Below are 57,671 nucleotides of genomic sequence, written 5' to 3'. Positions count from 1 at the left end.
CATCATCGAAGCTGAGCATCACGGCTTTCGGCGGCAACGCCGGGCCGCCACGGCGGGCCGCGAGGATCTGGTCGACACTGACCGCCTGGTAACCGTTCTCCCGCAGCCAAGCCAACTGCTCGATCAAACGTTCGGTACGCACCGCCACCACCGCCTGGTCGGGGTCGCGATCCTCGACGTCGTGGTAGGCAATGCCCAGGAAATGGTTTTTCGGCCACGGCACTTCGTTGGCCGGGGTCGGCCGCTCGGCGGGTGGAGTGAAAGGGGCGGGCTGCTGGGCACAGGCACTGGCCAGCAATACACCCAAGACCAGCAAGCAACGGCTGAGGACAGTCATGGTCAGGCTCTTCTAGAAACGGTAAGTGAGGTCGACGAGCAGGCGCAGATCGCGTTCGCGATCACCGTCATAGGGTCGGCTGATCAGGCTCAGGTTGGCGCCGGCTTCGAGAACGTCGTTCCAGCGAACGCGTTGGCCGTAACCGATCAAGCCGACACCGCCGGTGGAATAATCCCTCTGGCTATACGTACCCGCTCCGACTTGGAACTGCTGACTCCACTGGGTCTCGTAGCGGTGATAGAGCACATGGTTGACGGTGACAGTGGGCAACACGCTGAAGTCCGACTTCGGGTTGAAGTACACCGTGTCGGCCTTGCTGTTGTGGCTGGCGCTGACTTCCAGGCCCAGGTCCACTTGCACGCCCGGCGAGCTGTAGATGCCCTCGCGGCCGGTGAGCAAGGTTTCGATGCGGTCGTTGCCGTCGCTGAAGTGCGACGGGCTGAGGGACAGCTTCCACTCACGGCTTTCATTGGCGCGCCAGCGGATGAAGCCGCTGCCGCCGTTGGCCGTGATGTCGGCGTTCAGCGCACGTATCGGTGTGGTGGCCGAGAGGTAATCGAGGCTGGCGCCGTATTGCCAGTTATCGTTGATGTCGCGGGCGATCGACACGCGCGCGCCCTGTTTGGAGCCAAAGCCGTAGGAGTGGTTGGACACCTCGGCTTCCAGGGTCATGTCGCGGGTCCGCCGCTCCACCCCCACACGCTGCCAACGGTGCTGGCCGGTGCCTTCGGAGAAGTCGGCGGTGGCGTAGCCGGCGCCGGCGAACAAGCGCCAGTCTTCATCAATGGGCGGCGTGTAGATCACGCTTTCAATGCCCCAGTCACGGCTACCGGTGACAGCCCCCACGTCACCGTTATTACCGCCGCCATAGCTTTTGCCGGTGTAGGCCTCGACGCGCACTTCGGCCATGTCGTGGACGCTGCGCAGGCGCTGGAGGCGCTGCACTTGGCGGCTGTCGGGATTGCGGGCGATGACATCGTCGGCGAGCACGTCGAGTTGGCGCCACTCCTGCAGATCCATGGCGGTGTAGGCCTGGGACACTTCCAGGCTGATGTCGCGCGGCACCTGGGCTTCGGTTTCCTTGAGGATCGCTTCGGCGCGCCGTGGCAGGTCGCGGGCGCGGTACATGTCAGCCTGGGCCAGGCGCAGGCCGACGTTGCCCGGAGCCCGTGCTACCAGGGCATCCAGGCCGGCTTCGCTGCCCGGCAGATCGCCCCCGTACACGCCGGACTGCGCCGACAGTTGCTGGGCATCCATCCATGCATCGTTGGGGTTGCCGATGGGCAAGCCTTTGAGTTCGACCCGCGGTTTCTGGTTGTCGGCGAGGGTAGTGGCAACCTTGCGGGCTTCGAGACCTTTGTCGCTTTCCTGCAGGGCGTAGAACAAGGCCGTGCTGTCTTCGACCCGATCATCGGGCTCGGCGTCGGTGGCGCTCAGCGCCTGACGATACAGCGGCTCGGCCTTTTCCGGCTGGCGCTGGTCGAGGTAGGACGCCGCCACCCAGCGCACCGCATAGGTTGGCAGTTGCACGCCTTCGGCCGTGAGGGTTTCGTACTCGCGAATCACCTCGGCGGTACGCGCCCGGGCCTTGAGCGCGCCCAGGCGGTCGATGCGCCAGCGCACCACGTCGTCATGGGCACTGGCGTCGGGGGTCCAGCGGGCGAGCAGTTTGTCATAGTCCTGCAGGGCACGGTCGGCGATGACGTAGCGTTCTTTTTCAGTGCGCGTAGCGAACTCGGCCATGCGTACCCGCTCGGCGGCCAGGTCGCCTTCGAGGCGGCGCTGGGTGACGGCGTCCACCAAGCCCGGACGCTGGGCCGCCAGACGCAAGGCCGGCTCCGGCAGGCGGGCCTTTTGCAGGGCGACGATGTATTCGCGGGCGACTTCGGGCTTGTCGCCGGCGCGGATAAACGCTTGGTCGAACTCGAACAAAGCGTCGTAGTTCAAACCGGCGCGGGTCAGCGCGTAGCCCAGGGCCATGCGCCGGTTGGGGTCGTCGGGCTTGGCCGCGACCATTGCGCGGGTGCGCTGCACCGCCTCGCTGGCTTGGCCGCCGTCGGCCTGGGTCAATGCCAGGCCGAGTTGCAGGTCGGTATTGTTCGGTTCACGCAGCAATGCCTGGCGATACACCGCCTCGGCCTTGGCCCACTGCTGTTGGTTGCGATAAGTGCGTGCCACCGTGGCGAGCGCCTGGGTGTTCAGGTTGCGATTCTTGCCCTGGGCTTCATACACCTTCAGCACTTCGGCGTCCTGGCCGGCCCACCCGGCGATCACCAGATGGTCGCTGACCTGCCCCGGCGTCTGGCGTTCGGCAGACAGCTGGCGCAGTTGGGTCAGCGCGGGGGTGAAGTTGCCGTTGCGCGCCTGGATGATCAGCGCGTCATAGGCCGGGTCGGCCACGGCAAAGGTGGGCATCAGCAACTGACTGCACAAGGCGACCCCGACGAGCAGTCGCAACCGGCCTGATGCACTGAGTGGTGGGTTTGGCAACATATCGTGAGCTTCCTTACACACGGAAAGCTGTAACGATAGGTGGTCCTGAGCAATTTGCTGCAGGGTGCCGGCGTCTCGGGACCCGGCCTAGCTTTCCTGTGGGAACTATCCCTCAAGAAAATAGGAAAAAGTCCAATTCAGAACAATTGTTCAGAATTGCCCGACACACTAAAAAAATGAATACGGGGGCGGACTTGCCGGAGATAACGAGGTATCAGCCAATCGCCATGGCGACTATTTGACCCGTATCACCCGCAACTCCGCCCCCGCAGATTTTTTTTAACGGTGCCGCAATTATTACTGCGCGCCGCTCATCGCACCGACTTTGGACATGAGGAAGGTGAGGAATTGTTCAACGGTCATCTTCTGGCCGTTGAACGTCACTTCGTTGTTGGCATAGTGCAGCTTGGACACCACGTCGCTGCCGACCAGGGTCGCCAGTTGCGCGCCGACGGCCACGCCGCTGACCATCTCGCTGGCCAACTGGGATTGCTGCTCGATTGCTTCAGGTTCGGTCACACCGGCGAGCTGCGCCTGCAGGGCGGCAACGTCAGCGATCATCGGCTTGGACAGGCTCAGGTTGGCATCGAGCAACGCGATGATCTGCTTGCCCAGCTCCATCGGCGGCAGTTCCATGCTGCTCGGCTTGGCCAGGTCCACGATCAGGTTGAATTTGCTTTCGCCACGGGTGGTTTTCAGCGACAGGTTTTCCACCGCCACTTGCGGCTTGGCGGCCAGCAGTTGGTTGACGTTGGTATCGGCCAGGGCTTGCTCGGCGTCGCTCAGTTGCAGCTCGGGTACCGGTTCACCGGCGGCAGCGGCGGCCTGCACGGGCGCCATTTTGTCCTGATAGAGCTTGGTCAGCACCAGCATCGACGGCACGTCGACGTTTTTCATGCTCAGGGCCATGGCGGCCGAACCCACGGGTTTGCCCTGGTAACCGATCTCGTCGATCTTGTAGTCGACGCGGCCGGCCAGGTTGTTGTCCTTGGTTTCGCTGGTGTCTTTCTGCTCGAAGCCCTTGAGGGTCAGCACGGCCTTCTGCGGGCCCATGGTGAGCTTGGTGTCGCTCAGTTCCACGGTGTTCTGCCCGGTGTAGAAGCCGAACGTGGATTTATCCAGGTTGCTGGCCACGGTCAGCCCGGCCAGTTCGGCTTCGAACGGCGAGCCATTGGCGTCGACGACGGCGACCTTGAGGCTGTTCATGTAGCCGTCGGCCTTGACCTTCTTGCCTTCGGCGCTGCTGTCGAAGTTCAGGTTGGCGCCGGAGAAACTCACGGAAGACTTATCGTCCTTGAACTCCAGCGGCAGCAATTCGACGTTGCCGTTGACCGAAAGGCTGTAGCCGATGTTGGCCACGCCCTTGAGCGGCGATACGTCTTTGGCGGCGGCAAACCACTTCTCGGTGGTGGGGTTCTTTTCCAGCTCATAGTGACTGGTGGCCATGACCGGTAGCCATTTCAGCGTGACCAGGCGCGAGACTGGCAGCGGGCCGTGTTCGATATGGTCGACGAACAGCAATTCAGGGTTCGGGTTGTCTTCGCCGAAGACCGCGCCTTGTGCTTTCAGGCGGTAATGGGCGGTGCTGCTGAATACGCCACGTTCCAGGGACACCAGCTCAAGGGCCATCGTGCCGTCGACACCGGCCATGGAGGTCTTGAGTTCCTTGTTGGCGTTCTGGATCGCGGTTTGCAGCACCGGTTCCAGTTGTTTACCGGTGAACCAGGCGCCGCCTGCACTGACGACGCCAACGGCGACAACGAGACCCAAAAGAACGACTGCTGGCTTATTCATGAAGTGACCTGATCAAATCCTGTGAGAAGTGGGCTGTCTTCCTTGAACCCCAAGTGAGGTTGGCTCAAGCCCGCCGAAAAACGGGGGGAAGATTAGCACTGGGGGCCGCGAACGGCCCAGACTTTCAGAGGGATCAGTTCTACACAAGTTCAGGAGTATTCCATTTCGATCTCGTCCAACTGGTGGTCGAAACTCTTCAGACGGGCGGTCCAGGTGTACACCAACACCTCGAATTCACGGTGTATCACGGCATTGCCGGGGGTATCGACCTTCGGATCACAGAAGTCCAATTGATAGCGCTCTCGGGCCATCTGCGTGGCGACATCGGACAATTCCCGCGCGTTATTCAGCCAATGCCTACCCTCGGCGACTTGTCGATCGAGCAGCACGCATTGTTTTTTCAGGGTTTCGAGACTTTTTTCCAGCGGCGTGCCGGTCAGGTCGCCCATGACTTCCTGGAAGGTGCGCCCGGGCTGCCAATAGCTGCCCCAGAAATAGCGGTCGAACACGGTTTCGACCCGGCGCAGGGCGACCTTGGTGTCCCAGATCGCAACACGGGTCTTGCCTTGTTCGAGGAGCTTTTTCTTCACCCGTAGATTTTGATAGGACGCCCAGGCGACGACGCCGATGGACAAGGTGCCGATCACCAGGCAGGCGCTGTCGAGAAACACCATGGCCGTGTCGATTCGGTGAGCGAGCATGACGCCGTAGAAGTAGGCCGCCGATAACAACACCAGTGCGAAGCACACGCACCAGAAAGCGGGAGCATAAGGGTTTTTCATTATTGGAATCCCCATGAGCAAACGCGAGCTGTGTCAGGCGAGCCCCCTGCCGGTCAAAAAGCATGGCGGCCCGCCTGTCAAAGCATAGCTACCTGCTCAGGGTTTGCCGGGCTGTGAGGCTTGCGTTCGTCCGCTTTCCCAACCGCCGCCCAGGGCCAGGAACAGATCGATCTGGCTCATGGCAACCTGGGTGTTGGCCGCCGCCAGTTGCGCGCGCACATCGGTGTAGGTGCGCGTGGCTTGCAGGTCGGCCAGGAACGACGCACGGCCGGCCTGGAAGAAGCGGTGGGTCTGGTCGGCGGCTTCCTTGGCCGATGCGTCGGCTTCAGCCAGCGCATCGCGGCGCTGTAACTGCGCGGTGTACTGCGCCAGGCCGGTCTGGGTTTCGCGGATGGCGTTGAGCACCACCCCGTCGAAGTGCGCCAGGGCGCCCTGGGTTGCCGCTTCGGACTCGTGGATGCGCGCACGGGCGCCATTGGTCGGTACGGTCCAACTGATCATCGGGCCAAACCCCCAGCGGTTGGCGGCCGGCGTGCCGAGGTTGTCGAGCAGCCCGACCGTGCCAATGCTGGCTCCGATGCTGATGTCCGGATACAGCGCGCCCGTGGCCACGCCGATACGTGCGGTGGCAGCGGCCAGTTGGCGTTCCGCCTGGCGCACGTCGGGGCGACGTTTAAGCAGCGTCGCGCCATCGCCCACCGGCAGCAGTTGGGCGATGTGCGGCAGTTCGGCGCACGTGCCGGTGCCCGCCGGCAGTTGGTCCACCGGCTTGGCCAGCAGCATCGACAGGCGGAACAGCCCGGCCTGGCGCGCAGCTTCGTAGCGCGGCATGTCGGCGCGCAAGGATTTGTACTGGGTTTGCGAGCGGGTGACCTGGGTTTCATCGCCGCGCCCGGCGTCGCGCAGGCGCTGGGTCAACGTCGTGCTCTGGGCTTGCAGGTCGAGGGATTGGTTGGCGATCGCCAGTTCTTCGTTGGCCGCGCAGACCTGCGTATAGGAACGCACCACATCGGCGACCAGGGTGATCCGCGCAATATCGGCTGCGGCCTGGGTTGCATCGGCGCTGGCCTGGGCGCTTTCGATGCCGCGTTGCAGGGTGCCGAACAGATCGAATTGATACGAGGTGGTGATGCCCACGCTACCGATATTGCCCACCGGGACTTTTTCCGAGAGCAAAAACGCTTCACCGGACTCTTGCAGGCGCTGGGCCTCGGCCTTGGCGCCGGCACTCCAACCGCCGACAGATTGAGCCTCCTGCACCTGATAGCGCGCCCGCTGCAAGTTCGCGGCGGCGACGCGCAGGTCGGTGTTGGAGGCCATGGCCTGGCGCACCAGTTCATCCAGGCGCGGGTCTTTGTACAGCTTCCACCAGTCGGCCGGCACCGGCGCCGAGACCACGTTGGCGCCCTCGCCCGCCAGTTGCCCTTGCAGGTCGCCACGGTTCATCGCGGCCGTGTCCGGCAGTCGGTAATCCGGGCCGACCACCTGGCAGGCTGACAACAGCACACCCAGCGCAGCGGTTGCCACAATCTGCTTCATGGCTGGGCTCCGTCCTTGGGCTTGTCGCCGATGATCGACACCGTCGCCGTGCGCCCGGCGATCATGCGAAAGTCCGCCGGCACCTCGTCAAACGCAATGCGCACCGGAATCCGCTGGGCCAGGCGCACCCAACTGAACGCCGGGTTGACGTTGGGCAGCAGGTTGGCGCCGCTGCTGCGGTCACGGTCTTCGATACCGGCGACGATGCTCTGCACATGCCCGTGCAGGCGGGCGCCGTCGCCAATCACACGGATATCGACGCCCATGCCGACGTGGATGCCGTCGAGCTTGGTCTCTTCGAAGTAGCCGTCGATGTGGAAGGAGTTGCTGTCCACCACCGACAGCACCGGGTGCCCGGCGGTGACGAACTCCTGCGTGCGCGGCGCACGGTCGTTGACGTAGCCGTCCACCGGGCTGCGGATCACCGAGCGGTCGAGGTTGAGTTGGGCCGAGTCCACCGTCACTTGCGCTTCGGCCAGGGCCGATTGGGCACGGGCGACGCGGGACTGGCTTTCTTCCAGTTGCTCGCTCGGCACCAGATTGCCCAGGCCACGGTTACGCTTGTACTCGCGCTGGGCCTGGGCCAGGGTTTCCTGGCGGTCGGCCACGGCGGCCTGGGCCTGGCGCAGGGCCAACTTGAAGCGGTCCTGATCGACGGCGAACAGCACTTGGCCTTTGCTCACCAGTTGGTTGTCGCGCACGTCGACCCGCTGGATCAACCCGGACACGTCCGGGGCGATCTGCACGATGTCGGCACGGATGTGGCCGTCACGGGTCCAGGGCGCATACATGTAGTACATGACCATGCGCCATACGACGACGACCGCGAAGCTCACGATCAACAACGTCAGGACGACACGGCCGATGGTCAAAAAAGGTTTTTTCATGTCATCAGGTATCGACTGAGTGAGTCCACCGCGCCCAGTAACAGCGCGTAGAGCCCCACGTTGAACAATGCCCGGTGCCAGACCAGGCGATAGAAGTGCAGACGGGTCAACAACCCATGCACCAGCAAAAACAACACGTAAGCAATGCCCATTAGCACCAGCAACGTGGGCAGGAACACCCCGCTGATATCCAGATCACCGATCATAAAGGCGCTCCATCAGGCAGCGGCGCTTCGGTCTCGGTGCCGCCAATCAATTCCACGCCGGGCAACAGCGCCAGGCGCAGGCCCGCCAGGGCATGCAACAGATGCAGGCGGGTGTCGTCTTCGTCTTGCAGGCCTTGGCCGTTGAGGGCGCGGCGCGTGCGGTCGAGGATCATCAGCAGGCCGCTGGGCGAAGGCAAGCGTCGACCCGCCTTGAGGCAGGCCTTGTAGTAAGCGCCGACGCCCTCCACCACTTGGTCGAGCAACACCCGCGGTACGCCGTAGATCCGTGGCGAGTAGGCCAGCAGGTCGAGCAGGTTCAGCGCCACGCGCAAATCGCGCAGGGCGACCCCGGTGTCATGGCCGATGATCGCCAGGCGCGGCAGGTGCTGCATCAGGCGGTCGAGCATTTGCGCGGCCAGGTGCCGGTGTTCGGCCAGGGTCGCCGGTTCGGTCAGACCGACGATGTCGTGCCAGGTGAAACGGGTCAGGCGCTTGGCGGCCAACTCGGCACCGAAGGGCCGCGCGATCAGCGTCCACACAAAGGCAAACAGCAGGCCCACGGGCCCGGCCAGGTTGACGTTGGCGAAGTTGAGGAAGTCGGCGTCATAAGCGCCCTGGATGCTGATGAACGACGAGGTGTTCACCAGCGTCAGCAGCATGCCCAGGTAGAAACGCGGCTGTACCGTGAGTGTGCCGATGCAGATAAACGGCACCGCGAACGCCAGCACCAGCATGGGGAAATCGTGCAGGTTGGGCAGCACCAGGAACAGATACAGGCTGGCGAACAGCACCGACATGGCGGTCCAGAAGAAAAAGCGGTAGATCTGCGGCGCCGGGTCGTCCATCGACGCAAAGAAGCTGCAGGCGACGGCCGCCAGGATCACGGCGCTGCCGCCGTCGGTCCAGCCCAACAGAATCCACAGCACCGAGGCGACGATGATCGCGGTGACGGTGGAAAACGCCGAGTAGAGCATCAGGCCTCGGTCGAGAAACGGCGTCAGCCGGCCCAGGCGCCAGTGGCGGTACACGGCGCGCCAGGTGTCCTGGCTTTCGCATTGGATCGCGGCCTGCAGGCTGCGGCAGTCTTGCCACAGGTCGATCCACTCACCCAGGCGATACAGGGCGTTGGAGAACAGCAGCATGTGGCGATCGTCCAGCGCTTCGCCTGCCGGTTGCAGCGCGTCGAGTTGGTCACGCAGGGTGCGCCAGCGTTCCAACGGGGCCGATTCGGTGGTGCTGTGCAGCCACTGATCCGTCGCCTCCAACAACGGCGCGAGCGTTTCGAGAAACTCCGGCGCACGGTGTTCGATGGCGTACAGCGCATCGTCGAGCGCATCCACCACCGGCAGCAGGTGGATCATCCGCCCGCGCAATTCCTTGGTGTTGCGCACCGTCTGCGGCCGGGCGCCTTCGTGGGGCAACTGGCCGATCATCAACTCCAACGTGTTGAAGGTGGCGACCATGCCGCCGCGCAAGGCGCTGACTTCCGCCGGCGCCACGTTGCGGCTCAGAAAGCGCTGGCTGTAGACCTGGGCGTCGCTGAACCACTTGGCCACCGAACCATCGAACACCGGCATCAGGCGCCGTGGCCAGAACATCGCGCCGACCACCGCCGCCACCGCGATGCCGAGAAAGATTTCCTCGGTGCGCGCTTCGGCCACGTCCCACACCGTCAGGGGGTTGTCCACCACCGGCAAGGCGATCAGCGGCAAGGTGTAGCCGGCCAGCATCAAGGCGTAGTTATTCGCGGTGCGCAGGTGCATGGAGAGAAACAGCAGGGTGCCCGTCCACAATGCAATCACCACCACCAGCAGGTAAGGCGACTGCACGAACATCGGCACGAACACCACCGCCGCCGCCGCGCCCATGAAGGTGCCGATGGCGCGGTACAACGCCTTGGAACTGGTCGGGCCGACAAACGGGCTGGAGACGATGTACACCGTGGCCATCGCCCAGTACGGACGCGGCATTTGCATGAGCATGGCGATGTACAACGCGATCATCGACGCAGCGAACGTGCGTACCCCGTAAAACCAGTCCTTGGCCGGCGGCATGCCGGTAAAAAATCCCCTCAAGATGCCGCAACCGCATGATGTTGATGGGCGGCTTCAAAGGCGCGCAACACACGCAACGCAGCCTCCATGTCGGCAGGCGCGATATCGGCCAGCACGTCGCGGCGCAGACGCACCAGTTGCGCCTCCACCGCCTGCACCAGCTCGCGACCACGCACGGTGAGGCTCAAAGCCTTGGCGCGGCGGTCGTGGGCGTCTTCAGCGCGGCACACATAGCCGCCGCTGCACAGTTGATCGAGCAGGCGCACCAGCGACGGGCTTTCCATTCCTGAAGCCTGGGCCACTTTGACTTGATGCACGCCGTCGCCCAGGCGGCCGATCATCAACAACGGCACGGCGCAGGCTTCGGAAATACCGTAGCTCACCAGCGTGCTCTGGCAGATTTTGCGCCAATTACGGGCGCCCACCACCATGCTGCTGCTGAGGTTCATCTGGAGTTGTTCGAGGGTCTTGGGCACTGGATCGTTCGCATACAGTTAGTTTGCTAACTAACAATATGGTGGATGGCGCTGAATGCGTCAAGTTTTGAAACATTTTAGCGGATGCGTGGCGTGGGTAAGTAAAGCGGCTTTCAGTGTGAGGGTTGGATCTTCAACGATAGCCGCAACGCCGCATGACCCATGTGGGAAGGGGCTTGCTCCCGATAGCGGAGATTCAGGCAACACATGGTTGACTCATCTGCCGCTATCGGGGGCAAGCCCCCTCCCACATTTGGATCGGTGTCGGCTTCAGGATCGCTGTGCAGCCTGCCGTTCAGGCTGCGCGTGGGTAAGTAAAGCGGGTTTCAGCGATAGCCGCAACGCCGCATGACCCATGTGGGAGGGGGCTTGCCCCCGATAGCGGAGGTTCAGGCAACACATGGTTGACTCATCTGCCGCTATCGGGGGCAAGCCCCCTCCCACATTTGGATCGGTGTCGGCTTCAGGATTGCTGTGCAACCGGCTTATTGACCGCTCAGTCTCCTAAGTGGCTCTGCCGGAAAATATCAGCACCTTTTGCTCCACCGCCAGACGCTCCAGACTTTCACTGCCTCGGATACAACAACTAACGCAGCCATTAACACCACGTTGTAATTAGGCACAAGCTGAGCACCTACCAGCAACAGCGAAACAGAAGGCACAATAAAAGCCAATCGCAAGGGTGTTTGAAGGTAAGTAACCCACCTCACCTGTTCACGCCCAAGAAAGAACAGTAGGCACGAGACCACGATGGACACTTGCAGCAGCATGGCAAAGCCGAACATGTATAACTGCACAACGCTATGCTCACGCAGTATCCACAAAGCATTTTCAAGATCGCTTAAATAAGGAGTCCTTCCCTCTATTGCGCTGGCCACTGCATAGCGAATCAGATAAATGGCATCCATGGTCCCCCAAAACCAGAAGATCTGCTTGCGCGTCATTTTTTAACATCCTTGTATTCACTAAGAAGTGGTCAACGCCTGTAAATATGGGTTCCTCACTCTGTCCGCTACCATCCACTTCCTTTTAGTCGATAGGAAATTTCCCAACCTCGTGTATCACCCGTCCCAGCACGCAGGTCGATTGCCATGGTGCGAAGCTTTCCAGAAAAATTAACTGGGCCGCTTACAGCCCAGTTTTTTACCGCACACCATTTTTTTTACATTGCCGCGCTTCAGCAAAGATTTTTTTACACCTCTCGACCTCGCCGCAACATCAGGTTCAACTCATCCACCACTTCAGCCCAATCCGCATCCTCCAGAATTTCCTCACGCAAAAACGCCTTCTGGCTATCGGTCCAGAAAAACGCGTCGGCCAGTTGCAGCTCCGGCTTGAGCGGTGAATGCGTGGTGATGAACTGCTCGATGCCGGCCGGGTCGTCGGCCAGGCCGAGTTGTTTGAACAGGGAGGGCAAGCTGTGTTCAGGCGATTGCATGATGAGCTCCGGATAGGTGGGTTTATCCGAGTCTAGCCCTCACCCACGGCAGGCGCGAGCTTGCGCTAGAGGGTTTGCAGCCAGGCCTGCAGTTGTGCGACGCATTGCTGCGCGCAGAGCTGGCCGGTCTCCAGGACCAGGGCGGCTTGCGGCGGCGGTTCGTAGGGTGAGCCGATGCCAGTGAACCCCGGCAGTTCGCCGCGTCGGGCGCGGGCGTAATGGCCTTTGGGGTCGCGGCGTTCGCAGATGTCCAGGCTGGCGTTGCACCACACTTCCCGGTAGTCCGCGCCCAGGCGGTCGGCGAGCACCGTGCGTAGTTCGACCAACGGCGCGATCAGCGCCAGGATCACGATTTGCCCGTTGTCCACCAGCAACGCCGCCAGTTCGGCGGCGCGGCGGATGTTTTCCAGGCGGTCGCTGTCGGCAAACCCCAGGTCTTTGTTCAAGCCGCCGCGCAAGGCATCGCCGTCGAGCACGATGCTGTGTCGGCCTTGTTCGAACAACGCAGCCTGCAGCCCCTGGGCCAGGGTCGATTTACCCGACGCGGGCAAGCCGGTCAGCAGGATCGCCACGCCGCGATGACCGTTGCGAGCCTCACGCTGATCACGCGTGATGCTCGCGGTCGGTGCCACCAGGTTACTTGGCGACGGCACGGGGCACCGGGGCGGCGATGTTGCCGGCGGCCCACGCCGATTCGCGGCCAGCCAGCGCGGTAGCGATGGACTGCACGCGGTCGGAATCGACCTGCTCCGGCAGCGGGTCGAGCCCGGCGCTGGCGAAGATCTGGCCGTAGGCGTTGCGCAGGTCGGCGTAGGCCAGGTCGCGGCGCAGGTCGGCTTGCAGGGTATTGAGTTCGCCCTGGATCAGGTCCAGTTCGCCCAGGCCCGCAGCTTGGTGACGGTTGCGCAGTTGGGTGAGGATCTGCCCGTCGATGTCGGCCAGTTGTTCGTTGGTCTTGAACTGGCGCACGGCGTCCTGGAAGTTCGCGTTGGCGACGTAGAGTTGCGCCAGCACCGCGATGGACATGGCCTGACGCCGTGCGGTGGCAACTTCTTCGCCAGCCTTGGCGACGTCGATGGCCGCCGGCGCGGAGAGCACGTTGAACAGGTTCCAGGTGACCTTGGCGCCGTAGTCGGCCCAGCGGTTGTCCACCAGGAACGAGTTGCTGTCGTAATGCCCGCCGGCCGAGAATTCCAGGCCCGGCAGCAGACGCAGCATGGCCTTGCGGGTTTCGGCGGCGCTGATGCGGGTCTGGTAGTCCTGCTCGCGCAGTTCAGGCCGGTTGGCCAGGGCTTCCTGTTCCAGGCTGGCGAAGTTGACCTTGAGCTGCGGCACGGTGTAGTCGTCCGGCGTGGCCAGTTTGAGGTCGGTGCCCATGGGCAGGTTGATCAGGGTCGACAGTTCGGTCTTGGCCAGGGAGAGCGCGCGGCGCTGTTCCTGCAATTGGCGCGTGGCTTCGATCAGCGAGCGCTGGTAGCCCAGGGCCTGGATCGGGTCGCCGATGCGTTGCTCGCTCATGCTTTGGCTGTTGGTCTGGGCCTGGTCGACCCGCGCCATCAGGCTGTCGATCTGGGTCAGCAGGCGTTCGGCCGCGACCGCCCGCCAATAGGCCGAGCGCACGTCCTGAACGATGGTGTTGATCACCTTGCGGCGCCGCTCCTGGACGATCAGGCGCTGGTCGCCTTGCTGTTTGGCGCTGATGTAGCTGACGCCAAAGTCGAGCACGTTCCACACCATAGTCAGGTCGGCCACGCGACGGTCGCGGTCCTGGGACGTCGACGGTTCCAGGGACTGGGTGCCGGTGCGCACGCTCTGGCTGCTGGAGGCGTTGGTGTTGTTACGCCCGGCGTAACCGGCGGACAACGCCATGCGCGGCAGCATGTCGAAACTGGCGAGGTCGAGTTGGCGCTTGGCCAGGGCCTCCTCCATGATCTTCAAACGCCCTTCGAGGTTGTATTTCACCGCCCGGGCCATGGCCTCGTGCAGTGTCAACGGGCCGCTCAATGGCTCCTGATCCTTGTACATACCGTGCAGGTCGCTGCGGGCGCGCTGCTCGCTGACACTGCGCTCAATCGGCTCGCTGGTGACCGCACAACCGCTGATCGCCAACGCCAGCAGGCTGGCGCCGAACAACTTATGAACTGTTTTCATCCGTGGACTGCCCCTGTTACTGCGCCTTGATTTAAGTGTGTCAGGCCTGCATTTCGCTGATGCCGACCTGTTGCAATGCCTGCGCCAGGTCCATCACCTGGCGCTGTTCCACGTCTTTGATCTGCTGCAATTGCTGGCCCAGGGTCGGGGCGCCGAACACGCCCCGCAGGCCTTGGGCCGCGTCACCGCCGCCCTGGATCGCTCGGCTGTCGAACGCCTTGAGGCCACTGTCCCCGCCGCTGCTCTCACGGTTGAACAACCCCGACAAGGTGCTTGAACCAAACACCCCGCCATCGCCGCCACCAAAGCCGAGGAAGCCCTGTGCGCTGCCATCCCCGCCGCTGTCGCTGTTGAACACCTGGGCAATGAAGCTGGGCGCCAAGGCGCCGTTATGAATGAAGATACTGCCGATAGGCGGCAAGCCCGCGCCCATTTCACGTTGTTCGAACAACGCCGGGAAGCCGATGGGTGAACCCAGGTCGCCCACGGGCCGGCCAAACACGATCGGTTGCAGCGGCACATCCGGCGCGCCGGGTGGCGGTGCCGGGTCGGTGACGCGGAACAGCGGGTCGCCGGTCAGGGCAATGGTGTTGATCCCATAGTTGTTGGAATTGGCATGACCGCTGCCGGCGTTGCCCGCCAGGTCACTCACCAGGCCGTTATCGAGGGTGATGAAGTTGTTCGGGGCGTTAAGGTTGGCCGTCGGCGTGAGGGTCGCGGTCCAGGTCTGGCCGCCGTCGTTGCTGGCCAGATTGGACAAGGTGCCGTTGGCCACGCTGAGGTCATCCAGCGTGAAGCCGCTGACTTTCTCACTGAAGGTAAACGTGACGGTGGTGGTCTGGCCGACGGTCAGGTTCGGGTTGCCAATGCTGATGGTCGCCGTCGGGCGTTCGCCATCGATCACGAAGTTGTTCGAGATCGCAATGCCGCTGCCGGCGTTACCGGCGGCATCGCTGACCTGGCTGGCATCCAGCACGATCAGGTTGGTCGCGTCGGTAATCGCCGCCGTCGGGGTCAGGGTGGCGGTCCAGGTTTTGCCGCCATCGTTGCTGGCCAGGTTGGACAGTACGCCGTTGGCCACACTCAGGTCTGAGAGCGTGAAGCCCGTGACGGCCTCGCTGAAACCAATGGTGACGGTGGTGGTCTGGCCGATGCCCAGGCTGCCGTTGGCCACCGAAATGGTCGCGGTCGGGCGCTGGGTGTCGATCGCATAGTTGTTGGAGTCGGTGCTGCCGCCGCCCGCGTTGCCGGCGGCGGTTTGTACGCCGCTGTTGTCCAGGCTGATCAGGTTGCTGGTGTCGGTCACGTCGGCCGTCGGGGTCAGGGTCGCGGTCCAGGTCACGCCGCCGTCGCTGGAGCCCAGGTTGCTCAGCACGCCGTTGGCCACGCTCAGGTCGGCCAGGGTGAAACCGCTGACGGCCTCGGAGAAGGTGATGGTCACCGCGGCGGTCTCGCCGGCCTTGAGGGCGGTGTCGCCGACCACGATGGACGCCGTCGGCAGCACGGTGTCGATGCTGTAGTTGGCCGAGTCGGTCGTTCCCGCCCCGGCGTTGCCCGCCAGGTCGGCAATGCCGGTATTGGCCAGGGTGATCACGTTGCTGGCGGCGCGGATGCCCGCCGCAGGCGTGAAGAAGGCCGTCCAGGTGACGCCGCCATCGTTGCTGCTGACCGCGCTCAGGGTGCCATGGGCGACGTTCAGGTCGCTGTTGTCAAAACCGCTGACGGCTTCCGAGAACGTGACCGTGACCAAGGAGGTTTCGCCGGCAGTCAATACAGGGTCGGCCATCACGATGGTCGCCGTCGGCCGCTGGTTGTCGATGGCGTAGTTGTTGGAATCGGTGGTGCCGCTGCCGCCGTTGCCCGCCAGGTCGGCGACGCCGGTGTTGTCCAGGGTGATCACGTTGCTCGCGTCGGTAATGCCGGACGTCGGGGTGAACGTCGCGGTCCAGGTCACGCCGCCGTCTGCGCTGCTTACGGCGCTCAAGGTGCCGTTGTTGACCGTCAAATCAGCGTTGCTGAACCCGTTCACCGCCTCCGAGAAGGTGATGACCACCGCTGAGCTGCCACCCACGCCGAGGGCCGGATTCGCGACCACGACGGTGGCCGTAGGGCGCACGGTGTCGACGGCGTAGTTGTTGGAAGCGGTGGTGCCGCTGCCGCTGTTGCCAGAGCCGTTTTGTACGCCGCTGTTGTCCAGGGTGATCAGGTTGCTGGTGTCGCTGATCGCGCTGCTCGGCGTGAAAGTCGCCGTCCAGGTGATGCCGCCGTCGTTGCTGCTGACGGAGGTCAGCGTGCCGTTGGTGATCGTCAGGTCGGCGTTGGTAAAACCGCTGACCGCTTCGGAGAAGGTAATGGTGACCGGCGAGGTGTCGCCGATTTTCAGGGCATTGTCCGCGACGACGATAGTTGCGGTTGGCCGCACCGTGTCGATGGTGAAGTTGCCTGAGTTAGTGACACCGCTGCCGGCGTTGCCGGCCAGGTCGGTGTAGCCGGCGTTGTTCAGGCTGATCAGGTTGGTGGTGTCGCGGACGTTGCCGGTCGGTGTGAAAGTCGCCGTCCAGGTGATGCCGCCATCCGCGCTGCTGACTGCCGAGAAGGTGCCGTTGAGCACGCTCAGGTCGCTGTTGTCAAAACCGCTGACGGCTTCCGAGAACGTGACCGTGACCAACGTGGTCTCGCCAGCACTCAATACAGGGTCGGCCATCACGATGGTCGCCGTTGGCCGCACGCTGTCGATCGCATAGGCGTTGGACAACGTGGTGCCGGACCCGACATTACCGACGCCGTCGACCACGCCGGTGTTGTCCAGGACAATGTGATTGTTGTTCTGAGAGATGCCTGCCACAGGCGTCAACGTCGCGGTATAGGTGATGTTGTCGCTGGTGCTCAGGCTGCTCAGGGTGCCGTTGTCAGTGGTCAGATCGGCCAGGCTGAACCCGGTCACTGCTTCGCTGAAAGTGATGGTCACCAGCGACGAGCCGCCGATCCCCAGGTGGTCGTTGTTCACCACCACCGTCGCGGTCGGACGTTGGGTGTCGATGGCGTAGTTATTGGAATTGCTGGTGCCGACGCCGACATTACCCGACACCGCCGCCTGGACGCCGCTGTTGTCCAGGGTGATCTGGTTGGTGGCGTCGCTGATCGCGCTGCTCGGGGTGAACGTCGCGGTCCAGGTAATGCCGCCGTCGCTGCTCGTGACCGCGTCCAAGGTGCCGTTGGTAATCGTCAGGTCGGCATTGCTGAAACTGGTTACGGCCTCGTTGAACGTAATCGTCACCAGGGAGGAACCGCCGATTCTCAGCGACGGGTTGGCCACCACGATGGTCGCCGAAGGCAACACCGTATCGATGGTGAAATTCGTCGAGTTGGTGGTGCCCGTGCCCGCGTTGCCGGATAGGTCGGCGATGCCGGTGTTGGCCAGGGTGATGATGTTGCTTGCGCTGTTGGTGTTCGTCCCAGGGGTGAAGGTCGCGGTCCAGGTGATGCCGCCGTCACTGGTGCTCAGCCCGCTCAGGGTACCGTGGCTCGCGCTCAGGTCGGCCAGGGTGAAACCGGTCACCGCTTCGGTGAAGGTGATCGTCACCAGCGACGTTTCGCCCGCGGTCAGCGCCGGGTCGGCGACCACGATGGTCGCGGTGGGGCGCACGGTGTCGATGACGTAGTTATTGGAGTCGGTGGTGCCGGTGCCGATGTTGCCGCTGGTGTCGCTGTAGGCGGTGTTGTCCAGGGTAATCAGGTTGGACGTATTGGTGATGTTAGCCGTTGGGGTGAAGGTCGCGTGCCAGGTGATACCGCCGTCACTGCTGCTCACCGCACTCAGCGTACCGTTGGCGATGGTCAGGTCGGCGTTGGTGAAACCGACGACAGCTTCACTGAAGGTCACCGTGACCTGCGAGGTCTGGCCTATCGCCAATGTGCTGTTGGCGACCACCACCGTGGCGGTCGGGCGCACGCCGTCGATGACGACGTTGTTCGACGTGGTGGTGCCGCTGCCGGCGTTACCCCCCATGTCCTGGACCCCGGTGTTGTCCAGGGTGATGTGGTTGCTCGCGCTGACGGTACTCGCTGTCGGGGTGAAGGTCGCGGTCCAGGTCACGCCACCGTCGGTGCTCTGCACCCCGCTCAGGGTGCCATTACTAACCGTCAGGTCCGCGTTGGTTAAATCAGTCACGGCTTCGCTGAAGGTGATGGTCACCAGCGAGGTCTGGCCGATGCCCAGGTTGCTGTTGGCGAACACGACAGTCGCGTTCGGCCGCTGGGTATCGACGGCATAGGTGTTGGAGTTGGTGGTGCCACTGCCGGCGTTGCCCGCGCCATCACTGACCAGGGTGTTGTTCAGTGCGATGACATCGCCGGTACGGGTGACCCCGGCGGTCGCTGTCAGGGTTGCGGTCCAGGTGATACCGCCGTCGCTGCTGCCCAAGCCGCTCAGGGCACCGTCGGCGACCGTGAAGGCGCCGGCGGTGAGCCCGCTGACCGCCTCGCTGAAGGTGATGGTCACCAGGGACGTGTTACCGCTGATGTTCAGTGCGGTATCGGACACCACGATGGTCGCGGTCGGCCGCACCGTGTCGACCGCATAGGTGTTGGACGTGGTCGTGCCGGTACCGGCGTTGGTCGCGGCATCGGTATAGAGGGTGTTATCCAGGGTGATGACGTTGCCGCTGCTGGTATTGCCGGCAGTCGGCGTCAGGGTCGCGGTCCAGTGGATATTGTCGCTGGTGCTCAGGCTGCTCAGGGTGCCGTTGGACGCCGACATGTCAGTAAGGCTGAAACCGCTTACCGCCTCGCTGAAGGTAATGTTCACCGTCGAGTTGACCGTGGTGTTCAGCGTCGGCGCGACCACCGAGACAGTCGCGCTCGGACGCACGGTATCGATGGTGAAGTTGTTGGACGAGGAGGTGCCGGTCCCCGATGTCCCCGTCGATGTGCCGGTGACGCCGGTATTGTCGAGGACAATCTGGTTGGTGGCGCTGGTCACGCTCGCGTTCGGCGTAAAGGTCGCGGTGTAGGTGATGTTGTCGCTGGTAGTCAGGGTGCCCAGCGTACCGTTGCTAATCGTCAGATCGGCGCTGGTAAAGCCGGTCACGGCCTGGTTGAAGGTAATGGTCACCTGCGACGTGCTGCCAATATGCTGCGAGGCATTGCCGACCAAGATGGTCGCGGTCGGTGGCGGTACATAAGCGGTGTTGAGCGTGCCGCCGTCGTTGAAGATATTGTTTACCGACGCCAGAGCAGCGCCCGTACTGCCGCCACCCAGTGCCGAACCACCCGAGCCGCTGCCGCCGGCGTTGCCGGTCATCGCCGCGAAGTTGGCGGCGGTCATCAACAACGTGCCTTTGTTCCAGATCGCACCGACGCCTTTGCCGGCCGCGCCACCGGAGTCGACGGAACCGCCCTGGCCGCCGCCACCACCGCCACCACCGCCGGCACCGAGGTTATTGGAAATCACTGAGGTGCCGACAACGGTCAGGGTGCCAGTGCTGCCGTTATAGATACCGCCACTGGCCGATGCACCGGCCCGACCCGGCCGGTCCCAACCGGAGCCGCCGCCGCCGCCACCAATGGAGAGCGTGCCGTTGTCCGCGGTGCCGCCAGCGCCGCCATTGGTGTAGCCGAAGGTTCCCTGGCCGCCCGCACCACCGACGCTGCCGCCGCCACGCCCACCCATGGAAGCGGCGTTATACCCACCGCCGTTGCCGCCCTGGTTGGCGCTGCCGGCGGTGCCTGCGTAGTAAGGGCCGGTTACCGCGCCAAAAGCCGCGGTACCACCGTTGCCACCGTTCTGCCCACCAATACCGCCGCCACCGCCACCACCACCACCGACGTAGCCGTAGGTGACGTAGGGTGCAGTCACCCCGCCACCGCCGCCGCCGCCCGAAGCCACGTTGCCGGTCACAGTCACGTTTTTCAAGGTCAGGTTACCGGCATTGACAATCCCGCCGCCCATCGCCGCCGTCGCATCAACACCGGCATTTGCGCCATTGCCCGCCGCCAAGCCCTTGGTAATGATCAGGCCGTCCAGGGTCGCAGTGACCCCGGAATTGACCATGAGCACCTGCGTCTTGTACTGCCCGCTGAGGGTCACATCAGCAACGCCATCGAGGTTGAGGTCGCCTTCGACGGTCAGGTTCTTGCTGATGACCAGTTGCGAATTCAGGTTGACCGTCATGCTGGTGTAGAAGGTGACGATATCACCCGCCACCGCGCTGCTCAGGGCCGAGCGCAGTGAACCGACGCCACTGTCAGCGTTGCTGGTCACGGTAATGGTCGCCAGGCCGTACTGATACGCCGACATCGCCTGGTACGACAACGCCGTATGGCTTTCGATGGAGCCGGTGGCGATTTCCAGGGTCCAGTCGCCGCCCAGGCCGGTGCGGTCGGTGGACGCGGCAATATCGCGTCCGGTCAGTTGCGCCAGCGAGTCGACAAAGTTAATGCCCTTGTCGCCGGCAGCGGTGTTGCAGGCGTAGATCAGGATATCGCCGCCCACGTTCATGTCCTGGCCGATCTGCGCCAGCACTTCGCTGCGGGCCGCAACGTTGTCGGCGGACAAATAGGTATTGCCCAGCCACAGATCACCGGCATTGCCGTGGGCGATGATCTGCACCGAGCTGACGCCCTGATGGCTGCCCAGGTAATCGGCGATCTGCTGCAGGCCGTCCTTGCTCGCATCCAGTTGCACCACTTGGGTGCCGGGGGCGACGCCTTTGAGCAGATCGGCGGAGTCCTTTACGCGGGCATCGACAAACACCACGGTCTGCCCCGGCACGGCAACCGGTGCGGGGGTGGCGGGCGCGTCGGACTGCGGGTGGCTTTCGCTGCCGGTGGCGGCGTGTTCGGTGGTCGGCGCCTTGGCCGCTTCTGCGGTGGCGTGACTGTCGGCCTGGGCCGCATCGGCCACGGTGGCGGCCACTGCGCCGTCGAACAGCATGCGCGGTTCCAGGGACATAATCATCGGCGTCGCCAGGGTGCTGGCATTGGTTGTTGCTGGCCGTGCCTTAAGGTTGTTCCACCACATGCTGCTCACCCGTCGGTCGAATGCTGATTCCCGCAATGAAAAAAACCGCGATCAACTGATCGCGGCATCGGCTTTGGTACGGATCACATTGGCGGCGCTGGAGGTGCCATCACGCCAGAAAGACATATGCGCGAACTGCTCGAAGAGATCGGGCGGCAGGATGGTCCGTCGCGGCTGCAACTCCACCTTCGGCTTGACCCGATGCAAACCGCTCACACCGAGGGCGTCGTCGAAGTCCGGCGCGTCGTAACTCAGGTGCTCGAAATCATGCTCGAACCAGGGCTCGCCGATAAATTCGTAGACCAGCCGCATGACCCGTTCCGGGGCCTGGGAGAGCAAGTCGTAGTCGACGACCAGCATCGAGTCGGCGCGTTCACCGTAGTACGCCTCTTTGAGCGCCGACCAGGCGTACCCCACCAGGCGATTGCGCTGGCCGAGGGTTTCGACACGGCTATAGACGGTGTTGCGCTCGACGTCGTCGTTGAACAGCTTGGTGTTTTCGAAGGGGTTGGCGCGGTACACACGCTCGAGGCTGTCCATGATCCACGCCACGTTACGCACGCAGGCGATCACCTTGGCCTGGGGGAACAGGTCGTGCAGCGCCGGCATGCGGGCGCACCATTGGCGGTTGGTGTCGAACACCACAGGGACAGGGGCGCGGTCGGCGTAATAGGCGTCGAACAAGCCGCGCAGCAAGCGGCGCCGGGTATTGGCATCGATGACCGAGCCAAACTCGCTGCCGGCACTGCATTGCCCCAGCACGCCGTTGAACAGGGTGCCCACGGGGCTGCTCATGCCGGCGTGAAAGCGCGGGTTCTGCAAAAGGATCGCAGACAGCAGCGTCGAGCCAGAACGGGGTAAGCCGGAGATAAAGTGATACTGCATCCCTTCACCACTTTTGTAGGACAAGAATCCATTTGTAAGCGAATCGTAACTGATGATTACAAAGTCCACTAGTGGTCAAATGCCACTGTTTTGATATTCCCTTCATTCTAAATGGATATTAGCGACAAGCCTCTGGCTGCGATGGCTCTGGGCCGAGGCATAGTACGAATAATCGCGCCCTGGCTCCGCCCCCGTCCTGCTGCATTTTTTGACGCCATCCGTCCGGTAGCGGCGCAAAATCGTCCGGTGCTTCATTGCTGCTGATCAGCCAGACACGCTGGGTATCGGCCGGCAATGCCGACAAACGGTCGAGGTAAATACGCCCGCCGTCCTGATCCACCAGGGTGCCGAAGCCATAGGCATTCGGCCGCGTCGGTGTGCCATCAGGCTTGGGCGGGGTATAAAGCTGCAATTGGGCGTCGGTCTGGTCGTAATACACGTAGCTCAAGTACCACAGCATGTCGCTGAGGACGATGCGGTCACCTTCCTGGTAGTTACGATTGACGAACTCCACCGGCACGTTGAACTGATCATCCACATCCACCGTGGCGTTGTTCTTCACCCCCAGCAGTTCCACACCGACGCACAGCACGAACAATGCCGCGCCCAGCCATGAAAGACGCCTGGGCAGGCGGTCGATGGCCAGCGCCAGGAGGATCGGCAAGGCCAAGGCATAGACGGTGAGGTAACGTTCGATAAACACCGGCGAGATGAACGACGCCCCGTACACCAACAGCAGCGGCAGCAAAAAAAACAACGCCAGCAGCACGGCCGGCCGGTAGCGCGCCTGATCGCGCCAGGCGCTGACGCCCACCACGGTCACCAGCAGCAGCGGGAAAGACCAGAACAGCACCGGCCATAAGCCAAGACCTTCGTCCTGCAACATGAACTGCCAGATCATCGACGGCACGGAGAGCAGGCTGACCGGCGCTTCCCAGCCGATGTCGCCACCGACCTTGAGCTGCTCGACATGCTGCACCAGCCCCACCAGATTCGGCAGCCAAGGCAGATACGCCAGTACGATCGCGACGTTGACCGCCCACCAGGCCGGACGCGTGATCAAGCGCCGGCCGGGTGGCTGGGACGCACTCAACAGCCCCAGCCAGACCCAATGCACCAACACACACAACGCAGTGAAGTAATGGGTGTAGAAACCGGCAGCCATCAGCAGCCCATACGCCAGCAGGTAGCGCGTGCGCTCGGGTTGGCGCACCCAATACACCAACGCCAGCGTCGCGCCCAGCAGCCACACGCCGAGCAGCGAGTACATGCGCACTTCCTGGCTGTAGCGCACCGCGCTGGGGAACAGCGCCAGCAGCACACCGGCCAGCACGGCGGCGCGACGGGTGGACAGTTGCCGCGCAAGCCAGATGCCCAGGCCCACCACGACCACGCCGGGAATCGCACTCATGCTGCGAATCGACCAGATGCCATCGCCGAACAGCGCGATCCAGCCGCGCAGCAGGAAGAAATACAGCGGCGGATGCACATCGTGGGCGGCGTGAAACCACAGGTCGACCGCCGCATATTGGGCGAGCAGCAGGCTCGAGCCTTCATCGCCCCAGATCGCTGCGGCCGTCAGGCCATAAAAACGCACGGCCAGCGCCAGCGCCAGAATCGGCACCCACCATAGGCGGCGTAACCAACCCTTACCTTCCCGGCCCCCCGCGAGGCGATTGACAGCAGAAACTGCCCCAACCATGTCGTCTTGCTCTACCACAGACCGTCGCACCCCAATTCCCCTGCCACTGCCCGTTTTCAGGGCCAACCCTGCGCTTGCGCAAACAGGCGCCACTCTAGGACAAAAGCCCCGGATTCGCTCGTTGTTTCGCAACCGGCAGGCAGCGCTCAAAACCTGCGTCTACGCTCTGCGATGAAGCCGGATCGACTGGCTTTATATCCCCTTGAACAGCTCACACAAGGATGAACGATTCATGGAAGTATTCATCGGCACCATCCAACCTTTCGCCTTTAATTTCGCCCCAAGAAACTGGGCCTTCTGCGCCGGCCAGCTCCTGCCCATCAGCCAATACCAGGCGCTGTTCGCGCTGATCGGCACGACATATGGCGGGGACGGCACGCAAACCTTCAAGCTGCCTGACCTGCAAGGTCGCCTGCCCATCGGCCAAGGCAATGGCCCGGGCCTGTCGCAGCGGTTCATCGGCGACGTCGACGGCGTCGAAAGCGTGATGGCTACCCAGGCCAACCTACCCACGCATACCCATGGCACGGCGGCGCTGGCGGTCAGCGCGACGGTGCAACTGGCCGCCACCGCCAGCAACCCGGTCACAGCGCCGACCGCCACCCACGCGTTTATCGGCGCCTCCGGCGGCGGGCCGGGCAGTGCCTCAATCTTCTCCGACCAACAGGGCGCCAGCCCGGTACCGCTCAACGGCGTCAGCACGAGCTTGACCGGCACGCTGGCCTCGGCCGGCCAGGGGTTGCCCATGAACACGATGAACCCGTTCCTGGTGATCAACTTCAGCATTGCCCTGAACGGGGTCTTTCCGTCACGCGACTGACCCGCCCTTGGGCCGAGGCGCCTGGGCCTCGGCCTCTCTGACACGGAGCCGATGTATGTTGAACCTGGTCACCCCCGAGCACTTTCGCCCTCTGCTTGCGCGCACGAGTGTGTTGTACCTGCCGGATGGGTCGGCGCTGCCGATCCAGATCCAACAGGTGACCGCTGCGCCCAAAGCCAGCTTGCCGGGCAGCCCGCGCACGGCCTTCAGCGTGTTGCTCGACAGCCTGGAGCCGACGGATTTCGTCGACGGCCTCTGCCGTTTGCCGCTGGGGCAGACCTGCCTGGAGCAGGTGTTTGTGTCCCGCGAACCCGCCATGGGCCGCGACAACGCACGCGGTTATTTCTGCATCGTGTTCAACTGAGACGGGTACCACACCAGCCGCTGCGCGGCGGGCGTCTCTTCCTCCAGCCGAAACCCCAGCGCCAGGTAATGCTGGCGCGCATGGGGGTTGCTCGCCCACACAACCGTAGCCACCGGGCAACACACCTGCTGCGCGGCCCGTTGCACGCCTTGCAGTATCGCGCGGCCAAAACCCAGGCCTCGGGCGGCGGGGATAAACGCCAGGTACAGCACGCGGATTTCATTCGGGCCAAAATCGGCACTCAGGGCGCCAATGGGCGTGTCGAGTTTTTCGATCACATAATGCAAGGCGCCGGGAAAATGCTCGCCCATACCGTTTTCCTGCACCTGAAACTGTTGCGCGATCACCGCCTCGACCAGCCCCTGCTCACCGTCGATCCACTGCAAATCGGCACGCGCCGAGCGGTAGAGGCTTTGCAGAAATGGCCCGTCGGTGGGCCGTGACGGGCGCACCGCCAGGCCTTGCGCCAAAGCGCCGTCCTTGTTCAACATGCCTTTGCACTCCTGTCAGAACCCGCTTTCCCGCACGCCCAAGGCCGCCGCTCGGCGCCAGGCCACGCCCAGCACCGACTCGCTGCGCCCTTGCAACACCACCACGCCGCGCAGCGGTTGATGGGGGGTGGCGATCGGTTGCGCACTGCGCAACCGCACACCGTATTGCGCCTGCACCGGCGCCGGGCGCTGGTTTTCGTCACGACGCACAGCAATCGGCCCATGGTGGTCGGAGGTCAGGGCTTCCTGGTCCAGATAGGCCACGCCGTTGGCATCGATGTCGGTCAACACCACCGGGATGGCGGCGCGCATCGGGTCATCGGCGATAAACCGCCCACTCGCCCCCGGTGTCACCCGCCACAACTCGGACTCCTCCAGATAACCGCGCAGGCGCGCGCCCTCTTCGACCACTTGCGCCAACGGGTCTTTAGGCGACAGCCAGCGGCCCACGCTCAATTGCGGCAGCACGTCGCGCACGGTGCCGGCATGGGGCGCGCGCAACAGCAGGCGTTCACGCTGGGCGGCGAGCCCGCGGTATTCGGCCAAGGCCTGGGACAGACGCTGATCGTTGATCCCCGCGTCGGCCGCGGTTTCACTGCGTCCGGCCTGGCGACGCATCTGCAACTGCAAAATTTCCACTTCGCGGCGCACGATGCTTTGCCGTGCGTCCAAATCCGGCGATTCCAATTCGATCAGCACCTGGCCCTGGGTCACGACTTGCCCATCCACCACCCGCAACTGTTTTACCCGCGCCGCCACCGGCGCGTGCAAGGCACTGGCGCGCCCGGCCTCGAGCATGCTCGGCAGCTCCACGGCACTGCGCCACGGCACCACTAAGGCGAGCACGATCAACACCAGGCCCAGGCCGCTGAGCAGCACCCGCGGCGCATGGGCCTGGCTGCGGCGACTCCACCATTCGCGCCACTCCTTGAAGATCGGCAGGCAGATGAACCACACCAGTTCCACCAGCATCAGGAAGATCCCGAGCAGCTTGAAGAACAGGTGATACACCGCCAGGGCAATCCCCAGGAACAGCGCCGCCCGCCACAACCACGCCAGGTAACCCCACCACAGCAGGCGCCGTTGCATGTTTGGCGCCCAGGGTTCCGGCGCCGGTTGGCCATAGCCGAACAACCACTCGCGCAGGCGCCAGCGGCAAAGGGCAAAGGCACGGCCTTGCAGGTTGTCGACGCCCCACAGGTCGCTGATCAGAAAGTAACCATCGAAGCGCATGAACGGGTTGAGGTTGATCGCCAGGGTGGTCAGCCACGTCGCACTGGCCAGCATGAACGCCGCCGTGCGCGTCGCGCCGTCCGGCAACAGCGACCAGGCCAGCAAGGCCACACAAGCCAGCAACAGCTCGGCCATGACCCCACCGGCGCCGATCAGCAACCGCGCGCGCCGATCATTGACGCGCCAGGCGTCACTCACATCGGTGTAGAACATCGGCAGCAACACCATGAACGCCACCCCCATGCTTTGCACCCGGCACCCGGCACGCTTGGCCATAAAGGCATGGCCGAACTCATGGCACAGCTTGGCGAAGAACAACGCCGCGCCAAATGCCAGGGCACCGCCGAGGCTGAACAGATGTGGAAACGTCGCCAGAAAACGCTGCCAGTCGCGCGCCACCAGAAACACGCCCAGGCCCAGGGTCAGCGGCAAGCCGTAGCGCAACAGCCCCGGCCCGAACCGCGCCAGCCACGGCCAGGCGCGGTTGAGAAACGCGTCCGGGCGCCACAGCGGGATGCGGAAGAACAAATATTGATGCAGCAGGATTTGCCACAGGCTTTGCTTACGGGCGGCGGCCTTGAAGGCGTAACTGGCACGTTGCTGCGGGTCCAGCGCGGCGATCAGGTCATGGGCGCGCAGGAAACTCAGCAGCTCATCCACTTCGCTGTCGCCCAGGGGCAGGCCCGGCTCACGGTTGGCGGCCTGCAGGACGTGTTGCGGATCGCCTAGGGACCAATGGCGCAGCAGGCGAATGGCGGTGGCGCCGAGTTTGAAATAACGCCCGCGCACCGGGTCGGCCAGGGTCCAGCGCGGCGAGCCGTCCAGGGCCGCGCCGGCGCTGGACAGTTGCAGGTCTTCGCGCAGTGGGGGCAGGTTCATCAGAGGCCGACGCTCTGGCGCAGGCCAGCCAGTGGCCGACGCAACAGGTACAGGGCCAGGGGCGCGCGCTCACCGAAGAGCTTGGCGGTGCCGCGCAGGCCGATGCGTGGCGGTGCCTCATCGAACCGCGCATCGAGGCGATAGGCAAGTTGCCCGCCGGGTGTGGGCTGCGCCTCGTAGGCGGCGCGTTGCAAGGTGGCGAGGTGACGCTGCAACGGGTCGCTGTCGAGGAACAGCGCCACTTGGGCGTCCGGCGCCAATGCGATGGCATCGCCCACCGCCAGTTCGATGCGCAACTCTGCCTGGCCGGGATCGGCGATCTGCAGCAGACGCTCGCCGGTCTGTACCGGTTTGCCGGTCCAGCGTTCGGCGTCGGCAAACACCGCGATACCGTCACGCTCGGCGCGCACTTCGCTGCGTTTGAGCAGTTCACGGGCGTAGTCACGCTCGGCGCGTTTTTGCTCGACCCGTGCGGCGAGCAAGTCGATACGCGAACTCGACTCGGCATCGGCAAAGGCGCGTTGGGAATTGGCCTTGAGCTCCGCTTCGGCCACACCCAAGGCACGCGCCGCCACATCGGCCTGGGCCGTGAGGGTGGTACTTTCGAAGCGCAGCAGCAGGTCGCCGGTTTTCACCGTCTGGTTGGGTTTGACCAGGAACTCGGCGATCACCCCGTCCAGCGGCGCCGCCACCACTTGGCCGGCCAACGGCACCACTTCGGCGGGCGCCAGCACCGATTGGCGCACCGGAATCAGCAGCATCAGCAGTAACGCGACCACCACCAGCACCTGACGCTTGCGGGTCAGGCGCAGCCGCCACGGCTGGCGCGGTTGCAGGGCGCGCCAGGCATGGCTGTACGTATCGCCCAACTGCGCCAGCAGCACCTGCTCGGCCGGGTTCCAGGAGGTATCTCGCGCCAGCCACACACCACCGAATACGCGGCCTTGCGGGTCGATCAAGGGCAACCAGAACACATGGCCAGCGGACAAACTCTGCCAGTCGGCCTGGACCTGCTCACTCAATTGCGCAGCCGGCACTTCCCGAGCGGTCTGACCCAGCCCGTGTTTGTGCAATTGCGCCACGGCCTGCTCGACGAAGGCCACAAACGGCGCATTCGGGTCGACGCTGCTCACCGCCGTCACCGCCCGCACCTTGCCGGCGATCAACAGCGCCGCATGGCGGTAGCCGAACAACGGTTGCCCATCGTTGACCAGGCTATACGCCAATTGCTCAGTGCTCTGGGCCGCGCGGGTCTGGCGTTCCAACTCGAGAAACTGCGCGAATACCCGCTCGGCATTGCCCGTCATCGGTGCGTTCATTGCAGTTGTGCAAAGTGAGCGGTGCCGCTCATGCCTGCCATCAAGCCGCTGGCATTGGGCAAGGTCGCGACCAACAGCAGGGTCTGGCTGCCTTCGTCAATGCGGGCGCCAAGGCGTTTGACGGTGGCGCTGAATGCCTGGCCGGTTTCGTCAGGAGTGAAGCTGAACGTCTGCCCGGGCTTGAGTTTGCTCATCCAGCGCGACGGCACCAGCAAGTGGATCTCCAGGCTGCGGTTGTCGACGATTTCCAGCAGCGGCGCGCCGGCCGAGACGCTTTCATAACGTTGGACTTTGCGCTGCACCACCTGGCCGTCATACGGCGCCAGCACGCTGCAGCGCTTGACCTGCACCTGATAGACCTGGGACTGGGCCTGGGTTTCGGTGAGTTTGGCTTCGGCGCGGGCCACTTCAAACCGGCCGACCGAATTCAACGCGGCCAGTTGTTTGTTGTGGGCCAGCTCTTCGCCGGCGCCACGACTGGCAGCCGAGGCGGCATTGAGTTGAGCCTGGTAGGCCGAACAATCGAAACGCGCCAGGGTGTCGCCCTTCTTGAACGACTCGCCCTCGCTGAACGGCAACTCGACAATACGGCCCGACAATTCACTGGCGAGCATCGCCTGGTCACGGGCACGCAATACGCCACGGGCTTCACTATCGGCGCTGACGGCGGCGGGCGCGTGGTCCAACAGCGGATCGTCCGCCATGACCATCGGCGTCAGGCTCACCAAGCAGCAAAAACCCAGTACCGACCTACATAACTGCTTCATATACCCGACCTCCCTGACGATGTGCGCAGTCTAGGGCAGCGGAGTTAAATTGCCACTACCCCCAGTCAGACAAATCAGCAATTTTTGTAGGCCTTTGCCGAAGCCTTCGCCGGATCACGTTATGATTGGCGCCCTCCAAGGACTCAGGATCAAGGACACGTCATGCGCATCGGTTTTCTGTCACCCCTGGCACTGGCACTGCTCGCCGGTCTCTCCCAGCCGGCACGCGCCAGCTCCGACGACTCGTGCTACCCCGACTGGAGGGTCTCGCGGGACAGCCTGGACACGTGCAACAACCTGCCGTTCCTGAGCCCCGGCAATGACAGCCGAACCAACCTGCGCCTGTTGCTGGCCGACAAAAAAGCCGCGCCCCTGGCGCCAAACGCCTTGAGCGACGACGACCTGTCCCAAGGCTTCGGTCCGGTGCCGTTCCCGGTGTACCGCCTGGTGCCGATCGCCGCCACGCCGGCCGAACCGGATAGCACGCCGCACGCTTCACCCAGCGCCGAACTCGACACCCTGCTCCAGCCATTGGGCATCCAGCGTGACGAATACAAATCCGCGGGTGCTGACTTCCTGAATGGCGAAGGCAGCCGCTGTCGCAGCAACGACGACGACAGCGCTACCGCGTTTATCCGTCAGGTGCTCAAGGCCGACATGCCGGCGGCCGAGCGCGAGTTGCTGGTGAAGGCGCGCTTGCAATTGCTCACGGCGTGCTCCTGGGACGGCCAAGTGGTGGACGCACAGCAGATCCAATCCACCGAAGGCCAACTGCTTCGCACCTATCTGCAAGCCGCCGCCGACTTCTACAGCGGCCGCTTCAGTGACGCCGAGCGCGGTTTTGCCGGCGCCAGCAGCAGTCATCTGCCCTGGCTGAAGGAAACCGCACTGTACATGACCGCGCGGACATCACTGAACCAGGCGCAGGCCGACGCCTTCGACGAATACGGCATGCCGCAACTCGAGCATGTGGATAAGTCCGCCCTGAGCGATGCCGAAGAGGGCTTCCTCGGTTACCTGAAGACTTATCCACAAGGTGATTACGTCGCCTCCGCCCGTGGCCTGCTGCGCCGGGTGTATTGGCTGGCGGACGATCACACCAAGCTCGCCGAGGCCTATGCCTGGCAATTGACCCAGGCCACCGACGCCCAGCGCAATGTGTCCGTGGATGAACTGGTGGCCGAAGCCGACCTCAAGCTGCTGATGGTCAACGGCAAGGCGGTCAAGAACCCGATGATCCTGCTCGTCAGCGACCTGATGCTGATGCGCGCACACACGCCGCCGACCCTCACCCGCGCCGACCTCGATGGGCAAAAAGCCGTGTTTGCCGACGAACCGGCGCTGTTCGACTACCTGCAAGCGGCGTATGCCCTGTACGTCGAGCATCAACCCGACAGCGCGTTGAAGCATCTGCCCCAGGACGTGCCGTCGAACCCGGATTACTTCGCCTTCAGCCAACAGACCCTGCGCGGCCTGGCCCTGGAAGCCAAGCAAGACTGGAAAGCCGCAGAAAAACTCTGGCTGCAACTGCTGCCGCTGGCCAAGCAACCGCTGCAACGCGACCAGTTGGAGCTGGCACTGGCGATGAATTACGAGCGCAGCGGCCAGTTGGCCAAGGTGTTCGCCGCCGATTCGCCGATCAGCGCCAAACAGGTGCGCTACATCCTGCTGCGCAACAGCGCCGGGCCGGACTTGCTGCGCCAGCAGATCGCCCAGGCGCACGACCCGCTGGAGCGCCAGACCGCGCAATTCGTGCTGCTCTATAAAGACCTGCTGCGCGGCCAGTTCGCCACCTTCGACGACGACCTCAAGCAACTGCCGGCGTCGGCCCCGGACGACAAGCTGGGCACCAGCCTGGGTTATGTCTACGGCGCCGGCCAGACGTTGAAACTGTTCCAGTGGAACGGCGATAAGGCCGAATCCGGCTACGCCTGCCCGAGCATTGCGCAAACCGCCGCAACCTTGCAGAACGATGCGAAAAACCCCCACGGCCTGAACTGTTTCGGCGAGTTCATCCTGCGCAACAACCTCGATAGCATGCCGCTTGAGCAGGCGCGCGCCGCCGGCAGCCTGGGCAGCACGCCATCGGACTTCAAGGGTGCCACCTTCTCGCGGCTCGACGGCTACCAACAGGTGATCGGCAACCCCAAGGCACCTAAGGCCGACAAAGCCTACGCGCTGTTCCGCGCCCTTAATTGCTACGCGCCGTCTGGCTACAACAGTTGCGGCGGCGAAGACGTTGCGCCGGCCGTGCGCAAGGCCTGGTTCCGCCAGCTCAAGACGGGCTTTGCCGACACGCAGTGGGGCAAATCGCTGCAGTACTACTGGTGAAACCGCTGTGGCTCGGCTTGCTGTTGCTGGCAAGCCCGGCCTTCGGCGCCGTCGACGCCCGCGACTATGACGCCTTCTGGCTGTGGAGCGGCGTCACACCACAGCCGGTGCTCAAGCAAGCGAAAACCCTGTACATCCTCCAGGGCCAGATCAACGCCACCCGCCGCGCGCCCCAACGCGGCGTGCAATTGATCGCCCAGGGCATGAGTGTGCCGCGCATCACCCAGGGCGACATCTGGCTGGTCTACCGCGCCCACACCCTACGCTGGCCAGACCGCGTCTACACCCAGTTGCTCGGCCAGGTACAACGCTGGCGCGACGCCGGCAATCCGGTGATCGGCATCCAGATCGACTTCGACGCCCGCACCCAGTACCTGCACGAATACGCCGGCTTCCTGCGCGATCTGCGCCAACGCCTGCCCGCCGACCTGCGCCTGAGCATCACCGGCCTGATGGACTGGAGCAGCAACGCCGACCCGGCCGCCATCGCCCAGCTCAACGGCGTGGTGGATGAAGTGGTGGTGCAGACGTACCAAGGGCGCCAGAGCATCCCGGATTACGCCGCGTATCTGCCACGGATGAATCGGCTGGGGCTGCCGTTCAAGATCGGCTTGATTCAGGGCGGAGAATGGGAAACGCCGGGGTATTTGAAGGGGAGTGAGTGGTTTCGGGGGTATGTGGTGTTTTTGCGCAATCCTTGAAGACGCTTGTCTGGAAAATGCCTTTTGGAAACACGTGTCCACCGTGCATGGACACGTGTTTAGCCCACCAAAAAACTCAGTACGGCCCGGGTGGGTTGAGCGCCAAAAATGTCGTCAGCGCCCAGAAACTCGTCCCGATGAGTATCCAGATGCCATTGGCCCAGGTCAGGCGATGGTTGGCGTTGCCCTCCATGTCGTCTTCAACACGATTCACCGCACGCTGAAGCTGCACCGCCAGGGCTGCATAGACGATCAAAAGGCAGACGTTGAGTTTCAGTGCCGTCATCGGCGCTACAAACCAGACATAGGCCTGTGGCAGCAGTGCGCTGAGGATCATTGCGAGCGCCAGGCACCGTGGCCACCAACGATGCGGCGTATTGGTCAGTTCAAGCGTTCGTCGCACCTTCATCGCGAACGAGTAAAAGAAAAACACCGCAAACAAGCCCCGGGCCCAAGGCCAAATGCGGGCACCGGTTGCCTGGCGATAATAGGCCCACTGTTTGTAACTCCAATAAACCATGTACAAGCCTTGGGACAGCAACACCATCAGCAACAGTTTGCGCGGCGCAACAACAAAGAACATCGGTTGATCAGCGGCTGACTGACTCAGATCGGCCAGTGGAGCAGCGTAGGGATTTTCGACGGACATAACGAAGTCTCTTAAGGTTAACCGTCGAAAGGTTAATGTCTGGGCTTGTTGATCGTTCAACGGGACAAAAATCAGGAACGCTCCTACACGCCGGCGGGAGCAAGTCTGATCACTCATTGATCAAGCCAGCCTCAGCGTTGCATGCCCCACCGCTTGACGGTCAATCGCTCGAAGGTGTCGAACAGCAAATTTTCCACCAGCAAGCCGATCAGGATCACCACCGCCAGCCCGGCGAATACCTTGTCGGTGTACAGCTCATTGCGGTTCTGGAAGATGTACCAGCCCAGGCCACCTTTGCCGCTGGTGGCGCCAAACACCAGTTCGGCGGCGATCAGCGTGCGCCAGGCGAATGCCCAGCCGATTTTCAGGCCGGCGAGGATCGACGGCAGTGCCGCTGGAATCAGGATGAACAGCACAAAGCGCATGCCCTTCAACCCATAGTTGCGACCGGCCATGCGCAGGGTTTCGGACACGCCGAGAAACCCCGAGTAGGTGTTGAGCGCCAATGCCCACAGCACCGAATGCACCAGCACGAAAATCAGGCTGTTCTGGCCCAGTCCAAACCACAGCAGCGCCAGCGGCAACAGCGCAATCGCCGGCAACGGGTTGAACATCGAGGTCAGGGTGCTGAGCAGGTCGCGGCCCAGTTGGGTCGACACCGCCAGTGTGGTCAGGGCAAATGCCAGCAGGATGCCGATCAGGTAGCCCTTGATCAGCACCACCAGCGAGATGCCGACTTTACTCAACAACTCGCCACTGAGCAGGCCGTCGTAGAGCGCGTGAAACGTCTGCAGAAAACTCGGCAACAAAAGGTCATTGTTCTGGTAGCGCGCGACCGCTTCCCAGAGGATCGCGAGCACGATCAGGATCAAACCCTTGCGCAACCAGCCTTGTTGCCACAGGCGTTGGCGCAGGGGCAGTTCGCGTTCCACGGGGACGCTGAGCAGCGGTTCAAGGGTGACTTCATATTCCTGGCGCATGAGCGGGCCCCTTCAGTAAGCGATGCGGATATCGGCGAAGCCCAACTCACGTTCGGCTTCGGGCGCTTCATCGAACAGCAGGCGATGAATCCTTCGCGCCGACGCCTGGAGTTCCACGCCGCCCAGGCTGTGCAGGTCGTATTGATGGCTGTGGATTTCCGCGCGCACCCGTCCCGGATGGGGCGACAACAACAGGATGCGATTGCCCACCACCAACGCCTCTTCGATGGAGTGGGTGACGAACAGCAAGGTGAAACGCACTTCCTCCCAGAGCCGCAGCAACTCTTCCTGCATCTTGCGGCGGGTCAGGGCGTCGAGGGCGGCGAAGGGTTCGTCCATCAGCAGGATTTTCGGCTGCATGGCCAGGGCGCGAGCGATGGCCACGCGGGCTTTCATGCCGCCGGAGAGGGTGTGCGGATAGGCGTCGGCAAAGGCGCTGAGGCCGACTTTGTCGAGGTAGTGCAGCGCGCGTTCTTCGGCTGCACGACGCTTGAGGGTGTTTGACGCCAGCAGCGGGAACATCACGTTCTGTTTGACGGTCTTCCACGGCGGCAGCTGGTCGAATTCCTGGAACACCACAATGCGATCAGGACCGGGGCGTTCGACCTTCTGCCCCAGCAGGCGGATCTCCCCTTCGCAAGGCTGGATAAACCCGGCGATGGACTTGAGCAAGGTGGATTTGCCGCAACCCGACGGGCCGAGCAATACGTAGCGGTCGGCCGGGTCGACTTCGAAACTGACCTGGTGCGTGGCCCGCACCACGCGCTCGGGGGTGCGGTATTCGAGGCTGACGTTATCCACCGCCAGCAGCGCGGCGGCAGCGGACAGGTTGCTGGCCGCGTGGCCTTGCAAGGGCGCGTTCATCTCAGCTTCCTTGCAGGGGCTTGGCGTCCTGGAAGAAGTAGTCCTTCCACGATTCAGGCTTGTTCTTGATCGCGCCGACGCGGTAGAGGAATTCCGCCAGCGGGTAGGTGTTTTTCGGCGTGACGCTGAATTCGAATTGCGGGTTGTCGATGATTTTCAGCAGCTCGGCGCGGTCGATCTTGGCCTTGGTCACGCGGATGTATGTGTCGGCGGCGGCGCCTTTGTCGTTCTGGGCGAACTGCGCGGCTTCGGTCAGCGCATCGACGAATGCCTTGTAGGTTTTCGGGTTGTCGTTACGGAATTTTTCAGTGGCGAACAACACCGTCGGCGAGTTCGGGCCCAGCAGGTCGTAGGTGTTGAGCACCACATGCACATTGGGGTTCGCCAGGGCCTGGTCCTGGAACGGCGGGTTGGAAAAGTGCCCGGTCAGCTCGGTGCCGCCGGCGATCAGCGCTGCCGTGGCGTCAGGGTGCGGGACGGCGACGGTGTACTGATCGAGGCGATTGAATTCCTTGTCGCCCCACTGCTTGGCGGCCGCGTATTGCAGGAAGCGCGACTGTACCGACACACCCACCGCCGGCACCGCGATGCGGTCTTTATCGGTGAAATCGGCGATGGTCTTGACCTTGGGGTTGTTGCTCACCAGGTAGTAGGGAAAGTTACCGAGGGAGGCAACGGCCTTGACGTTCTGCTTGCCGTGGGTGCGGTCCCAGATGGTCAGCAGCGGGCCGACGCCGGCACCGGCGATGTCGATGGAGCCGGAGAGCAGCGCATCATTGACGGCCGCGCCGCCGGAGAGTTGGGTCCAGTCGACCTTGATATCGAGGCCTTCCTGTTTACCGTATTTTTCGATGAGGTGCTGGTCGCGCACCACGTTGAGCAGCAGGTAGACGATGCCGAACTGTTCGGCGATGCGAATCTCACCTTCAGCCTGCGCAACCGCTGGGGCGACGAGGCTGCCGGCCAACAGGCTGATACCCAGGCCGAGCGTTGCGGCCAGCCGTGCAAATGGAATGTTCCTGGACATGGTCATGCTCCGAATCAGAAAGGCGCGTCGCCCTGGATGGTGGTGCGGTACAGCTTGCGGCGCAGATGGCTCGGGCAACCGGCCGCCAGGTGGATCAGCGAGCGGTTGTCCCAGAACACCAGGTCGTGGGGCTGCCATTGATGGCGGTAGATATTTTCCGGCAGCACGCTGTGGGCGTAGAGCTGGGCCAGCAGGTCGCGGCTTTCGTCTTCCGGCAGGCCGATGATGCGGGTGGTAAAGCCTTCACTGACGAACAGCGCCTTGCGGCCGTTTTCCGGATGGGTGCGCACAATCGGGTGGACCACTTCGGCGACTTGGGCGAGCTGCTCGGGGGTCAGCGTCGGGCGCCAGTTGCCTTCGAATTTGCTTTCGCTGTAACGCGCGGTGTAGGAGTGCGCGGCGCTGCGGCCGTGTACGGCTTTGCGTAGGTGCGCGGGCAGTTGGTCCCAGGCCTTGTGCATGTCGGCAAACAAGGTATCGCCGCCTTCGGCTGGCAGTTCCTGGGCGTGCAGCATCGAGCCCAGGCTGGGCAGTTCTTTATAGGACAGATCCGAATGCCAGAATTTGCCCGCATCGCCCAGGCCGATGGATTGGCCGTTTTCGACGATGTTGGAGACGATCAGGATTTCCGGGTGGTTGGCCAGCAGGAACTGCTTGAGCACATGGATCTGCAGCACGCCAAAGCGGCGGCTGAAGGCGATTTGCTGTTGGGGGGTGATGCGTTGGTCGCGAAAGATCACCACATGCTGATCCAGGTGCGCGCGGTGAATGCGGGCGAAATCCTCGTCGTTGACCGGACGGGACACATCCAGGCCGATGATCTCGGCTCCCACGCTGCCGGGGAGTGGACGAATCTCGAAGGTTTGGGCGTTAGAGGTCGCGGTTGGAACAGTAGAGGTGGCGGACATGAATTCACTCCCGGTCGGACAGGAGAGTGACTTTATAGGCATAAGAACGGCATTTTAAATACCGTTAGTGAATATGCATAGATGGGAATGTAGCGCCGATCACCTGCGCCGGGCGCTGGCAATGGAGTAAACGAGGGCGGTGAAGTGTTCAATTCAGCGCAATCTGACACCGGTGTGTAAGACACCGCAAAAGCATGATGTGGGCGCTCAGAGTCGCGTGTTTAGCCGCTTACAAGCCGAAAACCTTGCGCGTTTGACAAGCCTGTAGGCAATCTCTAGTGTGCATTGGATCCAATAAGCCATACCCATTCTATAAGGAGGCTAGCGTAGCCGTGACGCAAAAGCCGAGCCCTTTGAGTAGTATCAAGGTCAGCGGGCCTATTCCCGCCCATCTTGCTCGTTCCGTAATCGAAGAAACCTTGCGCAATGCCATCCTCGATGGCCGGTTGCCTTGTGGTACCGCCATGCGCCAGCAAGAGCTGGCCAGCCTGTTCGGCGTCAGCCGCATGCCCGTGCGTGAAGCCCTTCGGCAGTTGGAAGCCCAGTCGTTGCTGCATGTCGTGACGCACAAGGGTGCGGTGGTTGCACCGCTGATCGAAGACAATTCAGCCGAGACCTACGCCTTGCGCATGCTGCTGGAATCCGAAGCGCTGCGGTTGTCGATTCCGTTGCTCACCGCAGACGACATTGCCCAGGCGGATGCCTTCATCACGGCGCTGGAGCAGGAGAAAGACTATACCGAGATTGGCCGGCTCAACCGCCTGTTCCACATGGCGCTGTATGGCAAGGCGCCCAACCGACGACTACTCACGTTGGTCGAACACGGTTTGAATGAAGAGGAGCGCTTCCTGCGCTTCAACCTTGAGGCGATGGGATTGGGCGAGACGTCCCAGGAAGATCACCGCGAACTGCTGAGCCTGGTGGCGCAGAAGAAGGTCGCCGAAAGCATCCTGACGCTGCGCAATCACCTGATGCGAGGCATGGAGGTCATCAGCACTTACCTAAAGGGCCTTGAGGCGGCCGGCAAGTAAGGTTTTCCACCGGTTTAACCCTTTAAGCATTGCGGGGCTGCCTTCCCTCCTGGGAAAGCCCCGCGTCAAGATGCCCCGGTTAACACTATTCGACTGCGTACTGCCTGCTAATGCCAGGGAAACTTCCCACGTTTAATAATACAACTTACCCACAACCGGAATCTTTTCGAAAAAACATCTAATACATTTATAAGCTCGCCCAAACGTTTAATCGGCTTATTATCATTATTCAACAAACCAAACACCTCAACCGCCTGCACGACCCCCTATTTGGGCGGTGCTGCGCGCGTGTCTTGGCTAAACCGTTACCTGTCTGCTTTTTGGCTGCAAAAGCCCATCACTGTTTTCAGAGCAGTCGCAACAACTTATAGGCATCAACCATGTATCAAGTTCTACTTAAACAAAAAAAGCTGCAGTTATGCAGTCACCCGTTATTTGAAGAAATAACTTCACTTGGCAAGTTACAACTTTTTATGGAAAACCATGTATTTGCCGTTTGGGACTTCATGACCCTCACCAAACGCCTGCAACGGGACCTGACGTGTACGCAGTTGCCCTGGCTCCCACCGAGCGACCCGCAAGCCGCCCGCCTGATCAACGAAATCGTGCTGGGCGAGGAGTCGGACCAACATCCCAGGCGTGGTCATTGCAGTCACTTCGAGCTGTACCGGGAGGCCATGCTCGAAGTGGGCGCCAGTACCCACGCCATCGATACCTTCATCACGCTGCAACGGCGGGGCGTCGAGGCCAATGCCGCCTTGGGTCAGGTCGATGTCCTGCCCGGCGTGGCCCGCTTCGTCGCGAGCACGTTGCACATTGCGTTGAATGCGCCCACCCACTGTGTGGCCGCCGCCTTCCTGCACGGCCGCGAGAGTATTATCCCGAGCATGTTCGAACGGCTGTTGCAGGGCAGTGAAATCATCGATCGCCAGGCGCCTACATTGGGCTACTACCTCAACCGCCATATCGAACTGGACACCCAAGGCCATGAGCCAGCGGCACAGAGAATGCTCCAAGGCCTGACCCTCAGCGCTCCCGAGTACCAGCAACAAGCCGTTGAAACCGCGATCAACGCCGTGGAAAACCGCATCAAGCTCTGGGACGACGTGCGTACCTCGCTACAACAGGTGCGCCCATGAACGTCGCCGACTACCGCTCCATCGCCGAAGACTGGGAACGCCGCGCCACCATCCGCACGCGCCCTCGCCGCCTGCTGGAAAACGACGACAAGCTGATCTATCCGCTGTGCCGCCAGCCCCTGGTCCTCAGCACGACCTTTCTTGAGCATTGCCCGCAGTGGCGCGACTTCGTGCTGCTGCAAAGCTTCTACAAGTTCATCAATGACGTGGTGATTTTCGAAACCGAGATCGTCGACAAAACCGCGCGCAACATTGCCAAAAACCGTTTCGCCCTGCCCTTCCCCCTTGTGTGTCGCTACGACGCGATGACCGTCGTGGTGGACGAGGATTATCACGCCCTGGTCGCGCTGGACTTCCTGCAACAGACCGTGGAGATGACCGGCATACCGCCACTGGACCTGCCCCTGCAAATCGAACTCAGCCACGCCCTGCCGGTGGCGCAGGCACAGGTCCCGGCGCACCTGCGCGATGCGGTGGAATTGATTGGCGTGGCCATCGCCGAGAACACCGTGACCCATGACGTGGCGGCGTTTTCCAAGGACCACAGCGTCAAGGCCTCCATCCGTGGCTTGATGGCCGATCACCTGTTCGACGAAGGGCGCCATGGGCAGTTCTGGACGCGCCTGGTGCGCCTCTATTGGCAGGCGGCAAGCCCGGATGAGCGCGACAGCATTGCCCCTGTCTTGCCCATCTTCCTGCAGCACTACCTGACCAACGAGCTGCAAAAATCCTTCGACCTGCAACTGATCGATCAGTTGGACGTGAGCACTGACGTTCGCCATGCACTGAGGGCCGACATGGCGGCACTGGATTTCCCCATCACCCGCCACCACCCGCTGATCGGCAACATCATGGGCTTTCTGCAGCACAGCGGCTTGCTGCAGACACCGAGCGTAGCCCAGGCACTGGCCGACTATCTGCCAGTGGCAGGGAGAGCGGCATGAGACGACTGACAATTGGATGGTTCGGTATCAGCCATGCCCTCGATGCGCTGAGGCTGGAGCTGGAGCAATATGGTCATCTGTCGGGTCATGACGCTGCCGACCTGGTGATTGAGGACGGTAGCGCGTCACTGCCGACATACCTGGCCACCGCCCCACGCATCAACCTGCGCCTGGGCGTCGGCCCGCTGACGGAGTACGGGTTGCCGCAGCTACAGTTGCGCGCGTATGACGCTGGCCAACGCTGGGGGGTCGTGTTGGACCTTGCCGAAGAGCCCAGCGGTAATGGCCAGCGACTGCGCCTGCGAGCGATAACTGCGCTGGTGGAATGGCTCGCTGCACTGGTGAGCGGCTTCGCCCGCGACCCTGAGTATTTTCCCACAGGGGCCGGCGCCAATGCCTGGCCCGAACACGGTTTGCAAAGGCTGGAGGCGTTGGCGTTTGTGCATCGGTTCAATCACACGACCGATGTACACCTGCTGCAGGCGGCACAGGTGCCAATGATCGAACGATTGCAGGCCAGCCTGCTCACCTTCGCCACACGGCCGGCGCTGAACATTGCCGGCCGTGCGCTGACCTATCGGCAATTGCACACTCAAGCACGGGCAATCCAGCAACGGCTCGCTCCACTGCTGGAAGGCGTCGGGGCACCGCCGGTGGTCGGGGTGTGCCTGGAAAAAACAACCGCGTTGTACGCCAGTATTCTTGCGGTGCTGGGCTGCGGCGCGGTTTACCTGCCACTGGCCCCTGACCATCCACCGCAACGCCAACAGGCCATGCTGGACAGCGCAGGAGCCAGGGTGTTGCTGGATGATGGTCGCCACCCACTGCGCGATTGCTTCGTTTCATTGGATGTCAGTGCAATCGATCAGCGCGATACGTTGCCGCCGCTGCTGCGGCATCGCCCCAACCCCGATGCACCGTGCATGGCGCTCTTCACCTCGGGCACCACCGGCCGCCCCAAAGGCGTGCTGCTGAGCCAGGGCAACCTGGCCCATTTCACCGCCTGGTTCGGCGGTTGCATGGAGCTGAACGAGCAGAGCCGGGTGTTGCAGTTCGCTGCGTTGAGCTTCGATGCCTCGGTGATGGATATCTTCCCCAGCCTGATTGCCGGCGCCGAGTTGATCGTCCCGAGCGAGGCGCAACGACGCGACCCGCAGCAACTGCTGGAACTGATCCGCCAGCAACGTATCACCCATGCCTTCCTGCCGCCGGCGCTGCTCAGCATCCTGCCGCTGGATCAACCGCTGGGCCTGGCGCACCTGCTGACCGGCGGCGACGCCTGTGAGCCCTACGTGATCGAACGACTGGCCGGCCAGTGCCAGTTGCACAATCTCTATGGCCCCACCGAAGCCACGGTACTGGTCACCCATCGGACGTTGCGGCCAGGGGACAGCAATCGCAACGTCGGCCGCCCCATCGCCAACAGCCAGGTGCTGATACTCGATGAGCACTTGCAGCCAGTGGACGAGCAGGTGATGGGCGAGTTGTACATCATCGGGCCCGGCGTGAGCCTGGGGTACTTGAACGCAACACAACGGTGCGACGACCCTTTTGTCGAACTCGCATTGCCGGGCGGCCAGCCCTTGCGCGCCTACCGCAGCGGTGATTGCGCCAAGTGGACCCGCGACGGCATCGAGTTGGGTGGGCGTCGGGACGAGCAGGTGAAGATTCGGGGGTTTCGAGTCGAGCCCCAGGAGATCGAACAATGCCTGCGCGCCAGCCGGCTGTTTCGTCAGGTGGCGGTGGTGATCGACGGTGATCGCAGGATTAGCGGTGTGGTCGCCCAACCGGAACCTGGCGCCACGATAGACGCCCTCAAGCAGTATGCACGCCAGTGGCTGCCTGACTACCTGCAACCCGAGCGGTGGATCGAATTAGCCGGCATGCCTTACGCGGGCAACGGTAAAGTCGATCGCCAGGCCTTGTTGCAACTGCCGGCGCAACCCGCGTCGAATCGCACCGCAGAGGCCGCGCAAACGCCGCTGCAGGTTGAACTGGTGCGGCTGTGGAGTGAGTTGTTGCAGCTTCCCGCAGGGACGTTGTCCATCGATGACAGCTTCTTTAACGTCGGCGGCCACTCCATTCTGCTGTCGAGCCTGCTGCTACGGGTTCGCGAACAATTTGGTCGCAATCTGCCCCTGAACAGTTTTTTTGAAATGCCGACCATTCGTACACTCGCGACGCTGCTGGAGGGCGGCCCGCGTGCCGATGCACCCTCCGGCCAGGCGGTTCAAGACGCACAGCGCATACCGGCGCTTGAGGTGCTACCCGAGGCCTGCGCCGGTGACCGCCGCAAAGTGATCGTGACGGGAGCCAACAGTTTTATCGGGGTACACATCGTCGAAGCGTTGCTGGCCGGCGGTGCTACGGAAGTGGCATGTCTGGTGCGGGAACTGCCGAACCAGTCGGCAACGGTACGGTTCACCCAGGCGTTGCATGAATACCGCCTGGAACATCTGGACCAGAGCCGGGTGCGGGTGTACGCCGCCGATATCAGCCAGCCTGGCCTGGGCTTGGCAGGTGAGGTGTACGAGCGCCTCGCCAGGGACTTTGGCGTGCTGGTGCATAACGCGGCGCGGGTCAATCATGTGATGGACTATGCGGCGCTGGTGAAAGACAACGTCGACCCTGTACTGGAATGCCTGCGCCTGTGTGAAACCCACAGCAAAAAGGTCTTCAACTTCATCTCGACACTGTCGGCATGCAGCGCCATCGACGCCACGGGACAGGTCCTGGAGTCGCCGGCTGCGGCAACGCTGCCGATCTACATCAAGAATGGTTACAACCTCTCCAAATGGGTGGCCGAACGGCTATCGGGCCGCGCGCTGGAGCAAGGCGCCTGGGTGAATATCTATCGTCCGGGCAATATCAGCTTCAACAGCCAAAGCGGTGTTTGCCAACCACAGAAAAATCGCCTGATGCTGATGCTCAAGGGCTCGCTGCAACTGGGCCTGGTTCCCCGTTTAGAGGTGAACTTCGACCTGATGCCGGTGGACTTTTTTGCGCGTTTTCTCGCGCGCCACTGCACCCATTTCGCAGCCGGGCGCAGCGTGTACAACCTGCATAACCCACAACCCTTGAGCTGGGAGCAGTACCTCGATGCATTCAGCGACGCCGGCTACACATTCGACCGGGTCAGTGTTGCGCAATGGCAACGGCAACTGCGAACAGTGGGCCGCGAAAACGCACTGTTTGGCGTGCTGGGTTTTTACCTGGACGGGTTGGGTGAAGACATCGGCGATACGTCGATGATCCGTCACGACAATGCACGCCGGGGCGTGGAAGAAATGGGCACAACGTACCCCGAGAAATGCCCCGCGCTGTTAGGCAAAGGCTGCGACTACCTCAAGGCCATCGGCTTTCTTTGAACCGCTTCAGGACAACCTCATGAAACCGTTGCAACCCGATACATTGATCCGCAACCCCCAGGGCACGCCAGTGGTGGCCTCCGTCGTAGTCGACTGCGAGGCCGCCCGGCTGTGGGGCTTGGTGGGGGAATTTGCAGGCTTTGATGCGTTCATTCCCGCCTTGTCGCACATTGAAATAATCGGCACCGGTGTAGGCGCTTTGCGCACGAAGTATTTCCACGATGGCCATTGTGCGGTGGAGCAACTCAATAGCCGTGACGAAGAGGCCATGTACATGACCTGGACCACCGTCTACAACACCTTGGGCGTGGCCCGCTTGTGGGCGGCAATGCGTGTGGAAGCACTGGATTCAGGCTGTTCCAGGGCGACCTGGACGCTCATCGGCGAACCGGTCGATACCGCGCAGGAAGGGTTCGAACACTTTATGCAGAGCTTCGCCGACGGCGCATTGGATAATGTCCGACAGATGCTTGGCTAAGCAGTAGGAGCGAGAGGCCTCACTCCTCTGCCATCGGGGTCAGATCTTGAAACTGTCGACCAGTTGTTTCAAACGGTTGGCCTGTTGGGACAGTGCGTCGCAGTCTTTCAACGTTTCGTTGAGGTTGACCACGCCTTGCTGGTTCAACAGGTTGATCTGGTTGATATCGACGTTGAGGGTTTCCACTACGGCGGTCTGCTCCTCGGTGGCTGCGGCGACCGATTGGTTCATGCCGTCGATTTCAACAATCCGTTGCGTCACGCTGATCAGGCGCTCGCCGGCCTGGTTGGCGACGACGACGCTCTCTTCGCTGGAGGTCTGGCTGGCGTTCATGGTGGTCACCGCCTCCCGCGAACCCACTTGCAGCGAAGTAATCATTTTGTGGATTTCTTCGGCCGATTCCTGGGTACGGTGAGCCAGGTTGCGTACTTCATCGGCGACCACGGCAAACCCACGGCCAGCTTCCCCGGCACGGGCGGCCTCGATCGCGGCGTTGAGCGCGAGCAGATTGGTCTGCTGGGAGATGCCTTTGATTACATCAAGAATGTGGCCGATGTTATCGGTGCTGGCGTTCAGAGTCTCGATCTGGGTGCAGGACAGGCTGATCTTTTGCGACAGTTCCGACATCGCCAGGATGGTTTGCTCCACCACTTTGCGCCCATCGTCAGCCTGCTCGCTGGCACCGCTGGCGTGCTGGGAGGCATCGGCTGCGTTACGCGCGATTTCCTGGGTAGCGGCGCCCAGTTCGTTGATTGCCGCCGCGACGCTGTTGGTGCGCGCACTCTGCTCGTCAGAACCGATGATCGAGGCGTTGGACGACGCCATTACGCGCTGGGACAGGTCATGCACCTGGCGCGTTGCCGAGGACACCTCGGAAATGGAGGCGTGGATACGCTCGACGAACTGGTTGAACGCGCTGCCTACCTCGCCAAACTCATCTTTGCTGGTCACATTCAGGCGGCGGGTCAGGTCACCCTCGCCCTGGGCGATGTCCTGCATGGCAACGCCCATGGTTGTCAGCGGCCGTAGCAGCACTTGGATCAGCAAGCTCAAGAGCACTGCAATCGCCACCACGGCAATCAGCATGGCAATCAGCGCGGACGTGCGGAATTTACCCAGGGGGGCGTAGGCTTTATCTTTATCGATCGACAAGCCGATGTACCAGTCTGCGCCCGGCAAACCGCTGATAGGGGTGAAGGACAGAATGCGATCCTGGCCGTTGAGGACAACATCCTGGTTTAGCTTCTCGATGCTTACGCGGGTGCCTGGGTAGATGTCCTTGAGGTTCTTCATCACCTGGTCCTGATCAGGACTGACGATGACTTGGCCGTCGCCGCTGACCAGGAACGCATGGCCGATGCCGCCGAAGTCTACCGAGTTGATGATCTTCACCAGCGTTTGCAGGCTCAGGTCACCGCCGACCACGCCCAGCAACTCGCCATTCTTTTTCACCGGCATGGCGATGGTCACGATCTGCCCGCCAACAGCAGCCATGTAAGGCGGGGTCAGCATGGTTTTGTCAGCAGCCACGGCTTGCTTGTACCACGGGCGCTGGCGCGGATCATAACCGTCGGGCATTTTTGCGTCGGGGCGTTGGGTGAACACGCCGCTGGTTTGGCCAACGTAAGTGAACTGGAAGTTCGAGGTGAGCGCGGGTTGATCCACCAAGCCAGGAAGGTCTGCAGCGCTCCCCTGATGAGCCACGTTTTGCGCGAGGTTTTCGAGTACCAACACACGGCCACTGAGCCAGTTCTGCACACTGCTTGCGGTGAGCTCACCGGATTGCTGGATGGACGACTCCAGGTTTTGCTTGATGGTGGTGCGTTGCAGATAATCGTTGTACAGCGTGAATAACGCGAAAGCCAGGACGACGACGCCTGACGCGGCCAACAGAATTTTATGACTGAACTTTAGATTCATTTCATCGACTTCTTTTGCCAAAGGGGGGGAGCGTGCTGGGTGGAACATTCCATGTAACGCATAGGTGGACGCTTGGGTCGCCCTAAATCGGTGCACGCATGGCTCATCAGGCTTTCGGCCAAATGAAGTGGAATCTTAAGGTTTTGTGAGAAAGATCCTCTTTTTGAGTGGGAAACCGACCAGTGGTCCCAGTAAGGCGCCCGAAACTGCAAAGTCTTGCGGTCTTTCAAGAAGGGTGGCCATTGATCATAGGCCGCGGGTTATCTGAGCGGATGTGTGGCCAAAGCAAACGCCTTAAACGACAAAACCCCTGTCTGCGCTAGCAGACAGGGGTTTCGGAATTCAATCTTGACGATGACCTACTCTCACATGGGGAAACCCCACACTACCATCGGCGATGCATCGTTTCACTGCTGAGTTCGGGATGGGATCAGGTGGTTCCAATGCTCTATGGTCGTCAAGAAATTCTGTGTACCAGACCGTTGCGTTGGCAACGTCCCAGTGAAATTCGTGGACTTCTACTAAAACAAAACCCCTGTCTGCGTAAGTAAACAGGGGTTCTGGAATTTAATCTTGACGATGACCTACTCTCACATGGGGAAACCCCACACTACCATCGGCGATGCATCGTTTCACTGCTGAGTTCGGGATGGGATCAGGTGGTTCCAATGCTCTATGGTCGTCAAGAAATTCGGGTACTGAGTCGTGACCAGTTGGCCTCGCTTCAGCAAATTGGGTATGTGATAGCTTTCGGTGTTTTGTAAGAGTCGAACTTTCGGTTCGTTTCGTCTTCACACACCGCAATCTGATGCTCTTTCGAGTAGTCAAATTGCTTGGGTGTTATATGGTCAAGCCTCACGGGCAATTAGTATTGGTTAGCTCAACGCCTCACAGCGCTTACACACCCAACCTATCAACGTCGTAGTCTTCGACGGCCCTTCAGGGGACTCAAGGTCCCAGTGAGATCTCATCTTGAGGCTAGTTTCCCGCTTAGATGCTTTCAGCGGTTATCTATTCCGAACATAGCTACCCGGCAATGCCACTGGCGTGACAACCGGAACACCAGAGGTTCGTCCACTCCGGTCCTCTCGTACTAGGAGCAGCCCCTCTCAAATCTCAAACGTCCACGGCAGATAGGGACCGAACTGTCTCACGACGTTCTAAACCCAGCTCGCGTACCACTTTAAATGGCGAACAGCCATACCCTTGGGACCGGCTTCAGCCCCAGGATGTGATGAGCCGACATCGAGGTGCCAAACACCGCCGTCGATATGAACTCTTGGGCGGTATCAGCCTGTTATCCCCGGAGTACCTTTTATCCGTTGAGCGATGGCCCTTCCATACAGAACCACCGGATCACTAAGACCTACTTTCGTACCTGCTCGACGTGTCTGTCTCGCAGTCAAGCGCGCTTTTGCCTTTATACTCTACGACCGATTTCCGACCGGTCTGAGCGCACCTTCGTACTCCTCCGTTACTCTTTAGGAGGAGACCGCCCCAGTCAAACTACCCACCATACACTGTCCTCGATCCGGATAACGGACCTGAGTTAGAACCTCAAAGTTGCCAGGGTGGTATTTCAAGGTTGGCTCCACGCGAACTGGCGTCCACGCTTCAAAGCCTCCCACCTATCCTACACAAGCAAATTCAAAGTCCAGTGCAAAGCTATAGTAAAGGTTCACGGGGTCTTTCCGTCTAGCCGCGGATACACTGCATCTTCACAGCGATTTCAATTTCACTGAGTCTCGGGTGGAGACAGCGCCGCCATCGTTACGCCATTCGTGCAGGTCGGAACTTACCCGACAAGGAATTTCGCTACCTTAGGACCGTTATAGTTACGGCCGCCGTTTACCGGGGCTTCGATCAAGAGCTTCGCGTTAGCTAACCCCATCAATTAACCTTCCGGCACCGGGCAGGCGTCACACCCTATACGTCCACTTTCGTGTTTGCAGAGTGCTGTGTTTTTAATAAACAGTCGCAGCGGCCTGGTATCTTCGACCGGCATGAGCTTACGGAGCAAGTCCTTCACCCTCACCGGCGCACCTTCTCCCGAAGTTACGGTGCCATTTTGCCTAGTTCCTTCACCCGAGTTCTCTCAAGCGCCTTGGTATTCTCTACCCAACCACCTGTGTCGGTTTGGGGTACGGTTCCTGGTTACCTGAAGCTTAGAAGCTTTTCTTGGAAGCATGGCATCAACCACTTCGTCATCTAAAAGATAACTCGTCATCAGCTCTCGGCCTTAGAATCCCGGATTTACCTAAGATTCCAGCCTACCACCTTAAACTTGGACAACCAACGCCAAGCTGGCCTAGCCTTCTCCGTCCCTCCATCGCAATAACCAGAAGTACAGGAATATTAACCTGTTTTCCATCGACTACGCTTTTCAGCCTCGCCTTAGGGACCGACTAACCCTGCGTCGATTAACGTTGCGCAGGAAACCTTGGTCTTTCGGCGTGGGTGTTTTTCACACCCATTATCGTTACTCATGTCAGCATTCGCACTTCTGATACCTCCAGCAAGCTTCTCAACTCACCTTCACAGGCTTACAGAACGCTCCTCTACCGCATCACCTAAGTGATACCCGTAGCTTCGGTGTATGGTTTGAGCCCCGTTACATCTTCCGCGCAGGCCGACTCGACTAGTGAGCTATTACGCTTTCTTTAAAGGGTGGCTGCTTCTAAGCCAACCTCCTAGCTGTCTAAGCCTTCCCACATCGTTTCCCACTTAACCATAACTTTGGGACCTTAGCTGACGGTCTGGGTTGTTTCCCTTTTCACGACGGACGTTAGCACCCGCCGTGTGTCTCCCATGCTCGGCACTTGTAGGTATTCGGAGTTTGCATCGGTTTGGTAAGTCGGGATGACCCCCTAGCCGAAACAGTGCTCTACCCCCTACAGTGATACATGAGGCGCTACCTAAATAGCTTTCGAGGAGAACCAGCTATCTCCGAGCTTGATTAGCCTTTCACTCCGATCCACAGGTCATCCGCTAACTTTTCAACGGTAGTCGGTTCGGTCCTCCAGTTAGTGTTACCCAACCTTCAACCTGCCCATGGATAGATCGCCCGGTTTCGGGTCTATTCCCAGCGACTAGACGCCCTATTAAGACTCGCTTTCGCTACGCCTCCCCTATTCGGTTAAGCTCGCCACTGAAAATAAGTCGCTGACCCATTATACAAAAGGTACGCAGTCACCTAACAAGTAGGCTCCCACTGCTTGTACGCATACGGTTTCAGGATCTATTTCACTCCCCTCTCCGGGGTTCTTTTCGCCTTTCCCTCACGGTACTAGTTCACTATCGGTCAGTCAGTAGTATTTAGCCTTGGAGGATGGTCCCCCCATATTCAGACAAAGTTTCTCGTGCTCCGTCCTACTCGATTTCATGACTAAGAGATTTTCGCGTACAGGGCTATCACCCACTATGGCCGTACTTTCCAGAACGTTCCGCTAATCTCAAAGCCACTTAAGGGCTAGTCCCCGTTCGCTCGCCACTACTAAGGGAATCTCGGTTGATTTCTTTTCCTCAGGGTACTTAGATGTTTCAGTTCCCCTGGTTCGCCCCTTACACCTATGTATTCAGTGTAAGGTAACCATCTTATCATGGCTGGGTTCCCCCATTCAGACATCTCCGGATCAAAGTCTGTTTGCCGACTCCCCGAAGCTTTTCGCAGGCTACCACGTCTTTCATCGCCTCTGACTGCCAAGGCATCCACCGTATGCGCTTCTTCACTTGACCATATAACCCCAAGCAATCTGGTTATACTGTGAAGACGACATTCGCCGAAAATTCGAATTTCTCAATTAAGAGAACTCACAAATTTTACCTTAGCCTGATCCGTTACCAGTGAAAGTAACGTTCAGTCTATCTTTCTATCACATACCCAAATTTTTAAAGAACGATCTAATCAAAGACTAGAAATCAACATTCACCATCATCACGATGGAATGCTCATTTCTAAGCTTTCAAACTTCAGAAGCAGTAGTGGTGGAGCCAAACGGGATCGAACCGTTGACCTCCTGCGTGCAAGGCAGGCGCTCTCCCAGCTGAGCTATGGCCCCGTATTTCTACAGGTTCCCACACAAAATTGGTGGGTCTGGGCAGATTCGAACTGCCGACCTCACCCTTATCAGGGGTGCGCTCTAACCAACTGAGCTACAGACCCAATTTCGGGCTGCTTCTTATCGTCTTCTTCAATGAATCAAGCAATTCGTGTGGGAACTTATGGAGCAGCTGATGTCGTCGATTAAGGAGGTGATCCAGCCGCAGGTTCCCCTACGGCTACCTTGTTACGACTTCACCCCAGTCATGAATCACACCGTGGTAACCGTCCTCCCGAAGGTTAGACTAGCTACTTCTGGTGCAACCCACTCCCATGGTGTGACGGGCGGTGTGTACAAGGCCCGGGAACGTATTCACCGCGACATTCTGATTCGCGATTACTAGCGATTCCGACTTCACGCAGTCGAGTTGCAGACTGCGATCCGGACTACGATCGGTTTTCTGGGATTAGCTCCACCTCGCGGCTTGGCAACCCTCTGTACCGACCATTGTAGCACGTGTGTAGCCCAGGCCGTAAGGGCCATGATGACTTGACGTCATCCCCACCTTCCTCCGGTTTGTCACCGGCAGTCTCCTTAGAGTGCCCACCATAACGTGCTGGTAACTAAGGACAAGGGTTGCGCTCGTTACGGGACTTAACCCAACATCTCACGACACGAGCTGACGACAGCCATGCAGCACCTGTCTCAATGTTCCCGAAGGCACCAATCTATCTCTAGAAAGTTCATTGGATGTCAAGGCCTGGTAAGGTTCTTCGCGTTGCTTCGAATTAAACCACATGCTCCACCGCTTGTGCGGGCCCCCGTCAATTCATTTGAGTTTTAACCTTGCGGCCGTACTCCCCAGGCGGTCAACTTAATGCGTTAGCTGCGCCACTAAGAGCTCAAGGCTCCCAACGGCTAGTTGACATCGTTTACGGCGTGGACTACCAGGGTATCTAATCCTGTTTGCTCCCCACGCTTTCGCACCTCAGTGTCAGTATCAGTCCAGGTGGTCGCCTTCGCCACTGGTGTTCCTTCCTATATCTACGCATTTCACCGCTACACAGGAAATTCCACCACCCTCTACCATACTCTAGTCAGTCAGTTTTGAATGCAGTTCCCAGGTTGAGCCCGGGGATTTCACATCCAACTTAACTAACCACCTACGCGCGCTTTACGCCCAGTAATTCCGATTAACGCTTGCACCCTCTGTATTACCGCGGCTGCTGGCACAGAGTTAGCCGGTGCTTATTCTGTCGGTAACGTCAAAACAATCACGTATTAGGTAACTGCTCTTCCTCCCAACTTAAAGTGCTTTACAATCCGAAGACCTTCTTCACACACGCGGCATGGCTGGATCAGGCTTTCGCCCATTGTCCAATATTCCCCACTGCTGCCTCCCGTAGGAGTCTGGACCGTGTCTCAGTTCCAGTGTGACTGATCATCCTCTCAGACCAGTTACGGATCGTCGCCTTGGTGAGCCATTACCTCACCAACTAGCTAATCCGACCTAGGCTCATCTGATAGCGCAAGGCCCGAAGGTCCCCTGCTTTCTCCCGTAGGACGTATGCGGTATTAGCGTCCGTTTCCGAACGTTATCCCCCACTACCAGGCAGATTCCTAGGCATTACTCACCCGTCCGCCGCTCTCAAGAGAAGCAAGCTTCTCTCTACCGCTCGACTTGCATGTGTTAGGCCTGCCGCCAGCGTTCAATCTGAGCCATGATCAAACTCTTCAGTTCAAACATCTTTGGGTTTTTAAGAAACCCTAAACTTGGCTCAGCAATCGTTGGTTACATCTTTGATTTCTCGCGGAGTAACTTGTGATGCTGATAATCTTGTTGACTATCAGTCTGACTCCACAAGCACCCACACGAATTGCTTGATTCAGTTGTTAAAGAGCGGTTGGTTAAGATCTTTCGTCTCAACCGAGGCGCGCATTCTACAGCAGCCTCATTTGCTGTCAAGTGATTATTTTAAGAAGTTTTCAAAGTTTCCTTTGTAACTTCAACCACTTGCGCTTCCGATCTCTCGTTAGCGGGAGGCGAATTCTACAGCGTTACACGCTGCTGTCAACACCTCTTTTTCTCCGCTTTCGACCGAGAAGATCGAAACGTTAATAGAGCCAAACAACACTGCTCTACCAACTCCTTCCAGGCCTCGATGAACTGAAGCAGGCCGCTGTCGAATCTCGCATAACTCTTTGTTTACCAAGGAGTTTTCCGTTTCGACTGCGCCGGAAGTGGGGCGAATTATAGACGTCCAGGATTTGCCGTCAACCCTTAATTTTGCTTATTTAACCATTAGTTAGGATTGGCTAAAAAATCACCAACTTTCTTCTATATAGAGCCCTTCACCGCTCTCTATATAGAAGAGAGGACTCAGATAACCCCAGCCTCTTTTAAAGCGGCCACATTCGCCGGCAGCAACCCCAGTACTTCCTGCAACACCCTGACCGTATGCTCACCCAATAGAGGAGGCGCACTGCGGTACTCCACGGGGGTCTTGGATAACCGGATGGGACTGGCAACCTGAGGCACCATCCCCGCCAGCGCATGAGGTAACTCAATCGCCAGCCCGCGCGCCTTGACCTGGGCATCCGCGAACACCTGTGCCAGATCATTGATCGGCCCACACGGCACGCCGACTCGCTCCAACTGCGATACCCACTCGGCCGTCGTCTTGAACACCGTCGCCTGGCGAATCAAGGGAATCAGTTCCGCACGATTGGCCACCCGCACCTTATTGGTCGCGAAACGCGGGTCATCCGCCCATTGCGGCTGACCCGCCACCTCCGCGAACTTACGGAACTGCCCATCATTCCCCACCGTCAGGATGAAATCGCCATCGGCCGTAGGGAAATCCTGATAAGGCACGATATTCGGATGCGCATTACCCAAGCGCTTTGGCGGCACGCCTGTCGTCAGGTAGTTCATCGCCTGGTTGGCCAGGCAAGCCACCTGCACATCCAGCAGCGCCATATCAATATGTTGCCCGCCGCCGTCACGCTCGCGATGAGCCAGCGCCGCCAGGATCGCCACCGTTGAATAGAGCCCCGTGAGGATGTCAGTCAACGCCACCCCCACTTTCACCGGCCCCGCGCCCTCATCACCTTCCGGTCGCCCCGTCAGGCTCATGAGTCCGCCCAACCCCTGGATCATGAAGTCGTAGCCCGCACGAGCCGCATAAGGTCCCGTCTGGCCAAACCCGGTGATAGAGCAATAGATCAACGCCGGGTTGGCCTCCTTGAGCGACGCATAGTCCAACCCATACGCCGCCAGGCCGCCCACCTTGAAATTCTCGATCAGGATGTCGGACTTCGCCGCCAGGTCACGCACCAGCTTCTGCCCCTCCGGCTGCGTGAAGTCGATGGTCACCGACTCTTTGTTGCGGTTGGCGGACAGGTAATACGCCGCCTCACTGGTGTTCTCGCCATAAGCGTCCTTGAGGAAGGGTGGCCCCCAGGCACGCGTGTCGTCACCATTACCCGGCCGCTCGACCTTGATCACTTCAGCCCCAAGATCCGCGAGAATCTGCCCGGCCCAGGGGCCCGCCAGTACTCGCGACAAATCCAGTACCCGCAGATGCGAAAGCGCGCCCATGCCCGTGCTCCTATTAATAGAACGCCTGAAGACCGGTTTGCGCACGCCCCAGAATCAAGGCGTGTACATCGTGGGTACCTTCATAGGTGTTCACCACCTCCAGGTTTACCAGGTGACGCGCCACCCCGAACTCATCGGAGATACCGTTGCCGCCCAGCATATCCCGCGCCATGCGTGCGATATCCAGCGACTTGCCGCAGGAATTGCGCTTCATGATCGAAGTAATTTCCACCGCCGCAGTGCCTTCATCCTTCATCCGCCCCAGGCGCAGGCAGCCTTGCAGGGCCAGAGTGATCTCGGTCTGCATGTCCGCGAGCTTCTTCTGGATGAGTTGGGTCGCCGCCAATGGCCGACCGAACTGATGACGATCAAGGGTGTATTGGCGAGCGGTGTGCCAGCAGAACTCGGCAGCACCCAGCGCACCCCAGGAGATCCCGTACCGAGCGGAGTTAAGGCAGGTGAAGGGGCCTTTCAAGCCACGCACATCCGGGAAGATGTTCTCGTCGGGCACGAACACGTTGTCCATGACGATCTCGCCGGTAATGGAAGCCCGCAGGCCGACCTTGCCGTGAATCGCCGGAGCGCTCAGGCCTTTCCAGCCTTTCTCCAGGACAAAGCCGCGGATATCACCGGCATCATCCTTGCCCCACACCACGAACACATCGGCGATCGGGCTGTTGGTGATCCACATCTTGGCGCCGGTCAGGCTGTAGCCGCCATCCACCTTGCGCGCCCGGGTAATCATCGCGCCCGGGTCGGACCCGTGGTCAGGCTCGGTCAGACCGAAGCAACCGATCCACTCACCCGACGCCAGTTTCGGCAGGTATTTCTGTTTTTGCGCTTCGGTGCCGAACTCATTGATCGGTACCATGACCAGTGACGACTGCACACTCATCATCGAGCGATAGCCGGAGTCGACTCGCTCGACCTCACGCGCAATCAACCCATAGCAGACATAATTCAGGCCACTGCCGCCGTACTGCTCGGGAATCATCGCGCCCAACAAGCCGGTCTCACCCATCTCGCGGAAGATCGCAGGGTCGGTCTTTTCATGGCGGAAGGCTTCGAGCACCCTTGGCGCCAACTTGTCCTGGGCGAATTGCTCAGCACTGTCGCGCACCATGCGCTCTTCTTCGGTGAGCTGTTGATCCAGCAGCAGCGGATCGATCCAGTTGAAGCTTGCCTTGCCAGCCATGAATAAGTCCTCGCAAAGAAAATCAGAAGTCGTGGATGCAGACTAGGCCCGGCAAGCGCAGAGGGCAAACGAGGTTTTTGCATAGGCTTGTGCTAATTTCTCACTCCGTAATAGCCGAGAAGGGCGCAAATGCGCCTTATATGTGAGGACAAGGTACATGCGCAGAAAAATCCCCAGCACCACCGCCCTTATCAGCTTTGAAGCTGCGGCCCGCCACGAGAGCTTTACCAAGGCTGCGCAGGAGCTTTCCATCACTCAAGGCGCCATTTGCCGACAGATCGCCAGCCTTGAGGAGTTTTTAAGTGTCGAGCTGTTTCGCCGCTCGCGGCGCGGGGTCAAGCTGACGGAAGCGGGCCTGTCGTATAGCCGTCGCGTCGCCACGCAATTGGACGCGGTGGAACGCGACACCTTGTCGGTCATGGGCCAGCAGGGCGCGAACGTCATCGAGCTGGCGGTGGTGCCGACCTTTGGCACCCAATGGCTGATCCCTCGCCTCAAGGACTTTCAGCGCCAGCACCCGGAAGTCACGGTCAACCTCACCAACCGCACGCGCCCCTTCCTGTTTGCCGACACCGAATTCGACGCCGCGATCTATTTCGGCGATGCCGACTGGTCCGGTACCGAGTCCCACCGGCTGATGGGAGAAAACCCCGTCCCCGTGTGCAGCCCGCGCTTACTCGGCAGCCGCACACACTTCAGCCCCCAGGAAATCGCCGAACTGCCATTGCTGCAGCAAACCACGCGGCCCTATGCCTGGCGCCAGTGGTTCAACGCGCAACAACTGAACATACCTCGCGACATGACAGGCCCCCGTTACGAGCTATTCTCGATGTTGTCCCAGGCGGCCATGCATGACATGGGCATTGCGCTGATTCCACCGTTCCTCATCCAGCGCGAACTGAACGAGCACCAACTGGTAATCGCAAGCCCCGAAGCGCTGAGCAACTCGAAGGCGTATTACTTGATGATTCCTGACAGAAAAGTCGAATCCGCATCCCTGCACGCCTTCAGGGATTGGCTGATCGACCAGTCGCAGCGCTACAGCCCAGGAATCTAAGGACCAAACGCCACTTATGGACTATGTAGTCAGATAACATCAAATACTACAGATATCCGTAAATGTCGCATTTAAGAAAACTGTACCTGCTCGACGAAAATATGGCTCAAAGCCATAACCCTCATGGCTTGTAGCGACTATTACCGGCCAATGCCCGACTATTCACAACGGCGATTGCGAAACCACGAAAATCCAGAGTCGTCAGGTTAAGTATTTGTATTTAAATGGGTTATTTAAAAGCATTGCGGCAATCAGTCACAGGGTGACTTGTAGTTAATTTTTCGTCACCCGTCATAATCCCTTGAAGGCCGTAAAGTTCGCCTGCAAAATGCCGCGCCCCGCTGTCATTTCAGCGGGATCGTGCTGATCGGCCGCCCCAGATGTGCCACTCACGGTGCGCTGGCCTTTTTACAATAAGATCAAAAGCAAAAAGATCATGCAGGAGATTTGACGTGCACATTGGTGTTCCTCTCGAAACCCAGACCGGTGAAACGCGGGTGGCTGCCACCCCGGAAACCATCAAGAAGCTGATCGGCCAGGGCCATAAGGTCACTGTACAAAGCGGGGCGGGCATCAAAGCCAGCATCGTCGACAGTGCCTATGAAACGGCAGGTGCAACCATAGGCAGCGCCAGCGATGCATTCGGCGCCGAGCTGATCCTAAAAGTGGTGGCTCCCAGCGACAGCGAACTGACGCTGATCAAAAGCGGCACCGTGTTGGTGGGCATGCTCAATCCGTTCAGCAACGAAACCATCGCCAAGCTGGCCGAGCGGGGCATCACTGCCTTCGCGCTCGAAGCCGCGCCGCGTACTTCGCGGGCCCAGAGCCTCGACGTGCTGTCGTCCCAGGCCAACATCGCCGGTTACAAGGCCGTGTTGCTGGCCGCCCATCACTACCCACGCTTCATGCCGATGCTGATGACTGCCGCCGGTACGGTAAAAGCCGCGCGCGTGCTGATCCTCGGCGCTGGTGTTGCGGGCCTGCAGGCCATCGCCACGGCGAAACGCCTGGGGGCTGTGATCGAAGCGTCTGACGTGCGCCCGGCCGTGAAGGAGCAGATTGAATCCCTCGGCGCCAAGTTCGTCGACGTGCCCTACGAAACCGACGAAGAGCGTGAATGCGCCGTCGGCGTCGGCGGTTATGCGCGCCCGATGCCAGCCAGTTGGATGCAACGCCAGGCTCTGGCCGTCCACGAACGCGCCAAGCAGGCCGACATCGTCATCACCACCGCCCTGATCCCGGGCCGCAAGGCCCCGACCCTGCTCAGCGCCGACACGGTTGCACAGATGAAGCCCGGCTCGGTGGTGATCGACCTCGCCGCCGCTCAAGGTGGCAACTGCCCGCTGACTGTCGCCGATCAGGTGGTAGTGGAAAACGGCGTGATCATTTGCGGCCCGACCAACCTGGCAGGTGCCGTCGCCGCTGACGCATCGGCCCTGTATGCGCGCAACCTGCTGGACTTCCTGAAGCTGGTCTTCAACAAGGAAGGGCAGTTTGAAATCAACCTCGAAGACGACATCGTCGCCGCGTGCCTGATGTGCCGCGACGGCCAAGTCATCCGCAAAAACGCCTAAGCAGGGATTCAGACGATGGAAGAGCTTATCTCCCCCGGTATCTACAACCTGATCATCTTTGTGCTGGCGATTTATGTCGGTTACCACGTGGTCTGGAACGTTACCCCCGCACTGCACACGCCACTGATGGCCGTGACCAACGCGATCTCGGCGATCGTGATCGTCGGCGCAATGCTGGCCGCCGCACTGACCGTGACTCCGCTGGGCAAGACCATGGGCACCCTGG

The 57,671-nt window shown here is 61.0% G+C and carries 40 protein-coding genes, 2 tRNA genes and 4 rRNA genes (2 of these 46 only partly in view); 12 read left to right on the top strand and 34 right to left on the bottom strand.

Annotated elements, in window-relative coordinates; genetic code table 11:
• From pgaB to U5A08_RS00705, 16 genes are all read right to left on the bottom strand, one after another.
• A protein-coding gene (gene pgaB / locus U5A08_RS00780; protein ID WP_321849821.1) for a poly-beta-1,6-N-acetyl-D-glucosamine N-deacetylase PgaB crosses the window boundary here: on the bottom strand, positions 1-337 show its 5' end (the start). The gene continues 1,661 nt to the left of window position 1, outside the view; the window shows 337 of its 1,998 coding nt (coding positions 1-337); the start codon lies at positions 335-337; its stop codon lies beyond the left edge, outside the window.
• A 12-nt stretch (positions 338-349) separates the two neighbouring features.
• Positions 350-2,830 (bottom strand): poly-beta-1,6 N-acetyl-D-glucosamine export porin PgaA, encoded by a 2,481-nt coding sequence (gene pgaA / locus U5A08_RS00775; RefSeq protein WP_253392458.1) that lies wholly within the window; start codon positions 2,828-2,830, stop codon positions 350-352.
• A gap of 297 nt (positions 2,831-3,127) precedes the next feature.
• Positions 3,128-4,624 carry a YdgA family protein gene (locus tag U5A08_RS00770; RefSeq protein ID WP_321849819.1) on the bottom strand — a complete coding sequence of 499 codons (1,497 nt, stop codon included), beginning with the start codon at positions 4,622-4,624 and terminating at the stop codon, positions 3,128-3,130.
• Positions 4,625-4,773: 149 nt separating this feature from the next.
• Positions 4,774-5,406, bottom strand: a complete 633-nt coding sequence (locus U5A08_RS00765) for an NADH:ubiquinone oxidoreductase subunit N (protein WP_247407723.1) — start codon at positions 5,404-5,406, stop codon at positions 4,774-4,776.
• A 96-nt stretch (positions 5,407-5,502) separates the two neighbouring features.
• Positions 5,503-6,945, bottom strand: a complete 1,443-nt coding sequence (locus U5A08_RS00760) for an efflux transporter outer membrane subunit (RefSeq protein ID WP_253392452.1) — start codon at positions 6,943-6,945, stop codon at positions 5,503-5,505.
• Positions 6,942-7,832: an efflux RND transporter periplasmic adaptor subunit gene (locus tag U5A08_RS00755; protein WP_247404227.1), complete on the bottom strand. Its 891-nt coding sequence runs from the start codon at positions 7,830-7,832 to the stop codon at positions 6,942-6,944. Before U5A08_RS00755 ends, U5A08_RS00760 begins: the two co-directional genes overlap by 4 nt.
• Complete coding sequence (locus tag U5A08_RS00750; protein WP_046385111.1) at positions 7,829-8,038, bottom strand: DUF1656 domain-containing protein; 210 nt, start codon at positions 8,036-8,038, stop codon at positions 7,829-7,831. Before U5A08_RS00750 ends, U5A08_RS00755 begins: the two co-directional genes overlap by 4 nt.
• A complete protein-coding gene (locus tag U5A08_RS00745) occupies positions 8,035-10,113 on the bottom strand; it encodes an FUSC family protein (protein ID WP_321849814.1) in 2,079 nt (692 codons plus the stop codon). Before U5A08_RS00745 ends, U5A08_RS00750 begins: the two co-directional genes overlap by 4 nt.
• Positions 10,110-10,541 carry a MarR family winged helix-turn-helix transcriptional regulator gene (locus U5A08_RS00740; protein WP_253400321.1) on the bottom strand — a complete coding sequence of 144 codons (432 nt, stop codon included), beginning with the start codon at positions 10,539-10,541 and terminating at the stop codon, positions 10,110-10,112. The genes U5A08_RS00745 and U5A08_RS00740 overlap by 4 nt, the downstream gene beginning before the upstream one ends.
• Positions 10,542-11,095: 554 nt before the next feature.
• A complete protein-coding gene (locus U5A08_RS00735) occupies positions 11,096-11,512 on the bottom strand; it encodes a hypothetical protein (RefSeq protein ID WP_321849812.1) in 417 nt (138 codons plus the stop codon).
• 248 nt (positions 11,513-11,760) lie between these two features.
• Positions 11,761-12,006, bottom strand: coding sequence for a DUF2789 domain-containing protein (locus U5A08_RS00730; protein WP_253392445.1), 246 nt, complete (start codon positions 12,004-12,006; stop codon positions 11,761-11,763).
• 65 nt (positions 12,007-12,071) lie between these two features.
• A complete protein-coding gene (gene cysC / locus U5A08_RS00725; protein ID WP_253392444.1) occupies positions 12,072-12,659 on the bottom strand; it encodes an adenylyl-sulfate kinase in 588 nt (195 codons plus the stop codon).
• Entirely contained in the window at positions 12,643-14,157 is a 1,515-nt protein-coding gene (locus tag U5A08_RS00720; protein WP_253392443.1) for a TolC family protein, read from the bottom strand. The genes cysC and U5A08_RS00720 overlap by 17 nt, the downstream gene beginning before the upstream one ends.
• A 40-nt stretch (positions 14,158-14,197) precedes the next feature.
• Complete coding sequence (locus U5A08_RS00715; RefSeq protein ID WP_321849811.1) at positions 14,198-21,178, bottom strand: Ig-like domain-containing protein; 6,981 nt, start codon at positions 21,176-21,178, stop codon at positions 14,198-14,200.
• A gap of 51 nt (positions 21,179-21,229) precedes the next feature.
• Positions 21,230-22,063: a sulfotransferase family protein gene (locus tag U5A08_RS00710; RefSeq protein WP_321849810.1), complete on the bottom strand. Its 834-nt coding sequence runs from the start codon at positions 22,061-22,063 to the stop codon at positions 21,230-21,232.
• Positions 22,064-22,181: 118 nt separating this feature from the next.
• Positions 22,182-23,795, bottom strand: a complete 1,614-nt coding sequence (locus tag U5A08_RS00705; RefSeq protein WP_321849809.1) for a glycosyltransferase family 39 protein — start codon at positions 23,793-23,795, stop codon at positions 22,182-22,184.
• 202 nt (positions 23,796-23,997) lie between these two features.
• On the opposite strand from U5A08_RS00705, the gene U5A08_RS00700 reads away from it, so the two are divergent.
• Together U5A08_RS00700 and U5A08_RS00695 are read left to right on the top strand one after the other, a co-directional pair.
• Positions 23,998-24,585 carry a phage tail protein gene (locus U5A08_RS00700; protein WP_321849808.1) on the top strand — a complete coding sequence of 196 codons (588 nt, stop codon included), beginning with the start codon at positions 23,998-24,000 and terminating at the stop codon, positions 24,583-24,585.
• A 55-nt stretch (positions 24,586-24,640) separates the two neighbouring features.
• Positions 24,641-24,949: a hypothetical protein gene (locus U5A08_RS00695; RefSeq protein WP_321849807.1), complete on the top strand. Its 309-nt coding sequence runs from the start codon at positions 24,641-24,643 to the stop codon at positions 24,947-24,949.
• Here U5A08_RS00695 and U5A08_RS00690 read toward each other — a convergent pair.
• The 4 genes from U5A08_RS00690 to U5A08_RS00675 are packed head-to-tail and all read right to left on the bottom strand — an operon-like array spanning position 24,925 to position 29,581.
• A complete protein-coding gene (locus U5A08_RS00690; RefSeq protein WP_253392432.1) occupies positions 24,925-25,440 on the bottom strand; it encodes a GNAT family N-acetyltransferase in 516 nt (171 codons plus the stop codon). The two genes, U5A08_RS00695 and U5A08_RS00690, sit on opposite strands and share 25 nt — an antisense overlap.
• Positions 25,441-25,455: 15 nt before the next feature.
• The gene (locus U5A08_RS00685; protein ID WP_321849804.1) at positions 25,456-27,552 is read right to left on the bottom strand and encodes a site-2 protease family protein; all 2,097 of its coding nucleotides are present in this window, start codon (positions 27,550-27,552) and stop codon (positions 25,456-25,458) included.
• Entirely contained in the window at positions 27,552-28,871 is a 1,320-nt protein-coding gene (locus tag U5A08_RS00680; RefSeq protein ID WP_321849802.1) for an efflux RND transporter periplasmic adaptor subunit, read from the bottom strand. Before U5A08_RS00680 ends, U5A08_RS00685 begins: the two co-directional genes overlap by 1 nt.
• Positions 28,868-29,581, bottom strand: a complete 714-nt coding sequence (locus U5A08_RS00675) for an efflux RND transporter periplasmic adaptor subunit (RefSeq protein ID WP_253400320.1) — start codon at positions 29,579-29,581, stop codon at positions 28,868-28,870. Before U5A08_RS00675 ends, U5A08_RS00680 begins: the two co-directional genes overlap by 4 nt.
• Positions 29,582-29,800: 219 nt before the next feature.
• Between U5A08_RS00675 and U5A08_RS00670 the strand changes: the two genes are divergently transcribed.
• Positions 29,801-31,969 (top strand): PA5441 family protein, encoded by a 2,169-nt coding sequence (locus U5A08_RS00670; protein ID WP_321849800.1) that lies wholly within the window; start codon positions 29,801-29,803, stop codon positions 31,967-31,969.
• Positions 31,966-32,670 carry a DUF3142 domain-containing protein gene (locus U5A08_RS00665; protein ID WP_321849799.1) on the top strand — a complete coding sequence of 235 codons (705 nt, stop codon included), beginning with the start codon at positions 31,966-31,968 and terminating at the stop codon, positions 32,668-32,670. Before U5A08_RS00670 ends, U5A08_RS00665 begins: the two co-directional genes overlap by 4 nt.
• Before the next feature lie 76 nt (positions 32,671-32,746).
• On the opposite strand, the gene U5A08_RS00660 is transcribed toward U5A08_RS00665, so the two are convergent.
• The 5 genes from U5A08_RS00660 to U5A08_RS00640 all read right to left on the bottom strand — a co-directional run bounded on the left by U5A08_RS00660 (position 32,747) and on the right by U5A08_RS00640 (position 37,098).
• Positions 32,747-33,319: a hypothetical protein gene (locus tag U5A08_RS00660; RefSeq protein WP_321849797.1), complete on the bottom strand. Its 573-nt coding sequence runs from the start codon at positions 33,317-33,319 to the stop codon at positions 32,747-32,749.
• Between the two features lie 131 nt (positions 33,320-33,450).
• Complete coding sequence (locus U5A08_RS00655; protein ID WP_253392423.1) at positions 33,451-34,299, bottom strand: ABC transporter permease; 849 nt, start codon at positions 34,297-34,299, stop codon at positions 33,451-33,453.
• 12 nt (positions 34,300-34,311) lie between these two features.
• On the bottom strand, positions 34,312-35,163 hold the full coding sequence (locus U5A08_RS00650; RefSeq protein ID WP_253392421.1) for an ABC transporter ATP-binding protein: 852 nt from the start codon (positions 35,161-35,163) through the stop codon (positions 34,312-34,314).
• A gap of 1 nt (position 35,164) precedes the next feature.
• The gene (locus tag U5A08_RS00645) at positions 35,165-36,190 is read right to left on the bottom strand and encodes an ABC transporter substrate-binding protein (RefSeq protein ID WP_321849792.1); all 1,026 of its coding nucleotides are present in this window, start codon (positions 36,188-36,190) and stop codon (positions 35,165-35,167) included.
• A gap of 14 nt (positions 36,191-36,204) precedes the next feature.
• Positions 36,205-37,098 (bottom strand): TauD/TfdA dioxygenase family protein, encoded by an 894-nt coding sequence (locus U5A08_RS00640; protein WP_321849790.1) that lies wholly within the window; start codon positions 37,096-37,098, stop codon positions 36,205-36,207.
• Between the two features lie 332 nt (positions 37,099-37,430).
• Between U5A08_RS00640 and U5A08_RS00635 the strand changes: the two genes are divergently transcribed.
• The 5 genes from U5A08_RS00635 (at position 37,431) to U5A08_RS00615 (ending at position 44,058) form a co-directional block, all read left to right on the top strand.
• On the top strand, positions 37,431-38,129 hold the full coding sequence (locus U5A08_RS00635; protein ID WP_253392418.1) for a GntR family transcriptional regulator: 699 nt from the start codon (positions 37,431-37,433) through the stop codon (positions 38,127-38,129).
• Positions 38,130-38,509: 380 nt separating this feature from the next.
• Positions 38,510-39,268 (top strand): DUF3050 domain-containing protein, encoded by a 759-nt coding sequence (locus U5A08_RS00630; RefSeq protein WP_321849787.1) that lies wholly within the window; start codon positions 38,510-38,512, stop codon positions 39,266-39,268.
• Positions 39,265-40,212, top strand: a complete 948-nt coding sequence (locus tag U5A08_RS00625; protein ID WP_321849785.1) for a diiron oxygenase — start codon at positions 39,265-39,267, stop codon at positions 40,210-40,212. Before U5A08_RS00630 ends, U5A08_RS00625 begins: the two co-directional genes overlap by 4 nt.
• The gene (locus U5A08_RS00620; protein ID WP_321849783.1) at positions 40,209-43,580 is read left to right on the top strand and encodes an amino acid adenylation domain-containing protein; all 3,372 of its coding nucleotides are present in this window, start codon (positions 40,209-40,211) and stop codon (positions 43,578-43,580) included. The genes U5A08_RS00625 and U5A08_RS00620 overlap by 4 nt, the downstream gene beginning before the upstream one ends.
• Positions 43,581-43,599: 19 nt before the next feature.
• Positions 43,600-44,058: an SRPBCC family protein gene (locus U5A08_RS00615; RefSeq protein WP_247397844.1), complete on the top strand. Its 459-nt coding sequence runs from the start codon at positions 43,600-43,602 to the stop codon at positions 44,056-44,058.
• Positions 44,059-44,097: 39 nt separating this feature from the next.
• Here the strand turns inward: U5A08_RS00615 and U5A08_RS00610 are convergent, their stop codons facing one another.
• The 9 genes from U5A08_RS00610 to U5A08_RS00570 form a co-directional block, all read right to left on the bottom strand.
• A complete protein-coding gene (locus tag U5A08_RS00610; protein WP_253392413.1) occupies positions 44,098-45,978 on the bottom strand; it encodes a methyl-accepting chemotaxis protein in 1,881 nt (626 codons plus the stop codon).
• A gap of 346 nt (positions 45,979-46,324) precedes the next feature.
• Positions 46,325-46,440 (bottom strand): 5S ribosomal RNA (gene rrf, locus U5A08_RS00605).
• A gap of 109 nt (positions 46,441-46,549) precedes the next feature.
• Positions 46,550-46,665: ribosomal RNA gene (gene rrf, locus U5A08_RS00600) — 5S ribosomal RNA — on the bottom strand.
• Positions 46,666-46,822: 157 nt separating this feature from the next.
• A 23S ribosomal RNA gene (locus U5A08_RS00595) occupies positions 46,823-49,713 on the bottom strand.
• A gap of 247 nt (positions 49,714-49,960) precedes the next feature.
• Positions 49,961-50,036: transfer RNA gene (locus tag U5A08_RS00590), tRNA-Ala, on the bottom strand.
• 27 nt (positions 50,037-50,063) lie between these two features.
• Positions 50,064-50,140, bottom strand: a tRNA-Ile gene (locus tag U5A08_RS00585).
• Between the two features lie 82 nt (positions 50,141-50,222).
• Positions 50,223-51,759 (bottom strand): 16S ribosomal RNA (locus U5A08_RS00580).
• Together the 16S, 23S and 5S rRNA genes with 2 tRNA genes alongside form the textbook arrangement of a ribosomal RNA operon.
• Before the next feature lie 639 nt (positions 51,760-52,398).
• Positions 52,399-53,619, bottom strand: a complete 1,221-nt coding sequence (locus tag U5A08_RS00575) for a CaiB/BaiF CoA transferase family protein (RefSeq protein WP_253400319.1) — start codon at positions 53,617-53,619, stop codon at positions 52,399-52,401.
• 13 nt (positions 53,620-53,632) lie between these two features.
• On the bottom strand, positions 53,633-54,814 hold the full coding sequence (locus tag U5A08_RS00570) for an acyl-CoA dehydrogenase (RefSeq protein ID WP_247403140.1): 1,182 nt from the start codon (positions 54,812-54,814) through the stop codon (positions 53,633-53,635).
• 157 nt (positions 54,815-54,971) lie between these two features.
• Here U5A08_RS00570 and U5A08_RS00565 point away from each other — a divergent pair, with 157 nt between their 5' ends.
• The 3 genes from U5A08_RS00565 to U5A08_RS00555 all read left to right on the top strand — a co-directional run.
• Positions 54,972-55,871: a LysR family transcriptional regulator gene (locus U5A08_RS00565; protein ID WP_247403137.1), complete on the top strand. Its 900-nt coding sequence runs from the start codon at positions 54,972-54,974 to the stop codon at positions 55,869-55,871.
• A 452-nt stretch (positions 55,872-56,323) separates the two neighbouring features.
• Positions 56,324-57,445, top strand: coding sequence for a Re/Si-specific NAD(P)(+) transhydrogenase subunit alpha (locus U5A08_RS00560; RefSeq protein ID WP_321849779.1), 1,122 nt, complete (start codon positions 56,324-56,326; stop codon positions 57,443-57,445).
• Positions 57,446-57,460: 15 nt separating this feature from the next.
• Positions 57,461-57,671, top strand: the 5' portion of a protein-coding gene (locus tag U5A08_RS00555; RefSeq protein WP_003220416.1) for an NAD(P) transhydrogenase subunit alpha part 2. It continues 110 nt past the right edge of the window; only the first 211 of its 321 coding nucleotides appear in the window; its start codon is at positions 57,461-57,463; its stop codon lies beyond the right edge, outside the window.

This window comes from Pseudomonas paraveronii, assembly GCF_963681955.1.
GTDB lineage: Bacteria > Pseudomonadota > Gammaproteobacteria > Pseudomonadales > Pseudomonadaceae > Aquipseudomonas > Aquipseudomonas paraveronii.
The sequence above is the reverse complement of the archived record's forward strand: the minus strand, read 5'-3'. Positions and strand labels throughout refer to the sequence as shown.

Excerpts from the sequence above, each read along its gene's own strand:
- pgaA (WP_253392458.1), bottom strand. The coding sequence starts at position 2,830 with ATGTTGCCAAACCCACCACTCAGTGCATCAGGCCGGTTGCGACTGCTC.
- U5A08_RS00770 (WP_321849819.1), bottom strand. The coding sequence starts at position 4,624 with ATGAATAAGCCAGCAGTCGTTCTTTTGGGTCTCGTTGTCGCCGTTGGC.
- U5A08_RS00765 (WP_247407723.1), bottom strand. The coding sequence starts at position 5,406 with ATGAAAAACCCTTATGCTCCCGCTTTCTGGTGCGTGTGCTTCGCACTG.
- U5A08_RS00760 (WP_253392452.1), bottom strand. The coding sequence starts at position 6,945 with ATGAAGCAGATTGTGGCAACCGCTGCGCTGGGTGTGCTGTTGTCAGCC.
- U5A08_RS00755 (WP_247404227.1), bottom strand. The coding sequence starts at position 7,832 with ATGAAAAAACCTTTTTTGACCATCGGCCGTGTCGTCCTGACGTTGTTG.
- U5A08_RS00750 (WP_046385111.1), bottom strand. The coding sequence starts at position 8,038 with ATGATCGGTGATCTGGATATCAGCGGGGTGTTCCTGCCCACGTTGCTG.
- U5A08_RS00740 (WP_253400321.1), bottom strand. The coding sequence starts at position 10,541 with ATGAACCTCAGCAGCAGCATGGTGGTGGGCGCCCGTAATTGGCGCAAA.
- U5A08_RS00735 (WP_321849812.1), bottom strand. The coding sequence starts at position 11,512 with ATGACGCGCAAGCAGATCTTCTGGTTTTGGGGGACCATGGATGCCATT.
- U5A08_RS00730 (WP_253392445.1), bottom strand. The coding sequence starts at position 12,006 with ATGCAATCGCCTGAACACAGCTTGCCCTCCCTGTTCAAACAACTCGGC.
- U5A08_RS00720 (WP_253392443.1), bottom strand. The coding sequence starts at position 14,157 with ATGAAAACAGTTCATAAGTTGTTCGGCGCCAGCCTGCTGGCGTTGGCG.
- U5A08_RS00715 (WP_321849811.1), bottom strand. The coding sequence starts at position 21,178 with ATGTGGTGGAACAACCTTAAGGCACGGCCAGCAACAACCAATGCCAGC.
- U5A08_RS00710 (WP_321849810.1), bottom strand. The coding sequence starts at position 22,063 with ATGCAGTATCACTTTATCTCCGGCTTACCCCGTTCTGGCTCGACGCTG.
- U5A08_RS00700 (WP_321849808.1), top strand. The coding sequence starts at position 23,998 with ATGGAAGTATTCATCGGCACCATCCAACCTTTCGCCTTTAATTTCGCC.
- U5A08_RS00695 (WP_321849807.1), top strand. The coding sequence starts at position 24,641 with ATGTTGAACCTGGTCACCCCCGAGCACTTTCGCCCTCTGCTTGCGCGC.
- U5A08_RS00690 (WP_253392432.1), bottom strand. The coding sequence starts at position 25,440 with ATGTTGAACAAGGACGGCGCTTTGGCGCAAGGCCTGGCGGTGCGCCCG.
- U5A08_RS00685 (WP_321849804.1), bottom strand. The coding sequence starts at position 27,552 with ATGAACCTGCCCCCACTGCGCGAAGACCTGCAACTGTCCAGCGCCGGC.
- U5A08_RS00680 (WP_321849802.1), bottom strand. The coding sequence starts at position 28,871 with ATGAACGCACCGATGACGGGCAATGCCGAGCGGGTATTCGCGCAGTTT.
- U5A08_RS00675 (WP_253400320.1), bottom strand. The coding sequence starts at position 29,581 with ATGGTCATGGCGGACGATCCGCTGTTGGACCACGCGCCCGCCGCCGTC.
- U5A08_RS00670 (WP_321849800.1), top strand. The coding sequence starts at position 29,801 with ATGCGCATCGGTTTTCTGTCACCCCTGGCACTGGCACTGCTCGCCGGT.
- U5A08_RS00660 (WP_321849797.1), bottom strand. The coding sequence starts at position 33,319 with ATGTCCGTCGAAAATCCCTACGCTGCTCCACTGGCCGATCTGAGTCAG.
- U5A08_RS00655 (WP_253392423.1), bottom strand. The coding sequence starts at position 34,299 with ATGCGCCAGGAATATGAAGTCACCCTTGAACCGCTGCTCAGCGTCCCC.
- U5A08_RS00650 (WP_253392421.1), bottom strand. The coding sequence starts at position 35,163 with ATGAACGCGCCCTTGCAAGGCCACGCGGCCAGCAACCTGTCCGCTGCC.
- U5A08_RS00645 (WP_321849792.1), bottom strand. The coding sequence starts at position 36,190 with ATGTCCAGGAACATTCCATTTGCACGGCTGGCCGCAACGCTCGGCCTG.
- U5A08_RS00640 (WP_321849790.1), bottom strand. The coding sequence starts at position 37,098 with ATGTCCGCCACCTCTACTGTTCCAACCGCGACCTCTAACGCCCAAACC.
- U5A08_RS00630 (WP_321849787.1), top strand. The coding sequence starts at position 38,510 with ATGTATCAAGTTCTACTTAAACAAAAAAAGCTGCAGTTATGCAGTCAC.
- U5A08_RS00625 (WP_321849785.1), top strand. The coding sequence starts at position 39,265 with ATGAACGTCGCCGACTACCGCTCCATCGCCGAAGACTGGGAACGCCGC.
- U5A08_RS00620 (WP_321849783.1), top strand. The coding sequence starts at position 40,209 with ATGAGACGACTGACAATTGGATGGTTCGGTATCAGCCATGCCCTCGAT.
- U5A08_RS00615 (WP_247397844.1), top strand. The coding sequence starts at position 43,600 with ATGAAACCGTTGCAACCCGATACATTGATCCGCAACCCCCAGGGCACG.
- U5A08_RS00610 (WP_253392413.1), bottom strand. The coding sequence starts at position 45,978 with ATGAATCTAAAGTTCAGTCATAAAATTCTGTTGGCCGCGTCAGGCGTC.
- U5A08_RS00575 (WP_253400319.1), bottom strand. The coding sequence starts at position 53,619 with ATGGGCGCGCTTTCGCATCTGCGGGTACTGGATTTGTCGCGAGTACTG.
- U5A08_RS00570 (WP_247403140.1), bottom strand. The coding sequence starts at position 54,814 with ATGGCTGGCAAGGCAAGCTTCAACTGGATCGATCCGCTGCTGCTGGAT.
- U5A08_RS00565 (WP_247403137.1), top strand. The coding sequence starts at position 54,972 with ATGCGCAGAAAAATCCCCAGCACCACCGCCCTTATCAGCTTTGAAGCT.